The organism is Spirulina subsalsa CS-330, assembly GCF_028330765.1.
Classification (GTDB): domain Bacteria; phylum Cyanobacteriota; class Cyanobacteriia; order Cyanobacteriales; family Spirulinaceae; genus Spirulina; species Spirulina subsalsa_A.
The window spans coordinates 1-50,989 of sequence record NZ_JAQMTY010000061.1; the positions used below are offsets into that span (position 1 = coordinate 1).

A 50,989-nucleotide genomic window follows, 5' to 3' on the forward strand; every position below is an offset into this window, starting at 1 on the left:
AGGATAAATCAATGGCGTTAGTCGTTGAGCCTAGCAACCCTCTGCAACTCTCGTTGTTTGAGTGGATAAATGGTCAGGTAACTGGCTGTTCAGAATCTCCCACTATAGCCCGTAGGGTTTAGTGGGGGAGTATGTCAAAATCAGAATAATCATCCCAGTCAAGAGCAAATTATGGTTCAAGAACTGCAACGCTCGCAAATCCTCTACCCAGATAGTGATGGTTTACCCATGTCGGATAATACCCTACAGTTTCATTGGATTGTCACGATCAAAGAAAATTTAGAATTATTGTTTGCGGATGATCCGAATGTATTTGTCGCGGGGGATTTGTTGTGGTATCCCATTGAGGGGGATAATCGCACTCGTCGCGCTCCGGATGTGATGGTGGCGATCGGTCGCCCGAAAGGGTATCGCGGCTCTTATAAACAATGGGAAGAAGGTGCGATCGCGCCCCAAGTGGTCTTTGAGATTTTATCCCCAGGGAATCGCTTGGGAGAAATGGCGAAAAAGTGGGAGTTTTATCACCAGTTTGGAGTCAGTGAATATTATCTCTACGATCCGGATCGTAATGATTTAACGGGATGGCAACGGCAGGAGGAAGCATTTACCGTCATTCCAGATGTGAATGGCTGGGAAAGTCCCCTCTTGAAGATTCGCTTTGAATTGACTCCCGAAACGCTGCTGATTTATAAGCCCAATGGCGATTTATTTTTAAGTTATGTGGAATTGGGGCAATTAGCCGAAACCGCCAAAGCTGAAGCGGAAACCGCCAAAGCTGAAGCGGAGACCGCTAAGGCTGAAACGAAAACGGCTAAGGCTGAAACGAAAACGGCTAAGGCTGAAGTTGAGCAATTAAAACAGGCTCAACAAGGCGCGATCGCCCATCTGCGCACCCTTGGACTCACCCCCGAACAAATCGCCCAAACCCTATCATTACCCCTCGAAGATGTGACGTGAAGGTAGATATAGCAATCCTATTTGATTCATGAACAGGCAAGGGGCTTAAGCCCCTTGTTGATGAGGAGATCAGATCTCCGATTGATTTAGGATCGCTATAGCTGGCATTTCCAGTTAGCTCATCACCGCTGCGATCGCGCCTGCATTGAGTCACGGTTGGGTCAAGGGTTGCCAATGGTGGGGGGAAATCTGGAGGGAAAACGGGGGCGGGGCGGTTTGGAGTTGCTGCCATTGGTCGAGGCTGAGGGTGCTTTGGAGGTGGATGTCCGTGGGCGATCGCGGCGGGTAATGGAGGGTGAGGAAGGCGGTGATTTGGTAGGGGGTGGTGTGGTGATGGGCAATCCAGCAGGGAATGCCGGGGCCAGCGGGTCGGAGGGCAAGACCCAGATGATAGGCCGTAATCCCGATCGCTTGGGGACGGTCAGCGATCGCACCGGGGAGGGTAAGGTTCCAAGCCGGAATCCACAGGCCAGCCGGGACAACCTCCACCGGCGCGATATTTTCACACCCGATCAACCGCGCCACCCGTACCGATTGGGGATGGTGCAAAATCTGCTCCCGTGGCCCAGCGGCGATCATCTGGCCGTGATCCAAAATAACCCAGTGGGGACAAAGGCGATAGGCTTCGGTGGGGTTATGGGTGACGAGGAGGGTGATGCCGCCATAGTGGGCGAGGAGGTCGTGCAGTTCCTGGGCGAGGCGATCGCGCAAATGGGTATCCAACGCCGAAAACGGTTCATCCAACAGCAACACCGCCGGCTCGCTGGCCAGGGCACGAGCGAGGGCAACCCGCTGCCGTTGTCCCCCCGAAAGCTGATGGGGGTAGCGGGACTCGAACCCCTCTAGATGCACCGTGGCGAGCATCTGAGCAATGCGCTCCGAACGGTTCGGGGCCGATGGCGCAGCAGGAATCCCAAAGGCAATATTTTGCGCCACCGTGAGATGGGGAAAAAGGGCGTAGTTTTGAAACACCACCCCCACCCGCCGCGCTGCACTGGGGAGATTAATGCGACGATCCCCATCAAACCACACCTGATCCCCGACGCGAATCTGTCCCGAAACCGGCGTTTCTAACCCCGCCAGACACCGTAACAGCGCACTTTTGCCCGCCCCCGATGCCCCCAAAATACCCACGGGTTCCCCCCGTTGGGCGGCCACGCTGACCTGAAGGCAAAAGCTGCCGTACTGTTGGTGGAGGGTGAGGGCGAGATCGGTCTGGGATTGGGGGGGGAGTCGGGGGGCGATCGGGCTGGGCCTGTTGGGGGGTGGGGCGATCGCGGGGCGTTGGTGGGGCTGGCTCCAGAGGTTGAGGAGGGTAATCACCGAGAGCGCCAGGGAAAGAATCACGCCCGACCAGAGCCAGGCGGTGGCATTGTCGCCGGTTTCGACGGCGGTGTAGAGGGCGAGGGGGATGGTTTCGGTTTGGCCGGGAATGTTGCCGGCCACCATCAGGGTTGCGCCGAATTCCCCTAGGCCGCGGGCGAAGGAGAGCAAGGCCCCGGCGAGAATACCCCGACCGGCAAGGGGAAGCACGATCGCCCGAAAAATGCGCCATTCTGATGCGCCCAAGACACGGGCTGAGGCGATCCAATGGGGATCGAGTTGCTCGAAGGCGGCGAGGGCGGTGCGATACATCAGGGGGAAGGTGATGATGACGGCGGCGATCGCGCCTGCCTGCCAGGTAAAAATCAGATCCCAATTCAGCCAATGTAACCCTTGCCCCAGCCAACTGCGCCGCCCCAACAGTTGCAACAGTAAAAACCCCACCACCGTCGGCGGCAAGATCAACGGCGCGATTAAAATCCCATCGATCAGCCCTTGATGTTTACCCGGATGGCGATAGAGTCCATAGGCCACCATCGCCCCCAAAATCACCGTCAGCACCGTTGCCACCCCCGCGATTTTGAGGGAGATCCAAAAGGGGGATGCCAGGCTCATGATGGGCGATCGCTCCCCGGTAGCGGCATAAACCCATAGCGCTGAAACGTCCGTTGGGTATCGGGTTGGAGCAGAAAATCAAGATACGTTGCGGCCGCAGTGCGATCGCGGGTCGTGGTCAGGATGGCGGCGGGGTAGAGAATCTCTGGATAAGTTGCCGGATCAAGGGTAAAGGCAATCCGCACCGCATCGGACGCTTGGACATCGCTACGATAGACAATCCCCGCATCCGCATTTCCCGCCGCCACAACGGCCAACACCTGACGGACATTTTGACCAAACACAAGCTTCTCTTGAATTGTCGGTAATAGTTGCGTTGTGGTGAGCATGGCTTGGGTATATTGACCGGCGGGAACTGTGCGAAAGTCTCCCACGGCAATCCGTTGAATCTCCGGCTGGGTGAGGTCTGTTAATTGGGTGAGGATGGGGCGATCGCTCGGCACGATCAACACTAATCGGTTTTGGGTAATTGGGCGGCGGCTGTCGGGGTGAATCTGATCATTGCGCTCTAATTGATCCATGTAGTGGGGGGCGGCTGAAATGAATAGATCCAGCGGTGCGCCCTGTTGAATCTGTTGGGTGAGTTTACCGGAGGCGGCGAAATTATAGTTAACAGCAATGGTGGGATGGGCGGTATGAAAGGCAGGCGTGATCGCTTCTAACACATCCGTCAAACTCGATGCCGCCCCCACCAGCAGCGTCGTCCCTGACTGCGGACATCCCTGCAACCCTAGGATCAAAAGACACAGCCCCATCACTCCCATGAGCCACTGCCGGAGGTGCGATCGTGTTCTCAGTTGTCCTTGCTTCACGGTAAATTTCAAGACTTTCGATCGTTCAGGGTAACGGGATTTAGACCCGATCGGCAAAGCAACATCCCCCGCCCTGAGGCCGCCATCACACCCGTTCAAAAATCATCTCACGAGCCATCGTCCTATTTTCGCTGCATTCCGCCCTCTGCAACTCAGACCCACAAAATTGGGGGAAGATACAACGGATCTTCCATTCCCCTGATATCCTTGGGTGTGTTTGTTATCTGGGGGATTGTGCATTGGTTCTGGTTAATCTCTCGTTTTTGTCGAAGAAACCGACGGGTATTTCCACCTATGCCCGCAACCTATACCCCTACCTCAAAACCCTAGACCCGATTCTCCTCACCCCAGAACCGGAACCGGACTATCGGTGTTACCCCGTATCCGGTCGGATGAGTCCGGATCACGGCATGCTCGGCCACGGATTGCGCCTGCTGTGGACTCAGTTTCGTGTCCCCAGTTTATACCGCAAACTGCGTACCCGGCTGCTGTTTTCCCCGATTCCCGAAGCCCCGATCTACAGCCATTGCCGCTATGTGGTGATGGTGCATGACCTGATCCCGCTGCGGTTTCCCAATCCGCGATCGCGCCTCAGCTATTACCACCGCTTCATCCTGCCCCAAGTCATCCGCCAAGCCCGCCACATTATTTGTAATTCCCAATCCACCGCTAACGATGTGGTGGAGTTTTTCCGCGTCCCCGCCCACCGCGTCACCCCCATCCCCCTCGCCTACGATCACAACCATTTCCATCTGTTGGATTTACCCACCCGCACCGAACGCCCCTATTTCCTCTACCTCGGCCGCCAAGACCCTTATAAAAATGTCCAAAGTTTGATCTATGCGTTTGCGGCCCTGCCCAATCGTGATGAGTATGAATTATGGCTCGCAGGGCCGACGGATCAACGCTATACCCCCCAATGTGAACACCTGACGCGGGAGTTGGGGATTCGGGATGCGGTCAAGTTTATGGAATATGTGCCCTACGAAAAATTACCGGCCCTGTTGAATCAAGCGATCGCCCTTGTCTTCCCCACCCTCTGGGAAGGGTTCGGCCTGCCGGTGCTCGAAGCGATGGCCTGCGGTACGCCGGTGATCACCTCCAATGTGTCGGCGTTGCCGGAGGTGACGGGGGATGCGGCGATTTTGATTGATCCCTACAATGTGCCGGAGTTGACGGCGGCGATGGGTGCGATCGCCACGGATCTCAACCTCCGCGACAACCTGATCCAACTCGGTCTCCTCCGCGCCAGCGAATTCAGTTGGGCCCGCACCGGCCAACAAACCGCCGAAGTCCTGTTTCCCTTCACCTAATCCCCCTTGCCCTCACCCTAAATCCCTCTCCCAGTGCGGGAGAGGGACGTTTAACGGTGGATACGGTATCGTTTGATTTTCGAGCATTGGTATTACATTGAGAGATGAGTCTACCTCCGCAAGCCCATGACCCACACCGTTATTATTCCTGAACGTCTCAAAATCACGCCGGAACAATTCACCCAGATTGCGATCGCTAACCGAGACCTGCGCCTTGAACAAACCGTGACAGGAGAACTGATTATCATGCCCCCCACTGGCGGAAATACCGGCAAACGTAACTCGACGCTGAATGCTCGCTTTGTGCTGTGGAATGAGCAAACTCAACTGGGAGAAGTGTTTGACTCGTCTACGGCGTTTCGGTTACCCAATGGAGCAGCGCGATCGCCAGATATTGCCTGGGTGCGGCGCGATCGCTGGGATGCCTTAACCCCGGCCCAACAGGAGACATTCCCGCCCCTCTGTCCGGATTTTGTCTTGAAATTACGCTCAAAAACGGACTCCTTGAGCGATCTGCAAGCCAAGATGCAGGAATATTTAGCCAACGGGTTACAACTGGGTTGGCTGATCAATATCCAAGGGAAAACCGTTGAAATTTATCGCGCCGCTCAACCGATGGAACAGCGCGATCGCCCCGACACCTTAGACGGTGAAGCGGTGTTGTCTCAATTCACCCTTGAGCTGGGTAGCATTTGGGACAATTGACACCGCAGAACCAAGGGGCTAAAGCCGCCTGGCCTGTGTTTCATGCGTTTGATCCCCCCCAGCCCCCCTTAAAAAGGGGGGAGCCGTTCAAAGTCCCCCTTTTTAAGGGGGATTTAGGGGGATCGATCGCAGTAGTTGCAGGTTGTAAGCAGTAGATCAGAGAGTGAGCCAACCGGACAGGAGGGCCGTTTGGGCAGGGGTGGGGGATTTGGTGAGGGCGATGCGGTAGGCGGTGGGGAGGGGGGGGCTGAGGGTGATGGGATAGTGACAGAGTTGGTCTTGGTGGAAGACGCTGAGGGTGACGCGATCGCCCCCTTGGTAGTCCTGTAAACGAGCGTCGAACTGTTCGGCGGTGATCCGCCAACCATCGAGGGCGAGGAGTTCATCCCCCGCATCTAGATTCGTTTCCCCAGCGGGGCCATCGGCGGCGACGAAGGCAATTTGGGTCGTACCGGCTTCGGCTTTGACTTTGATGCCGAGATTGGGGATTTTGCCGGGGACGGGTTTGAGGATTAAGCCGAAGGGTTCGAGGGCGGTGACGAGGGGATCGTAGAGATCATCGAGGCCGTGGAGGTAGCGATCGCAAAACTCACTCAAATCATAATCCGCCACTGACTCCAGCACCGCCAACAGTTGCGCCGGGGTGTAGCCCCGTTCCGGCTGGCCAAAGTCTGCCCACAGTCGCCGCAGCACATCATTGAGCGATCGCTGATTTTCAAACTTGGCCCGAATCTGCAAGTCCAGCAGCATCGACACCAATTGCCCCTTGAGATAGTAGGACATTTGCGAATTATCACTATTGGCATCGCGGCGATAGAGCTTAATCCAGGCATCAAAACTCGATTCGCTCAGGGGTTGGACGTTGCGGCCAGGGGTGAGGAAATAGCGGGTTACATCCCGGCTGATGCTTTCGAGGTAGGTTTCTCGGCCGTAAATGCCCGCCCAGTGAGGGATTAAGAGATCGTAATAGCTCGTCACCCCTTCGCAGAACCAGAGGGAGGGGGTGTAGTTTTCTTGGCTGTAGTCGAAGGTTTCGAGGGCGTGGGGACGGATGCGTTTGACGTTCCAGAGGTGGAAAAATTCGTGGGCGACGAGTTGGATGAAGCGGTAATATTTTTCGCGATCGCGCAGGCCAAACCGCGAATAAATCAACGAACAACAATGCTTATGCTCTAGGCCACCAAAATTACTCGCCGTTAAATGCAGCAAAAATATGTAGCGATCGTAGGGTAAGCCGCCGAAAATTTTCGCCTCGGTGGCAATAATCGCTTGGGTGTCTTGAATCAGGGCGGCGCGATCGTAGTTCCCATCCCCCCAGATCACCCATTGATGGGGCTTGCCTTCCGCTTCAAAGTCGTAGATCGTCGCGGGGCCGATCTCAAAGGGACTATCAACAAGGGTGTCAAAATCCGCCGCCGCAAAGGTGTTCAGTCCTGTGCTGGGGAGAGCGGTGATCACTGTCCAATCGGGCGCGGGGGGGTCGATCGTAACGGCGATCGCACAGTCTTCATGGCCGGGAATGTAGCAAAAGATCGCCGCCCCGTTGAAATAGCCGTGGGTTGCGTCGAGATGGTTGGTGCGCACCGTCAATTCATTGGCGTAGACCTGGTAGCGCATGGTGATTTCACGGCTCTCTGGGCAGTGGATTTCCCATTGATTCTTGCTCACCTTTCGCCATGGCAAGGGTTGCGATCGCTCATCCGTCACCGTCACCGCTTGGACATGCCGCGCATATTCCCGCACCAAGTATGATCCCGGAGTCCAGACGGGCATCGTCCAGGTTAATGTCGGTTCCGCCCAGTGGGACACCGTTAACGTCACCTCAAATCGGTGCGTCGCGGGTTTGGGCATGGCAACCTGATAGTGCAAGTTGATTTCGGTGGTCGTGGCAGAGTGATCGAAAAGAGCAGTGGCGTTGGTCATGAACTTACAACGAAGGGGGCTAGGGGGGTGTGAATTGAGCAATCCGGCATGATTGAGCAACAGGCAAGGGGCTGAAATCCCCTTGGGGCAAGAACCTGAAATGACCATTCATTGAGGATCGCTATCGTGCGAATTCTCTACATAATGCACTCCTGACCGTTTTTGCAGTATATCGAGCCATCTCCGCTTCTACAATGATTAGGAATTCAATTTTGAGGAGACTTTATGTTTGCCGGTCAACGTCCGAAAAATTTAGGGGTGCGCGCTGGGAAATTAACCCCTTGCCCCGGTACACCTAATTGTGTCTGTAGCCAAAGCGAAAAGCCGGGGGAAAAAATCGATCCGTTGCCGTGGGTGGCGATCGCAGATCTCCGCACCGTGATCGAAGGGATGGAACGCACCACCATCGTCGAAGCCAGCGAGGATTATCTCTACGCAGAGTTTCAGAGTAAGCTGATGGGTTTTGTGGATGATGTGGAATTTTTCTGCGATCGCGCCGCCAACGTGATCCATGTCCGCTCCGCCTCCCGCCTTGGTAAATCTGACCTTGGGGTCAATCGCCAACGGGTCGAAGCGATCCGCGCTCAACTCGCAAGCTAACCCCCAACCCTGCGGCCGGGCTTGGGGGACTGGCCCGGCACAAGAACCCGCGATCCATCCCTAAGATCGCCAACGCATCCATGGGCGATCGCCAAGCCCGAAGCCTACAATGGCCCTGATCCCCCTCCTTCCCCATGGTCAAGGTCATCATGACACTGCACCGGCTGTTTACCCATCGCCTCACCCCTACCCTTGTGGCCAGCCTCTTCACCGCCGCCACCGGGTCGATGCTGTTCACCCCACCCCTCTGGGCCCAACGCAATCCCGCCACCCCCACCAAAGCCCCCAAAGTGGAATCCGACCCCAACGCCGTAGAGATTCCCGTTTTGCCGCCGCCCCTCTTCCCGACGGAGGTTGAACCCTGGCCCGAGACCCTCGACCCCAACCGACAAGACCGGCCCACCCCCATCCCCCTCAATGCCCCCGACCCCGTCCGCACCTTGCCTAATCCGGTGTTGCCGCCGCCTGATCCGACCGTCAACGAGCCTGACCCATTCCCGCCCCCCGCCACATTTCGCCCTGATGCCGCCATCCCCCCCACCGGCTACGATCCCCCGCCCTACCGCGATGTGCCCAGCAACGAATTCAACCGCTACCGGATTGGGATCGGGGATGTGTTTGCGGTCACGGTGACCGGGTTTCCCGAATTTAATACCCAGGTGGAGGTGAACTTGGAGGGTCAGGTCTTAATCCCGATTTTGGGGGTGATTTCCCTGCGGGGCTTGACCATTGAAGAAGCCCAAGCCCTCTTGAGTTATGAACTGGGAAATCGCTACCTCCGGCAGCCGCCAGAGGTGATTCTTGCCCTGAATTTCCCCCGCCCGGCCTTGGTGACGGTGACCGGGGAAGTGGTGGAACCGGGGTTTTATGAACTGTCGCCGGGGTCGAATCCCTTTGATGCCCTGTTTCGGGCGGGGGGCAGTACGACCCAGGCGGATCTGCGATCGGTGATTGTCCGCCGCACGCTGATCGATGGCACTGTGATTGAGCAAACCATGGATCTGCTCACGCCGCTCCAAGGGGGCCAGCCTTTGCCGAATATGTTTTTGCTTGATGGGGATGCGATCGTGGTTGCACGCTTGGATGTGGGCGCGGAGCAAACCTACGATCGCCGCCTCGCCGCCCGGTCTAACCTCGCCCAAGCTGCGATCACGGTGCGCGTCCTCAACCATGCGGGCCAGGGCCTCGGCTCGCTACAACTCCCCAACGGCAGCACCTTCCTCGATGCCCTGACGCAAATTTCCCCCAATGCCACGGATGCCAATCTAAGCGCGATCGCGCTGATCCGGTTTGACCCCGAACAGGGGCGGCCCGTGTCCCAAATGCTCAACGGTCGTCAAGCCCTGATGGGGGATCTCGCTCAGGATGTGCCCCTCCAAGATGACGATGTGATCGTGATTGGGCGATCGCTGATCGCCAAAGTCAGCAACGCCCTCAACATTTTCACCCGCCCCTTCCGGGATATTTTGGGCTTTCTCCTCTTCTTCCGGGAAATTGGCGACAGTGCCGATTCCATCTTCAGCCCCTAATCAACGTCCCATCGCCTTAGCCCCGTAAACCGGGAATTTCCATACTCTTAGCAACTCTACCCTCATTGCGAAGGGGATTAACGGAATACGAGTACCGGAATGGGGCTACTGCGCAAAATTTGCGCGGTGGTGCTGCCGATGACTAAATGGCGAATCCGACGATGGCCGTAGGTTCCCATCACCAGGAGGTCGATCGCGGCTTGGTCGATGTATGCAGCGATCGCAGCTTCTGGATGTCCCACTTCCAAAACACCGACGGCCTCAACGCCCGCGTTTTCCGCTTGTTGTTGAGCGGTATGGAGGCGAGCTTGGGCGGTGGTGTCCGATCTAGACTTGGCTACGGTGATGATATGTAGCGGCAAGCCCTGAAAGGCAGGGGAAGTGAGCACAAATTGCAGTGTTTTTTGCCCGATCGCACTGCCATCGTAGGCCAACAAAATCCGGGTAATGGGCTGAAATTGGCGCGATGTCACCAAGCACGGCCGACGACTGGCCCGAATCATGCGATCCAAATTCGCCCCCAAATGTGTCGAGGCGAAATCCTCAGCCGCGCCGCGTTTGCCGAGAATCACCAAGTCCGTCGTTGTTTCGAGTTCAGGGAGGAAATCCACCAAAACCCCTGTTTTGTGCATGGTTTGGATCGATGTGACCCCCAATTCCTGGAGGGTGGTGGTGGCCGATCGCAGGATAACCTTGGCCTGTTGATGGCTCAATTTCGCTTTTTGATGTTCGAGATCCACCAAGGCTTGCAAGAGGTGATCCGACGCATCAATCCCGATGCTGCCGCTCAGGTTTGCCGCCTCAGCGCGGGCTTGTCCCCGCACATCGGTCACATGCAGCACTGCGATCGCCGCACCAAGGCGCTGGGCAAACCAAGCACCATACTGATACACACCAGAGGCAAAGCCAGAACCGTCCGTACAGAGTAGAATTCGTTTCATGTCACCCCAGTCTCCTTAATGGTTATTCAGATGTAGCCTGTTGTGCCGCCTGGCGTTGTTGAGAGGGCAACCCGATTTTGGCCACGAGGGTTTCACTGGCCGCATTCAGTCCGACTAGCTCCACCTCTGCCCCCAAGCGGCGAAACTTGGTCATGACGCGATCGACCATTTCCACCGCACCTTGATCCCACAGATGGGCTTGGCTGAGATCCAACGTGACGCGATCGACAAAAACCGTAAAGTCAAAAGCATTAAAAAATTCGTCTTTGGACAGGAAAAAGAGTTGCCCCGCTACCCGGTAAATCTGATGGCTGCCCTGATCCTCGACCTGACAATGTACCGTGACCAATTGCGCGATCTTGCTCGTAAAAAAGACCGTGCTTAATACAATGCCCGTCGCCACCCCCAGCGCAAAGTTACGGGTGAACACCGTCACTAGCATCGTGGCAACCATGACAATTGTTTCGCTGACGGGAACCCGCCGGATTTGCCAAAAAGACGACCAACGGAATGTCCCGATCGCCACCATAAACATAATCGCCACCAGGGCCGCCATCGGCATTTGGCGCACCCAATCCTGCAAGCCCAAAATCGCAAACAGTAGCAAAACACCCGCCGCTAAGGTCGAAAGCCTCGTGCGGCCACCGGACTGCACATTAATCACGGATTGGCCGATCATGCCACAGCCCGCCATACCCCCAAAAAACGCCGTGACAATGTTGGCAAGGCCTTGACCTTTGGCTTCTTGATTTTTGTCGCTGGGTGTATCGGTCAATTCATCGACGAGGGCCGCCGTGAGGAAGGAGGCCAGTAAACCAACGAGGGCCAAGGTTAAGGCATAGGGCAAAATGATGCTTAATGTTGTCCAGGTCAAGGGAACTTGCGGCAGGGCAAAGGTCGGTAATGTGGTGGGTAATGCTCCCATGTCGCCTACGGTGGGCACGTCGATTTTGAGGGCGATCGTGCCGATCGTCATGACGGCCAAGGTGACCAAGGGCGAAGGGATGACCTGTGTAAAGCGGGGCAGGATGTAGATGATGCCGAGGGACAGGGCGGTTAACAGATAGACAATGGGATCTTTGCCGATTAATTGGGGTAACTGGGCGAGAAAAATGAGGACGGCCAAGGCATTGATGTAGCCAATCATCACGGCCCTGGGCACATACCGCATCTGACGGCCGAGCTTCAACACCCCAAACAGCACTTGAATCATGCCCGTTAGGAGGGTGGTTGCGAATAAATATTGCAGCCCGTGCAGCTTGACTAAGTCAATCATCAATAGGGCCATGGCTCCGGTTGCGGCGGAGATGGAGCCGGGACGACCGCCAAAAATTGCAGTCATCACCGCGATGATAAATGAAGCATATAGCCCCACTTTGGGATCAACACCGGCAATGATTGAAAATGCGATCGCCTCCGGAATCAATGCCAGTCCGACCACTGCTCCAGCTAGGAGGTCAGCCCGAACGTTCGAGAACCAGTCTCGCTTCAGAGTTTTAAGATTCAAGGTCTTTTTCGTTGTGCAGTACAGAGATTTTGAATCCGATCTGTTGAGATCGTGCCGTCATGGCTAAAAATGCCCGCGCTAGGGTGGACTAGACGGCGACAATTGATCGGTGGATGTACTGACAGCTAAAAACAAGATCAACGTTTAAATCCTTAACGTTCGCTCACAGAGACTCTGCATTGTACCATGCCACTCAGTCGGGACGGTGCAGCGTTCGTTGTTGGAGGGGCGCGATCGCAAAGGGGTCTATGGGACTCGCCTCAACCAGATCAGCCCCTGAGAAGCCACCCGATCGCGCATCTAACCGATCTTTCTTTTTTTCAAAAGAGAATAAAAAAGCTTAAACACAAGATCGATATTGACAGGAATCTTAGCTCTCTTGAATTTATTAAAACTTGTATAGCGATCCTATTTGATTCATGAACAGGCAAGGGGCTTAAGCCCCTTGTTGATGAAGAGATAGGATCTTCGATTGATTTAGGATCGCTACATAGCAGATTGCGAAAAGATGAGAACGCCACCTTCTCCCTTTTTAAGGGGGATTGAGGGGGATCTTTGTACCTCAAGTTTATGAAAACCGCTATATTTAATATTTGTTTAAAGTTTTTATCAAGAAATCAAGAAGTAGAAGGGCCAGTCATTGAAGCAATCGAAAAAGCTTAGTACTGTGGAAAATACAACAAAAAAAACGCGCTAAAACAGTCGGAAGACTTATGGTTTTAACCGGTTAATCCTCGTTAAAACACTGATGCTCTCCGTAATATCACCGAGATTTAGATCCCCATTCACTTTTCCTTACCTTGTTCGGTGAAACCATGGCACATTCTCACAGTTCGCTTCATCCTTGTACCCCGTTGATTCTGGCCTCAGTTCTGATGCCGTTGGGAACCATGAGTCCCCATCCAGCCCATGCCCAACTGCTCCCCGATGCCACCCTGGGCGCGGAATCCTCTCAGGTCATTCACCAACCCCACCGGGCCATTATCCAAGGCGGCGCGAGCCGGGGAAGCAGTCTTTTTCACTCGTTTCAAGATTTTAATGTGAATGCGGGGCAGGCGGTGTACTTTGCGAATCCGGCGCAGATTGGGGCGATTTTTACCCGTGTGACCGGGGGGAATCCGTCCGATATTTTGGGAACTTTGGGCGTGGATGGGGGGGCGGATTTATTTTTGTTGAATCCGAACGGGATTTATTTCGGCCCGAATGCGCGGCTGGATGTGGCGGGGTCATTCTACGCCAGCACAGCGGATCAATTCCTGTTCGATGATGGGCAATTTTTCAGTGCGACGAATCCCAACGCGCCGCCGCTGCTGAGTTTGAACATTACCCCCGGTTTGCAATATCCCACCCACCTAGCGGGGAACCTCACCAGCGATGCTCATTTGGGGGCTGCTCCGGGTCAAACCCTGACGTTAATCGGGAATCAGTTGGTGTTGGCGGGATCGCTGACGGCTCCGGGGGGAACGGTGGAACTGTTGGGGAATGAGCTGCGGTTGACGGATAGGGCGCGGGTGGATGTGTCGGGGGCTGTGGGCGGCGAGATTTTTGTGGGGGGTGATTATCGCGGCTTGGGCGATCGCACCCCGGCCCACACCACCACCATCGACCCCGGTGCATTGCTCCAAGCCGACGGTACGACCCAAGGCGGGCGGGTGATCCTCTGGGCGGATGAGACGATGCGATTTGGGGGGACAGTGACAGCACGCGATCGCGGCTTCGTGGAGGTGTCCGGTAAACAAAACCTGATCTTTCGGGGCGATGTGAACACTAACGGCGGCACACTTCTCCTCGACCCCCAAAACATCACGATCGCCAACGGAGCCGGAACCGACACCGCCACCACGATCTATGAAGAAAACCTCGAAGCCCTCGCCGGAAATAATGCCGTGATATTAGTCGCGGATGATCACATTACCCTCGAAGACTTAGCCGATGATGAGTTGACGTTTCAAGAGGGAGGGGGCCCGATCACATTTCAAGCCGATGCTGATTGGGATGGAGTGGGTACATTCAAAATGGATGACCTCAACGACACGATCGCAACCAATGGCCGCGATTTGAATATTGTCGGAGCCGAGTTAGCGATTGGTGCGATCAATACTACTTACACCGAGACCTACATTGTGCGTGAAATACGGGAAGGTTACTATCAACCGAATTATGTTTATGTTTCGTTTCTAAATGCATGGGTGCGGGGGATAGGGGCAACCTGGATTCCCCCTGAAGAAATTGACGTGGAGAAAACTCGGATTATCAGTGCTGGATCGGTCGAGTTGCGGTCATTTGAGGCGGCTACTTCTGTTGAGATGATTCGGGGTGGTGATGTCACGATTTGGAGTGCAGGTGATGCGATCGTGAATCAACAGATTCAGACGATATTCGGGAATATTGATATCACTGCAACGGGGGATATTGACATTAATGGTGATTTACGGCCGGGCAGCCTAGGTGATACCAATGGCTATCGCGGCATTTCACTCACTGCGTCGCAGGGGATTAGCATTGACAATGCAAACTTATCGGTTCAGAATGACGCGATCACAATTCAAGCCGATCAAAATATCGAATTTTTTGCAACTACGATCAATCATCACAATACCACAGAATCATCAGGAAATAACATTCAAATTCGCGGCGCGTCTATTGATTTGGATACTAGTCAAATCACAACAACGGGCGATCGCGGTGGTTCACTTTCTAGTGGGTTCAGTCAAGGGTTAGGGGCTAATATTCAGCTTATTGCCACAGACACCATTAATCTAGCAAGTACCAATCTAACCACAAATACAGGTTATGAAGGTGGTCAAAGTGGCTCGATTGATATCAACACCCAACAGTTGAATGTTGGGGATTCTACACAGATCAATACACAAACCAAAAACGCAAATCCCAGCGGTGCGATCGCTATTGATGCCACAGGGGATTTAAATTTAGACGGCATCGATTCCCAAATTTTTAGCTCCACCAAAGGCGGTGGTAATGCGGGTGATATCACGATCCGTAATGCTGCTAATCTGACGGTTGAAAATGGATTTACCGTTACCAGCACCACCAGCAAAACAGATCCAACGGTGACGGGACAAACGGGGTCAATCACGCTGGACAATATTGATGCGATTCGGGTGGCAGCGGGGGCGCAAATTTCAACGGCTGCGCGGGGTCAAGGCGATGCCCAGGCGGTGATTATTCGGGATGCAGGTTCGGTGGTGATGGATGGGGAAGGGAGCGCCCTGCTCAGTGAAACCCTAGAAGATGCGACGGGAGATACAGCCGGGATTCAAATTGACGCGCAAACCCTAGAGGTTCGCAATGGGGGAACCATTTCCGCTTCGTCCCGTGGGGCAGGGAATGCCGGGCTAGTGGCGATCGCTGCAACGGATACAGTCACCATTCAGGGTCAAGGTAGTACCGGAGAACCCAGCGCGATTAAGACAACGGTTGATTCGGACTCAACCGGAAGCGCGGCGGGGATCTCGATTGACACCGGAACATTAACCGTGGGGGATGGCGCTAGGCTTCTGGCTTCGACGGTGGGTGAAGGGGATGGGGGGAATGTAACGGTGACGGCGCGGGAGGCGATCGCCCTTGATCAAAATGGCACAATTCGCAGTGAAGTAGAAGCGGGCGCAGTGGGCAACTCCGGAGCCGTCACCCTCACAACCCAACGCCTCGACATCACCAATGGGTCAGGGGTTTCCACCGACAGCGCGGGCCAGGGCAATGCGGGCAAGATTACCATCACTGCGGCGGATGGGGTGTCTTTATCGGGATGGAGCGGCATTACGAACAACGTTCAAGCGTCTGGTGTTGGGGATTCCCTGGGGATTGATATCACCACTCAGCAGTTAGACATGAATCAGAGTGTGATGACTACGGGATCGTTTGGGCAAGGCAATGCAGGCGCGATCGCCATTCAAGCCGCCGATACGACCCGACTGAGTTCAATCACGCTAGACAACCAAGGTATGATCGGCACTGATGTTTTTGCCGGGGCAAGGGGGAACGCGGGAACTGTTAATTTGACCGCAGATCGCGTCCAATTGACGGGGGGGAGTTTGGTGTCAACGACGACCCGTGGGGATGGGAATTCGGGGCGTTTGACCGTGACGGCAGATGATGCGGTGGTGATTGATGGAGCGGGGTCTGGTCGAGTGACGGGGCTTGTTTCGTTGGTCATGCCAGGGGCAACGGGCAATTCAGCGGGAATTGAGGTGCGCACCCAAGACCTGAATGTACGTAATGGTGGGGTAATTTCAGCCAGTACCAACAGCACCGGGACGGCGGGGTTAGTCAATGTGGTGGCGGGCGGTACGGTGCGGATTGACGGCGAAAATGATCTAGGGTCTACGAGTGCGATCGCCAGCAACGTCATCAACGGCGCAACGGGTCATTCTGAAGGCATTCAACTCACGGCGGCAAATCTAACCCTCACCAACGGCGGCATCATTACCGGCACAACTGACGGCGAGGGCAACTCCGGCGCAGTTACCGCAACCATAACCGGAACCACCCAGATCCACGGCACGAGCCGCGACGGTGCGCAAAATAGCCAATTGGTGAGTCGAGTAGAACCCAATGCTCAGGGGAATTCAGCCGGAATTAACCTCCGCACCGGGACGCTCGATCTGGCAGCGGGAGGCTTCATCTCTGCAACAACGGCGGGGCGAGGTGATTCTGGACAGGTGAGCATCACTGCAACGGGAGACGCGGGAATCACAGGGGATGGGAGCGGCGTGTTTAGCCGAGTGCAGCAAGGGGCGGTAGGCAATTCCGCTGGGTTGGAAATTCGGGCGGCGAATTTGACCGTGAGCGATCGCGCTGAAATTATCGCCAGCACCAACGGTCAAGGCAATGCCGGGGCCGTCACTGCCCAAGCAGACCAGATTACGATTGATGCGGCAACCTTGGCCAGTGCTGTGGGAACCAACGGTGTCGGTAGTGCGGGGGCGGTGCGTCTCACGGCGGCCAATATTGATCTGCGCAATGGGGCGGTGGTGAGTTCGGCGACAGCGGGAACCGGTAACGCGGGACAAGTGAGATTACAGGGCGACCAAATCACGATGAACCGTAGCACCCTCTCGACGGCGGTAGAGTTAGGCGCGATCGGCAACGCAGGCAACATCAGTCTGCAAGGGTCGCAACTTGCCTTCAATAACGACAGCCTCGTCACCTCCAGCACCGACGGGCGCGGCAACGCCGGGCAAATTCAAGCCACAGCCAGCGAATCGGTGATCCTCAACAGCAGCACCTTCTCGACGGCGGTGGCAGCGGGTGCGGTGGGAAATGCGGGGGGCGTGACGGTGCAAACGCCGTTTTTTGAGTTGCGCGATCGCGCCAGGATTTCCAGTAATTCCAGCGGTCAAGGTGTGGCGGGTGATATTCGCGCCACCAGCCAATCCCTCGCGCTGCGCAACCAATCCGCGATCCAAGCCGAAACCAACCAAGGCGACGGCGGCAACATCTTTTTAACCGCCCAGGATTTTCTCATCCTGCGCCACGGTTCGAGCATTTCCACCACAGCCGGAACCGCAAGCGCCGGGGGCAACGGCGGCAATATTACCCTCAATGCTGGGTTTATCTTTGGTGTTCGGGGCGAGAATAGCGATATTACCGCCAACGCCTTCACCGGCAATGGTGGACGCATTGACATTACCACCCAACAAATTTACGGCTTACGGTTTCGCGATGCCTTGACCCCCTGGAGCGACATCACCGCCAGTTCCCAGTTTGGGCAGGCGGGGGTGGTGGGGATTACCCTGACGGCCTTTGATGCGAGTCAGGGGGTGAATGAATTGCCGTCGGATTTCAGCGATCGCACCAACCAGATCGGCGATGCCTGTTCAAGTATGGGCAATAGTCGCTTCACTGTTGTCGGGCGCGGCGGCGTGGGGGAACTACTCCAGCCATTACTGGGCAGTGGTGCAGGCGAATGGCACGATAGTCGTAGTCTGACTACCACAGGATCGACCCCCTTCAGCCTTGAATCGTTCACCCCTCAAATTCTCTCTCAATCCCAATCGATGCCATGGCTCACCACATTCCTGTTTCCCACCGTGCGAGGATGTCAATGATCTACCGTTCCTCGCGTGTTCATCAACGGGCGCTGCGTTGGCTGGCCCTGGCGGGGGTGGGCCTCCTGGTGGTCTTGGGTCTTCAGGGGCCGATGGCGGCGCAGTCGCTGGATCGGTTACCCGCTGCCCCCTCTCTGTGGGCCCAAGCTCAGGAACAACCGATCGCACCGATCGCCTCCCTTGATCACCTCGAACGTCAATTAGCCGCTGCGATCGCCCAAGGGGATCGCGTTGCCCAAGCCCAAACCCTCAACCATCTCGCCCAAGCCTATCGAACGGCGGGCGATTTCCGTCAAGCCCAAGACGCGATCGCCCAAAGTTTAGCCCTGTTTCCGGCCTTAAAACAGCCGCGCCTCTATGCTCAAGCCTTGACGATTCAGGCCAGTTTGGAGCGCGATCGCGGGGCCTACAGTGCGGCCCAAGGGTATTGGGAACAGGCGGTGCGTCTCTATGACCAAGCAGGCGATCGCGAAGGGGTGCAGGGTACTCGCCTCAATCAGATCAGCACCTTGGCAGCCATGGGCAATGTTCGGCGGGCCTGCGGCTTGGCGATCGCTCAGTTTGAGGTGGGGGATGGGCTGACCCAATGTGATCAAATCGCCGCCTTGACCGATGCCGAGTTTGCACTGTTGCGCGATCGCCTCGCCACCCAACTGCACCACCCCCTCGCGGCGCAACTCCTCACCCGATTCGCCGCCACCTTGCAATATACGGGCCGCCTGGAGCGATCGCGCCAACTCCTAGACCTCAGCCTCAGCACCCTTGACCCCCAACAACAGCCCACCGCCACCGCCATGGCTCACCTCGTACTCGGTAATATTCACCGCAGTTTAGAGCAACCGGACGAGGCGATCGCCCAATACCAAACCGCCGCCGATCTCGCCGCCCCCATCGCCTCATCATCCCTCTGGCTCGATGCCCAGATCAACCAGACCCGCCTCCTCCTCGACCAGCAGCAACTCCCCGCCGCCCGCACCCTGGCCGCCGCCATTCTCCACCGCTTCCAAGCCGAACCCCTCACCCACCGCACCCTGATCGCCCGTCTCGTCTTCGCCCAACAATGGCTGGCTGTGCCGAATTCGTCCCCTCCGGTCGATCGCGCCACCCTGGCCCAATTCATTGCCGACAGCATCCAAGCCGCTCGTCAACGGGGCGATCGCACCGCCGAAGCCTACGGCCTTGGTATCCTCGGCTCTGCCTATGCCCAAACCCAACAAACCGACACCGCCATCCAACTCACCCGCGAGGCCCTCACCCTGGCCCGCCCCCTCCAAAGTCCAGAACTGATCTACCCCTGGGAATGGCAACTCACCCAATTGCTCGAAACCCAAGGGGATTTAAACGGCGCGATCGCCGCCAATGAACGCGCCGTCGCCAGCCTCGAACGCCTCGAACATGAACTCGTATCGTCCAACCGAGACAGTCAATTTTCCTTCCGGGAATCTGTCGAGCCGATCTACCGTAATTTAGTCTCCTTACTGCTCACCCCCAACAGAGATCGCACCAAAGGCGAGACGAAGGCCGACAACAACAGCAGCACGATCGCTCAAGCCAACCTGCGCCGCGCCCGCCAAGTGATCGAAAACCTGCAAGTGGCGGAACTGAATGACTTTTTCCGCACCCCCTGCATTTCCGCCCGCACCACCGAAATTGATCAGATCATTAACCAAGGCGATCGCAGCACCGCCGTCTTATATCCGATTCTGCTCAATGATCGCCTCACCGTCATCCTCTCCCTACCCGGCGATGACCCCCAAGGCGATGCCCTGCTGCGCTACCACACCACCGGAGTCAACCCCAACACCATCGCCCGCGTCGTTGAGCAACTGCGCCGCACCCTCGCCGGAAACCTCCCCGAAAGCCGGATCTACGCCCCCGCCCAAACCCTCTACGAATGGCTGATCGCCCCCTTTGAAGCTGACCTGCAAGGGCATCAGATCGAAACCCTCACCTTTGTTCTCGATGGCCCCCTGCGTCGTCTGCCCATGGCTGTCTTGTTTGATGGCGAACAATATCTGATCGAAAAATACAACCTGGCGATTACCCCAGGATTGCAACTCGTGCCACCGCGATCGCTCCAATCCGTCGAACTCTCTCCCCTTGTCGCCGGTCTTAGCGAAGCCCGCCACGGTTTTGAAGCCATTCCCGCCGTCGTCGATGAAGTCAAACACATTCGCGACAGTTTCCCCAACAGCAAGCTCCTGTTCAATGAAAGCTTCACCACCGCTAACCTCGTTGAGGCGATTCAAACCAACCCCTTCCCCATCGTTCACCTCGCCACCCACGGCGAATTCAACGCCACCCCCACCGACACCTTCCTGCTCACCTGGGACAACGAAATCAACGCCAACGAATTTTCCCAAGTGCTCCAATCCCGCGACCTCCAACAAAACAGCCCCCCCATCGAACTGTTGATCCTGAGTGCCTGCCAAACCGCCCTTGGTGACGATCGCGCCGCCCTCGGTCTCGCCGGTCTCGCCGTCCGTTCCGGTGCTCGCAGCACGATCGCCAGCCTTTGGTCAGTGAGCGACGAATCCACCGGCCTGATGATGCAAGAACTCTATCAAATCTTGCTTCATTCCCCCGAACAAGACACCCTGAAACGCGCCGAAGTGCTCCGCCGCGCCCAACTCAGCCTCTTGCAGTCCGACGACTTTCACCACCCGTTTTTCTGGGCTCCCTTCATTCTGATTGGCAGTTGGCTATAGCGATCCTCAATCAATCGGAGATCTGATCTCCTCATCAACAAGGGGCTGAAGCCCCTTGCCTGTTTATGAATCAAATCGGATTGCTATATGAGGCGCGATCGCTCCCCGCTCAACCCGATCAAAGAGTCTTTAGATTCTCCCTCCCGATCCATCGCTATCATGAAGGTCGCAACTATTGTTGAGTGTTTTCCATGCCTTGGTTTGTCAAACTTGAAAAAGGGATCGTTGAAAAATCAATCTTTGATCGCCATGTCCCCGCCCATCGTGACTATGTGCAGCAGTTAATCGCCAACGGTCACCAAGCAAAAACAGGCTACTGGGGCGACTATGGCGGCGGGATGCTGTTGTTTTGGGCAGAATCTCGCACGGCAGCGGAGGCGATCGTCGAGAATGATCCCCTGATTCAGAATCAATGTGTGCAGTACGAACTCCATGAATGGTGCATTGTGGTGCAATAGTTGACGATTTTAGATATAGCGATCCTCAATCAATCGGAGATCTGATCTCCTCATCAACAAGGGGCTGAAGCCCCTTGCCTGTTCATGAATCAAATCGGATTGCTATAGGTAAATATGCACAAAATATTCGCCCCTATTTGAAGCTGAATGTAAAATCATCTTAAAACTCGCTAACGAATCGAGAAATATCGTCTACAAGATAAGCAAGGCCCATTGCCCCACACAACCTGAATTGAGGAATCCTATGGATAACGAACCGCAAAAGTATTGCATGAAATGCACCCTCACCTTTGGTGATATTTATGGTCAGATCATTATCTGGTTAATTGTCATTTTTATCTCCCTAGCCACAACGTTAGCCCTCTGGAGTAGCACTCGCCAAGCTTACGCCTTCTTAACAATTGGGATCATCCTCGTGCTCTCTTTGCCGTTCTTGGTTTTTGCCTTTGTGACCACGTTGTTGAATCATATTGAGTTTGTTCCTCTTGAGGAAGAACAAACGACCAATCAGCTATCTTTGGACAATCCGCGATCGCTGAGCCAAAAAGCCGCACCATCCGCCGGATAGGGTGGCAATATTGTTCAGTTCCATTCAACCGTTTAGTCTATAAGATATAACTAACTGAAAAGGAGGCTATTCCTCCTTTTTTTTTTAGAAAATTGGAAGCATTTAGCCTCAAGCCCTTACCTAACCCTCTCCCACGGGGCTATTATCTATAACCCAAGTTACGAATCTGGAGGGGTATGAGTGAGCCAGAGGCTCACACCACCCTGCCTAGAATCCTCGGTCGTGCGAGCTTCTAGCTCGTTGCCTTGACGACAGAGGGGGATTAAACGCGGGCGAGGTCAACCCTCAGGATCATTGGCTCACAGTCTGGTGAGCGATCGCTCAAGAACGGGGGGGATTATTTTCTTGGAATTGGAATTTGAGGTGTGATTGTGAGATATGATTCTGCAATTTTTCAGCCTTCGCAAGCATGGCATGGCTTCTTTTTTCAAAGACGGCATGAATTCCCCGCATAATCACATTTTCCCGTTGCAGTTGACGCTCGGCAGATTCATAATTGACATGGGACAAATGCGGGGGATTTTGCCCTTCATCAAATACAGCATAAACGTTCGGGATTCGACTGAGGACATAGGCTAAAAGCTCAGGAATCAGATCATGCTGCTGGAAGTAGTGTTGAATACATTCGGATTGTGTTGCAAGGATATGTTCAATATCGTCTTGCACGAATAAAAGGGTCATATTGACCAGGTTCTTGCCCATTGCGTTTTCTCCAGACTCATCAAGAAGTCTGAATGACTGTATCGCCAAGTTCCCATTATAGGGGGAATGGGTGCATCTGAGACATGGGAAAATGATACCTGTTATCGGGAATTTCAGGTCTTTGTCTGGGATGAAACTGAGTATTTTTGCTTAATGGGATTGTGATGATTTTGGGGATTGTGGCGTTAGTTTCGGACTAGGGTTTGGGGGGAAGGGTGAGGCGGGGGAGCGATCGCCCCTGGACGCTGGCGTAAACTGTGGCGAGCCAGTTCAATCGTTTGGGGAAAGACACCCACGAGATTGCCGAGCACTTCATCGGGAATTTCAGCGATCGCCCGTCGGCCAAAATATTGCCGCATCATCACCACAATCCGCCGCGCCCGCTTCAGGGGAACCTCACAATCGACAGCCTTTTGGGTCGCCTCAATCCATTGGCGGCGCACATGAAAAGCCCGATACTTGCGCTCAAAGGTTTCCGGATAGGTCAACGCTGCCCGGCCAATGGGAATCAACCGCGCACAGTCTAGATCCACCACACCGCCCACAATTGCCCCTGGCCCCACCACTTCGGCGAAATGAGGATGGCAAATGATCATGCCGTTGCCCCGTCGCGCTTTGACGTAGAACACTTGCCCACTCCGCAATTGATTGAGGACTTGCGTGGGACGAAAGAGGGGGTTTGTGCTCAGTGCGTATTGGGACATCGTTCGTTCAAGACTGAATTGTCATTTCAAGATTCAATCACAATCGGTGGATGGCGTTGGCTCAGTATCCGATTCGACCGGAGGAAGATACTGGACGATGAAACCGCACCGGTTTGCATCGGAATGCGTCTCAACGCCTTCGCCTATAAGACCCTATCTTTATTTTAAAACGTGCTCACAAAATAAAAGACCGCGTATCTGTTGATCTTCTCAGTCATATTTTTGTCACAATGGACACATCATAACTCAGTAATTTCAAGGAGATTGCAAGCCGTCGATGACCCTGACCCGAAGCGATGGGGACTCTGTGCAACGATCATAGCGTAACCGTTGAGGGATGCCGCAACGATTTTGAGGGGCGAATTTGCGATCGCTCCTCTCCAAAGCAAGCCAGAATCCCAAAAGTCTGGCATGATCAAAACTGCATTCCTTTCAGCGGATCAAACCTGTGGACGTGACCTTTCTCGGAACTAGCTCTGGTGTGCCAACGCGATCGCGCAATGTCTCCAGCGTCGCCCTAAGACTCCCCCAGCGGGCTGAAATTTGGCTCTTTGACTGCGGCGAAGGCACTCAGCACCAACTCCTCCGCAGCGACATCAAACCCTCCCAAATTCGCCGCATCTTCATCACCCACATGCACGGCGATCACATCTACGGCCTGATGGGCTTAATCGCCAGTTGTGGCCTCGCCGGTTCGGGCCAACCCATCGACATCTACGGCCCCGCCGGCCTCGGCGACTACATCGCCGCCTGTAGCCGCTACTCCTACATGGACATCAGCAAACGGGTGACAGTCCATCGCATTCAACCCGGCTTAGTCTACGAAGATGCCGAGTTTAGCGTCCACTGCGCCAAACTCAATCACCGCGTCCCCGCCCACGGCTATCGCATCGCCGAAAAAGACCGCCCCGGCCGGTTTCGCATCGAACAGGCCCAAGCCCTCCAGATTCCCGCCGGGCCCCTCTATGGTGCGCTCAAACAAGGCAAAACCGTGACGTTAGACGATGGACGCACCATCCACGGTGCGGATCTCTGCGAACCACCGGAAACGGGACGGACGGTCATCTACTGCACGGATACGGTGTTTTGTGATGCGGCGGTGGATTTGGCTCAGGGGGCGGATCTGTTGATTCACGAGGCGACCTTTGCCCACCACGATGCCCAGATGGCCTTTGATCGGCTCCATTCCACCTCGACGATGGCCGCCCAAGTGGCCCTCTTGGCCCAGGTGAAACAGTTGATCATGACCCACTTTAGCCCCCGCTATGCACCGGGCAACCCGATCCAACTGGGGGACTTGTTGGCCGAAGCCCAGGCCATTTTCCCCCAAACCCTGTTAGCCAAGGACTTTTTGACCTACAGCGTGCCGCGCCATCGTGAGCGCATCGCGGCTAATGCGCTGGGATGAGCAGACTCATCTAGGCTCACATTTCCTGGAACCCGCTGTAGTGCGAGCTTCTAGCTCGCTGCTCCTGGGACAATGCTGTTATGACACGCTTTGATCGGTGGGTTACGGCGGATTGCTGAATTGCAATTATAGCCTAGGTTTTAGCCGCCTAACCCACCCTACGATAAAGCACGATTTTGGCTGTGCCACGGCACTAGTTGGTGGAGATCGCTCCTTCATACTTCGCGGCTATCTCAGCGATTGGAGTTTCTTCGTAGTATTCAAAGGGTTGATGAATCCAAGGATTATCACTGAGGTAGTCCACATAGTAGTCCGGCTTGAACACAGAACAAGCCTTATACCAGAGCACTGCTGTGCGAATTTCGCGGATCGTGTCGCCGTAGTGATCCAGTAACCACTGTTTCGACTCGCGGAGACTCACGCCAGAATCGGCTAAATCATCCACCACGAGGACGCGATCGCCCAAGGTTTCCGTCGTCATCGAGAGATGATCCGAGAACCGAATTTGACCCCGTTGGCGGTTGCCTTCCCCCCGGTAGGACGAGGCGGACATCACCGCTAAGGGATAGTGATACAAGCGGCACAACACATCCCCCACCCGTAAGCCACCCTTGGCAATGCAAACGATCTGGTTAAATTGCCAGTCAGACCGGTAGAGTTGCGCGGCCAATTGCTCAATTTTTTGGTGGTAATCTGACCAAGACACATAAAGATCTGACATAGTCCTGCGTATAGTGAGAAGGAACAACAATTCCAATAGAGTATGACAAACTCTTTAACAAAAATTGTGTTGCCATACTGTTGATAGTGAACCCTGTGCTATGAACTCATCCCCTTCGTCGGATTCTCCCCTCGCTGCTAGTCCGGATCATGTGGTGGAGCGCCTCAACTTCACGACAAAGTTGGCCTACGGTGCTGGCGATTTAGGGCCAGCGATCACGGCCAATGTTTTAGTTTTTTTTCTGCTCTACTTTTTTACGAATGTGGCGGGTCTCTCGGCCGGGCTGGCGAGTTCGGTGTTGGCGATTGGGAAAATTTCCGATGCGATTAATGATCCGATTACGGGGATTTTGAGCGATCGCACCCGTACCCGTTGGGGTCGGCGGTTGCCCTGGATGGTGGGCGGCGCGATTCCCTTCAGTGTCTTGTTTTTCCTGCAATGGCTCGTGCCGGAATTTAGCCCCGATCCCGTCGTCAATCAATGGGGTTTATTTGCCTATTATGTGATCATCGCGATCCTCTTCAACCTGGCCTATACCGCCGTTAACCTACCCTACACCGCCCTCACCCCAGAACTCACCCAGGACTACAACGAACGCACCGGCCTGAATAGTTTTCGGATGGCGTTTTCAATTAGCGGTAGTATTTTGTCTTTGATTTTGGCGCAGATTCTCTTTGGGCTGTATCCCGGTGATCCCTTGATGCAATATTGGGCCCTGGGGCTGTTGTGCTCTTTGATTTCCGTGGTGGCGATTCTTTGGTGTGCGCTGCGCATCCGCGAACGGGGGGCTGATCCAATCATTCCGGCATCAATCCGGCAGGGGTTGGGCTATGGGGTGATCGGGGCCGGAGGGTTAGGGGTGTTTTTGGGGGTGAGTTGGATTGTGGGTGGGGCGAGCCATTGGGGGATGATTGCGGCGGTGTTGCTGGGAGTGCTGGGGGTTGCCTTTGGGATCACCCTGGTGTTTTCCACGCCGGAGGATCATTTGGTGGGTGAGGTGGCTCAGAAGGCGCGATCGCTCGCCGCCGCTGCTCCCAATATCCCGATCCTCACCCAATTAAAAGTGGTGTTAAAAACCAAGCCGTTTCTGTTTGTGATCGGGATTTACCTTTGTTCTTGGTTGGCGGTGCAGTTAACCGCGTCGATTTTGATTTACTTTGTGGTGAGTTGGATGAACCTCCCAGAAGAGGCCTTTCCGGGGGTGGCGATCGCCGTGCAAGGGACAGCCTTAATCATGCTCTTTGTCTGGAAACAGGTGAGCGATCGCGTCGGCAAAAAAATCGTCTACGCCCTCGGCACCAGCATCTGGATCATCGCCCAAGGCGGTCTGTTTTTCCTCCAACCGGGCCAAGTTACCGCCCTCTATCTCCTCGCATCCCTGGCCGGTTGTGGGGTCTCCGTCGCCTATCTAATCCCCTGGTCAATGGTTCCCGACATCATTGAATGGGATGAACTCAACACCGGCCAACGCCGCGAAGGGATCTTCTACGGCTTTATGGTGCTGTTGCAAAAATTCGGCCTCGCCCTCGCCCTTTTTCTCGTCGGTCAGGGTCTCGACTCTGCCGGATTCGTCGAACGCGCCCCCGGTGAACCGTTACCCGTTCAACCCGATAGCGCCCTGACCGCCATTCGCCTCGTGGTTGGCCCGTTTCCCATCTTTATCCTCCTCTTGGGGCTGATTTTGGTGTATTTCTACCCCATCACCCGCAGCGTCCACGACAACATTCGCTGCCAACTGGCCGAACGCCTTGCCCAACAAAAACTGCAAGCCGAGGAGGACGCATCACCATGAAAGCCAAATTGGATCATCCGTGGTCGCCCACCGTTGCCGAGGCAAAACTGATCCAAACCGAGTTGCGATCGCAGGTGATCACCACCGATCGCCTCGGCAACGTGGAACGGGTGGCGGGTCTCGATGCCGGGTTTGATCGCGTCGCAGGCATCACCCGCGCGGCGGTGGTGGTGTTGAGTTTTCCCGCGTTGGAGGTGCTAGAAGAAGCGATCGCAGAGATTCCCACCACCTTCCCCTACGTGCCGGGCTATCTCTCCTTTCGGGAAGTGCCCGCTCTGTTAGCTGCCTTAGCGAAACTCACCCTCACCCCGGATCTGCTGCTCTGTGATGGCCAAGGCTACGCCCATCCGCGCCGCTTCGGCTTGGCCTGTCATTTGGGAGTGCTGTTGGACTGTCCGACGATTGGGGTGGCGAAGTCGCGGTTTATCGGCATCCATGGGGAACCGGGACAGGAAAAGGGGGATTGGGTTCCATTGATGGACGGGGATGAAACGATTGGGGCCGTGGTGCGATCGCGCTCCCACACCAAACCCCTCTACATTTCCATCGGCCATCGCCTCAGCCTGCCCACCGCGATCGACTATGTGCTGCGCTGTACCCCCCAATACCGCCTCCCCGAAACCACCCGCCGCGCCGATCGCCTCTCGAAAACGGCCTAACCGGGCAGCGGTCGTTATGAAGCGATCGCGGTCAATCCGTTAAACACCGGGGATGTTTGCGAAGCCATCAACACCAATTGCGCCGGAATCGTGGCGATGTTAGCCGTGAGACGGATCGCCGGGGGGAGTTGAACCTGGGTAATGGCGTGATCGTGGGGGCGTGCCCAGCCACAGGGAAACCAACGACCCCACCCGTAGCGGCATTCCTGGGGATTGAAATGCACCATCACCACACAACAACGACTCGACTGTTTAGGCGACATCATCGCGGGATAGAGCACACCGTGAATACCATAATCACAATTGTGGCGGAGTTCACGGGGTTTGAAATGGACTTGGAGGGTGAGAGTGGTGCGATCGCACCCACTGGGCCTAATCGAAGGCTGAGCATTAGAGAGATGGAGGAGTTTTAAGTAAGCCATAGTTAAGGATGTACAAGACCAGCGGTACATCTTGACGCTAATGGTGCGATCGCCCCACCGACAAGATCAGCCATTATGCTGAGAATCTGATCTTGACAATCCGGAAATCATGATCAATGCAGCCTCAGCAGACTATGCCCATCTAATCCCAGCCAGAAATCTGCCCTTGTTACTTTTTTTAGATGTTTTTAGCAGTCTATTATGTTGTGCTTGATAAAATCTTTTAATATTGCTTTTACAACAGGAACAGATACACCATTTCCCATTTGTTTATAAACAGCATCATCATTATCTAGTAGCTTATAGCTGTCGGGATAGCCTTGTAACCTGGCGCATTCTCTTGGCGTTATACGTCTAGGAATATTATTTTGCACGATGCCTAATCTGTTCGAGTCGGAGGCAGTAAGAGTGATAGAAATACCATCAGGATCAAGAAACTTAAATATCTCAAATGACATGTTTCCAGAGACCGGGTCATATTTACCTTCATGACAACCTAAATACCCTTTTTTTATCAATGACCTGGTTACTTCTTCAAAGTTTTCATCGTGATAAAAAGTCAATATTTGATCTTTAGTTAATTTTTTGCCATCTTGATTTTTTCCGAATTTTTTTTTCCTGCGATTCTCAATAAGTAAATTCATGAAATTGATTTCTTGCGAAGTACATTCACCTTTTAATCCTAGCTGCCAAGAGTGTAATGATTTTCCTCCTCTGTAGTCTATGAGTCTATAGCCATGAAGCTTATTGAAGTTATTACCTATTACCTTTCGTAGTTTTTCAATAAAGTCCTCAGAACAGGAATACTTTGGATTAGGACTATCTTCCAATATATCTTTCACCGTTAAAAATTGTGCTTCTTTATTGTCAAATAGAGACATTTGATACCATTCTTTATGCCTTTTGAATTTATGTGTATCAGATGCTCCTTTATTACTATTAATTGTTAGTCTAACTGCTTGCTTGAAAGCACCTAAAATGTAAACTCTGACTCTGTTCTGAGGCACACCATGATTGCTGGAATTAAGCAGTCGATATTCAACGGAATAATTTAGTTTTCTTAATCTATCAATGATGGTCTCAAAAGTTCTGCCATAATCATGCGTCATCAATCCTTCGACATTTTCTAACAAAAAGTATAATGGCCTTTTTTGCAGCAATATCCTTTCTATATCAAAAAACAAAGTTCCTCTTGTGTCAGCAAACCCTTGCTTATTACCCCCATAAGAAAAAGGCTGACAAGGAAAACCAGCTAGCAGAAAATCAAAATCTGGAAACTCAGTAACTTTAGTTATGTCAGAATGAGGATTGACACCAAAATTGATCTCATAAGACAAGCAAGAATCTTTATTTATCTCAGAACTATACACACACTCATGATTAATACAAAGTTCATTACAAGCCTGCTCAAAAGCTAAGCGCATTCCACCTGTTCCTGCAAATAAATCTATAAACTTAATCAAGTTCCTCTCCTATCCATCTTGATAAAATTGCAAACTCTTTTTTAGAATAAGCAATAGTACAATCGCTGTTTGAACAGATAGTTGATACGGCAGACTTTCTTTGGAAATTTCCTGCCCCATCTAAAATATAAGCAATCTTATGCCCATTAGCGTGCATCAAATTGAAGCGATCAACAGCTTGTCCCGATTTGCGTTCAATAGTGCTATTCGTTGTAACTTGAAAGCTAATTTCTATTCCAATTTTCTTTCCTTGTTTTTCTACAACAATATCAAACGGCATTCCTCCTTTCTTGTTATATCCTTTTAAATTGATATAACCATTACTTGTTACACGGAAATCATCACCAAGTGAATCTCTAAGATAATCAAAAACTTCTCTTTGGGCAAGCTGACCTAATGAGTTTGCATTGGCTCCACCAGTTATTCTGCTAACATTTATATAGCGCTCTTTGACATACTTCTCCAGGATACTTGTTGTACCAAGTAAGGTTCCAATTTCACAAGAAGATAAGCCTGCTTCATCACTCACTGTAGACGTAGACCCAAACATTAGAATGATGATGATATCTTTATAGATACCGGATATTTTTTTCTTTTTACGTAATCCATCACCATCTATGAATAATTTTTTATTATTCAATCCACGAACAGGAAGCGTTTCAAAAGAATACCGGTATTGCGTAGATTTCCAAATAAAATCAATAGAAAACTCATTTTCGCTTGACTGAAAAATAGATTGAAATGATCTACCAAGCCTTTGAATGGGTTCTCCTCCATAGTCAGCCAAAACACATAAATGCTTTACAAAAAGATTTGCAGGGAATTCAGATGCAGAAATCAAATCAAATACTTGAAAGGGGGATTTTTTTGATAAAGAAATGATCTTCAAAAAATCATCTTGGGTTTTGAGCAACTCAGGAATAATACTAATTGATGCATTTTGTTGATTTAAATGATCAGGCCACCAGAAGATAGCATGATCTTCTAATTCTTGAATGCTCCGATTGTATTTCATCTATCATCCTTATTCTTTGCTTGATTATTCTCAATTCAGTAACTGCTATTCCAATATAGCAATATTCACTTACTTACTTGAGTAACCACAATAAATAAAACTTATTGAAAATAAGGCATTACGCTTGGCTTTAGATGATATTTCTATTTTCCCTAGAGAGAACCCCATTGGCTGTAGTTGTATTCCACCAACGGCACTCCCACCACCTCGCTATAGAGGTGCTCTAGGCGAGTGATATTGTAATGGAGCGTGTAGCGATCGAGCACCCGTTCTCGCGCCTTTTGTCCCAACAATTTCACCAATTCCGGATGATCGCGGCAAATCGGCAGCAGGGTTTTTAACTGGCCCGTCACATCATGGGTATCCATCACCATCCCCGCTCCTTGGTCAATCACTTCCCCATCCGCCCCGGCATCGGTGGCAATGCACGCCACCCCGCAGGCCATCGCCTCTAACAGAGCGAGGGATAACCCCTCCACCAAGGACGGCAAGATAAACACATCCGCCGCCCGCAAAATCTCAATCCGCCGCTGCTCGTCCGCCTCGTAGCCGTACCAGATGATCCCATCTTGGGGGCCGTACAACTGTTTCAAGGATGCCGCGAGGGGGCCATCGCCGACGATCAGGAGTTTTGTCCGGGGGCCCATGGGGGTCTGTTTCCAGGCTTTTAACAGGGCCTCCACATTTTTTTCCGTCGCAATCCGCCCCATGTAGAGGTAGAGGCGGTCGGCGTTGAGTTGGGCTTTGAGGGGGGAGGGGGCGGGAAAGTATTTTTGAATATCCACGCCGTTGGGGATGATCGTGACGCGGCTATCGGGTACACCTAAACGGACGAGGAGGTCTTTTTGAATGTTGGAAAAGACGATGACGCGATCGTAGTTGGCGAGAAATGGGGCGTAGAACTGATAGGTGAGGTATTGGGTGCTGGATTTGAGGTTGCGGATTTTGCTGTCAAAGGGGGGGTGGAAGGTGGCCACGAGGGGAATATTCAACGCGGTGCAAATGTCCGGGAGGCGAAAATCCAGGGTCGAGAGGGTGAGGGAGGCATGGACGAGATCGGGCTTGAGGTGTTGGAGCGATCGCATCAAAACCCGACTCGATTTGGGGGTTGGAATGGTGTAAACCTGGGATTTGTAGAGAAAGGGCAGGGCAATTTCTGCACAGGAGGAACTGGCCGGAGCGTGAGCCGCTTCCGGCTGGGCAAAATGGAGAAAACTAACCGGATGCCCCCGATCTAAAAGTGCATTGGTAACCTCTCGGCCATAGGTGACATTGCCACAAAACGGCGTTTTTTTTCCCAACCAAGCAATGTGCATGCATTCAGAGGAGTGGGCGCAGACTGTTCGTTAAGGAACGCAACATTTGCCCTAACTTTCCGTAACATTTGTTGATGTTGATGGTACCACGCCGCTACGGGAAATAGACCAACTCAGCAAGCCTCCGAGCAAGACAAGGAGAGCTAAAGCGTTTAAAACCGGCTGTAATCCCCAAATTGCCGCCGCTACCCCGGCTAAGGCGAGGGGAAGGGAGAGGGCAATGTTCACTGCATTGTTTTGCAACCCAAAGACTTTGCCGCGCAGGGCCTCAGGGGTTTCCGATTGAATCGTGGTTTGCATCGGCACGCCCACGAACGCGCCAAAGAAGCCCAGGGCAGCGGTGGCCAGGAGTGCGCCCACCAGTTGGGTACTCCACCAAGACAGGCCAAATAATGAGGCGGCCATCCCCAGGCTACCGAGGAAGGTGAGGGAGAGATGGGGGAAGCGTTGACCCCAATGGCCCAAGATAAACGCCCCGATCGCCATGCCCACACCCCCAGAGGCGAGGAGAAAGCCGAATTGCTCCGGTTTGAGGCCGGGAATATCGGCGGTGAGGGGGACGGCGAGGACGGCGAGGGCGGCAAAGACGCTAAACAGGATGATGAGCTGCACCATGGCGTTGCGGACATGGTGATGGTCTTGGAGGTATTGCACGCCGTCCCGAATGTCTTGGAGGACGTGGGGCCGTTCAATATCTAAGCTGTCGGCGGTTTCGCCGGTTTTGAGGCAGAGGAGCAGGAGACCGGCGATCGCATAGGCTCCGCCGACGAGCAATTCGCGCCCAAATGTCCAGTGAGGATTCAGGCTTTGGATGCTGCTTTGCACGAGGGCGAGGAGGGGTTCACCAACGGCAAAGCCGACGATCAGCAGCACCATCATTGTGGTGGTGTAGAGGGAGTTGGCGGGGAGCAGTTGCGATCGCGGCACAATCAACGGAATCGCCGTCTGTTCTGCCGGCGCAAAAAACTGCGTCAGGGTAGAGACCAAAAACGTAATCACCAGCAAACCCACAAACCCGATGGGAACCGTCCACACCTTGCCCCAATCCTGCGTTATCCACAGCAAACCAGGAATCAACAGCACCAAGCCGCCGCGCCACAGATTCGTCCACACCAACACATCCCGCTTTACCCAGCGATCCACATAGACCCCCGCCAACGACCCAAACAACACCGCCGGAATCGTAAAGGCAATCATCACCGCCGACACCCAATTGCTAATAAAGTCCTCGTTGGCGTGGAAATGGCTACTGATCAAGGCGATCATCAAGACTAAATACACCTTGTCGGCTAATTGCGAAAAGATTTGCCCACTCCACAGCACCAGAAAGCGACGATTCCGGAGGATGGGGCCAAAGCCGGGGCCATGGTCGGGGGAGGGGGTTAGGTCTATTTCAGAATCACGATCAGGATCACGGTCAGGGGATGCCATGGGCAATTCCATTGCATCGGTGTCGTCAAGGGTGCGCATAAGACTGATTGAAACAACAGAGTTTTAGATGTTTCTTAAAACTCTTCTATGAATAAGGTATCAAGTAATGCAGCCGAACGAATGACATTGCCGAAGTGATATTGCGTATATTGCCGCAGGATGCGCTCGATGCCGCGCCAGGCAAGGGTGCTGCCAAGCTGGGGGGAGGCGATTAAGTCGGGGTGGGTTTGGCTGAGTTGTTGGAGGAGATAGGTTTCAATGTTGGTGAGGTAGGCATGGCAGCGGATCGCGGCGGGTGGGGGGAGAAGGACGAGGCCGCCTTGGTCGAAGTCAATGCCGACGCGCCAGCGGGGATTATCCAGGGGGGGCGCGATCGCTGCCCCCGTCACGCAACAGATATCCCATTGCGGCGCAATCCCGCCCCAGTGCAGCAGGTGGATCACGCCTTGGGTGAGTTGGGCGACGCGGGTATCGAGGGAGGCGGTGGGGTTGAGGTGGGTGAGGAGGGTGAGGTGTTGGATCAGGAGGTGGTAGAGGTCGGCGGGGCTGTGGTCGCTCTGGGCGAGGGTGAGGACGAGTTCGGCCCAATATTGCGCGATCGCTAATTTTGCCAAGTCTCGACTGAGGGGCGCGAAGGATTCCCGCGTTTCCGCTTGGATCACCCGGTCGAGCGATCGCCCCTGCACCACGAGCAGATCATTGACCACAAACAACTCCAGCCGCCCCCGGAGGGACGACTTCGGTTTTCGCGCTCCTGGCACCACGGCCCGCAGTAAACCGCGATCGGGCGAAAGGATCGTGACGAGGCGATCGCTTTCGCCCATGGCCATCCCCTTCAAGACAATGCCCGTGGCGGTATAGGTGCGACTCATGGCGATCGCGCCCAGCGTTTAACCAAAACAACCCCTAGCGATTGGAGAAAATATAACCCACCCCAATCACAATGCCAAACTCCGCATCATCGCCCAAAAAGCCCACATTTAACCCGGCATTGGCGACCCACTTATCGTTAAATCGCACATCCAGGCCACCGGTAATCATTGGGCCGACGTTATTATCTACCCCTTCATCGGCGGCGGTGTCATTGGTGGTGAACACCACGCCACCCCCCACATAGGGACGGAGTAGAGCGGCTTCAAAGGGGTCTACATTGGGCACGGTAAAGTCGTAGGTGACCGGCACGAGGATCGCCACATTTTCCCCAATAATGGCCCCGGGCCGGAGCGACAGATTATCCCCGATCGCAATTTTAGAAATCACCGCAAAAGAGGTATCACCAATGTCAGTATCGCCCTCTAGTCCTAAATTGATCCCCGCCCCCACATAGCTCCAGGGGCGATTCACAAAGAGATTGCGATTCACCTGGGCGACTTCTGGGGGGGCCGTTGTGGCCGTGGTGGGCATCGTGTCGGTGCTGTAACTGGTCAGCGCGATCGCTGAGGTTTTGTCGGTGGCCAGATCCGCCAAACTGAGAAATTCGACCTTTGCGTCGTTTTTGGCGGGGGCTTGGTGGTGGGTGGGAATCGCGGTGCGGGTGGGAAGCGCGATCGCAGAATTGGGCATTGGTTCAGGCCCAGGGATCACGGTGGGGAGTGGCTCCGTCAGGCCACTTTCCGGAAAGGGGAGCGGGGTCGCGACCGCCTCAGCGGTCATCGGCTCTTCCGGGAACGGGAGCGGTTCGGCCTGGGCCATGGAGGGAAACACGACGGACGCAATCACACCGGAACTAATTGCGATCGCGGTTAATACGGTTGAGTTCATTCTGGTCACTCCTCATGCGAAAAATACGTGCAGGATACACCTTGCTCCTAGTGTACGTGCCAACGCCCAATTCTGAGACCGAGCAATGGCCAGGATCGACCCGATCCCGATCAAATGATGACACCGGATCAGATGCGTCTGTTCTCCCCTCGCCCGGAGTAACAGAGATGGCAACAGGGCCTAGAATGAAGAAAAACGCCGTCCTTGCGCTATGAATTCACCCGACTTCCAACACCAGAAACGCCGCGTTGAGACGAAAACAGAACCAACGCCCAAGGCGATGCCCATGGGAACCTTTCGGATTAACTTCATCCTGAACCAAGCCCAGCGGTGGTTTGACGGTTTGCCGCCCTTGGGCAAGTTGTTCATTGTGTTATTGGGAACCTTTGTGGTGCTCTCGATCCTCAATACCGTGCTGCGCATTTTGAGCGCGTTAGTGGTGGTGGGGGTGATTGCGATCGCCGTTTACGCCGGCTATCAATTTTTCAAAACCGCCGAAGCCGAGCAAACCCCCCCGCCGGATTCCGGTCAGTCCTAACCCGATCGCCCCTTGCCTGGGGCGTTCCCCCTAACGTTGGCGCTGGGCGGTGGGCAGATAAAGCGTCACCGTCGTGCCTTGATTGACACCGGCACTGGTTAACTCGATCGCCCCGCCCATGAGTTCGAGCAAATTCCGGGCGATCGCTAACCCCAACCCCGCCCCATTCACCTGAGGATTCATCAAAACAAAGGGGCGAAACAGTTTTTTCTGCTGTTCGGGCGCAATCCCCACCCCGGTATCTTGAATCGACACCACCGCCCATTGCCCGCTAGAACTGTGGAGATTTTGCAGCAGCGGCGGTAGCGGCGACTCAGACCCCTGTACTCCCGAATGCATTGCGATCGCTGTCTTGATCGAAATGTGGCCGGCGGGGGTGAATTTAATCGCATTGTCTAAAATACTCAGGAAAACTTGGCGCAATTTCACCGGATCAGCATAGATGAGAATATCATCGGGCCAAACTTGGATGTCCAACAGTAGCCCCTTCTCCCCTAGGGACATGGTTTCTAAGGCGATCGCATCTTCGAGCACCGTCATTAAGGGAACGCGCTCAATCTCCACATCTAACTGACCCTTTTCCAACTGAGATAAATCCAAAATATCGTCAATGATGCCCTTGAGGGTGAGCGTGGACTGCCGAGCTTTTTCCAAGAATTCTTGTTCCTCAGCATCGGTGTCACAATAACCATCTTGCAGGATTTGCAACGAGCCAATAATGCCGTTTAACGGGGTGCGGAGGTTGTGGGAAACGGTGGATAAAAATTCACTTTTGAGTTGATTGGCTAACTGCGCTTCTTTCCATGCACCTTCGAGTTCTTCTGCCCAGCTAATTAAGCGGCGAATCATGTTATTAATCGCCCCGGCTAACTGATTGAATTCCTCGATCTGGAAGTTTTTGGGAATGCGTTCGTTGATGTAGAGTTGTTCTTCTTGGAGAACATAGTCGCGTAATTGTTCTACGGGTCGTGCCATGTCGCGGGCGATGATCAGGATGGCTCCCACGGTGAGGCCCATCATGGTTACGGTTAAGAGAATCAGCCCGGTGAGGAGGGTGTGGTGGATCTGGCGGATGGGCTTGAGGGTGTTGGCGAGGGGGGCGATCGCTAACACGACCCAGCGTTCCCTGGTGTTACCGATTAGGGGGTTGGCAATGACCTTGTAACCGGCGATCGATTTCGCCCCATTGTTGCCAAAATCCACCAACTCGATCGCCCCCCGATCCCCGACGCGGGATTGATCTAAAATCTTTTGGATTGTTTTGCGATCATCATCTGACAATTGAGCAATGGATTGGTTCTGGGGAGCCGATGACCGATGCAGCACTATTGTACCGGTGTCGTCGATGATGACCGGATATCCCGCGAAGGCGTTGGCGTGGTCAGCCAACGAATGGGTAAAGGTGGCGCGGGCCACTAAGGCGAGATTGCTCGCTGGGGGATTGGCTGCGATCGCCTCCATCGGCAGCGCCAACGCCACGCTAAAATTAGGTTCGCGATTGGGCAATGGGGGAAGGGGAGCCATGAGGGGATCAGGATGTTCCGGAGACGGCGTGGCAAACACAGGCCAAGACAGGGCGGCGGGGGGCGCAATGCGCTCCTGGTGACAGGTGCTCGCGAGGACGGTGCGGGTTTGGAGATCTTGGAGTTGCAAACAATCCAGCGTCGGATGGAGGGATTGGCTAATCGTGGTGAGGGAGGCTTGTACGTCCGATGAGGTGGAACTCAGGGCTGCGAAACTCTGCCGAACTAGGGTGAGTTCGCGGTTAACCTGGGTGATTTCGTACTCAATATCGTTGCTGTAGCGATCAGCACTGGCGGTTAAATGATTGCCCACGGCTTGCCGCATGGCCGTGCGTGCTTGGCGGTAGGTCATGCCATAGGTAATCATGACACCAATCACAAAGGCGGGAACCGTCAAAAACAGCAGTCGGATCAGGAGCAGACGGCGAAAGGAAGAGGGAGAGGGCTGTAGCATACCGCAACATGCGCAAAAAAAGAGTCACCAAGGAAGACGCGATCGCCGTCAAGGGTCATATAGATCCTTACCCATCATCATAGGGGAGGGATTCTCTCTCCGTGGAGATTCCACCGAATACACAAACAAATTTAATCGGGAGAACAGGGGCCGATGGTTCATCCTTACTGCACCGTAGTTTTAGCAATTACCGCCGATGGCAAACTGAGCGATGCTCCCCTTACCCCGGCTCGCTTTGGATCAGCGACGGATTTGGCCCACTTAGAAGCCCAGGTGGCCCAGGCGGATGCGGTGCTGTTTGGGGCCGGGACATTACGGGCCTATCAAACGACGCTGACGGTGCGCGATCGCACCCTCTGCACCCAACGCCACGAGCGCGGCCAAACGCCCCAACCGATCCATTACGTCTGTTCCCGACAGGCTGACCTTGATCCCCGCTGGCGATTTTTTCAACAACCCACCCCACGGGGCTTAATCACCACCACCAGCGGCGCGACCCCTTGGCAGGGACGGCCAGAATTTAACGCGATCATCACCACGGGGGAGGCGATTAACTGGGGTCAGGTGTGGTCAATCCTGGGCGATCAGGGGATGGAGCGGGTGGCGGTGTTGGGTGGGGGGCAAATCGTCGGATCGCTCCTGCGCGGCGGGTGGGTGGATGAGATTTGCTTAACCCTTTGCCCCCTGATTTTGGGGGAGGGTGTGCCGTGGATGGCGGGGCAGTTACCGGCGGTGGGGTTGGAGTTGCTGGCCTGTGAGGCGATCGCGTCGGAACTGTTTCTGCGCTATCGGGTGGTGCGCGGCTAAATCAGGCCCGGCGGCGGGGTGATTTCGAGGCGATCGCCCTCTAGATCCACCACGGGCACGATCGCTTTCACAAAGGGGATTAACACCGTTTTGGTCGGGTCATCGGCGCGGCGCACTTCGAGCAAATCATTCCCCGCCGAGCGCAGATCGATCACCTCACCGACCACCTCGCCGCTGGCTTGATCAATCACCGTCAGCCCGATCAGTTCCGCCACATGAAATTCATCCTCATCGAGTTCCGGCAATTCCGCATCACTGACCAAGAGCGTCGCGCCGCGCAGGGCTTCGGCCTGGGTGCGATCGCTCACCGCCGCCAACCGCACGATATAGAGATTTTTCCCCGGCACAGGCCGACCCCGCACCAATTCCACCGCCTCCGGCTCTGCCCCCGGTGCGCGTCGTAACCAACGCTGCCCCGGTTGGGTAAATCGCTCCGGGAAATCCGACAGCGACAACACCCGCACTTCGCCCTGTAACCCTTGGGCCGAGACGATAGTACCAATTTCTAACCAGTCTGCATCAACCATGAGCGATCGCGAATTTTGCCTAGCCAGAATAGCACGAAGCCACAGCCAATCCACAGCATCGCCTCCGAGTCTTCTGCCTCGTGAGAGATATTAGCATTACTGATCTGAGTCTTGGGAAAGATTCAGATTCTCAAACCGTTTTGCCATACTGAGGGCTCAAACAATTAACCGAATCTCTTATCAACACGCCTGACGCTGCTTTACAAAACTCGCATTTTCAGAACTCAATCGGTAGCGGAATTGCAAATCCCCTAAGTCTGTCTGCGTCAGTCCCGTAACAGTATTGAGATCCCCCTATAGCAATCCCATTTGATTCATGAACAGACAAGGGGCTTTAAGCCCCTTGTTGATGAGGAGATAAGATCTCCGATTGATTGAGGATCGCTATAGCTTCACCGTTACTCATTTATCCCCTAATATCCGCACCATGAAATCCTCTTTGGTCATTCTTTACCACCGTGAACCCTACGACGAAATTATCGAAAACGGAGTTGTTCGCTATCGCCCAAAGAAAAGTCCCAATGGGATTATGCCAACCCTGAAAAGCTTCTTTGGCCATGTGAATCGAGGCACTTGGGTCGCCTGGAAACAAGTCACCGAAGATCAAAAAGTAACCTTTGAAAGTCGCATCACCGTTGAAGAAGAAAATAATAATTACAGCGTTCTCCGGATTCCCCTTTTAGCAGAGCAGGTCAAACACTTTTACCACATCACCTCAAAAGAAGCCTTTTGGCCGATTCTACATTCTTTTCCCTGGCAGTTCACCGATGAATCCTCGGATTGGGAAAACTTTAAAACCATCAACCGCCTCTTTGCCGAAGCCGCCTGTGCAGAAGCCGCCGAGGATGCCCTGATTTGGGTGCATGACTATAACCTTTGGCTGGCCCCGCACTACATTCGCCAATTAAAGCCCGACGCAAAAATCGCCTTTTTCCACCATACGCCCTTCCCCTCGGTGGATATCTTCAACATCCTGCCCTGGCGGGAGCAAATTGTGGATAGTTTGCTCTGCTGTGATGTGGTGGGCTTCCATATTCCCCGCTACTCGGAAAACTTTGTCAATGTGGCGCGGAGTTTGCGCCCGGTTGAAGTGCTCAAGCGCGAAGAACCCCCAGCCCACATGACTAAAACCGGCACGGCTTTGGCTGAACCGGAAATGATTTCTCAACTGGGCTATAACGGTCGAGTGATTAATATCGATGCGTTCCCGGTGGGGACGAACCCGGAGCATATTCAAGGGGTGTTGGCACGGCCCGAAGCCCAGCAACGGTTAGCGGAAATGCGCGAAGAGTTTGGCGATCGCAAACTCCTGATCGCCGCCGGTCGTGTGGACTACGTCAAAGGCAATAAAGAAATGCTCCTCGCCTTTGAACGTCTCCTCGAACGTCGTCCGGATCTCCACGGCACACTGAATTTCCTTGTTACCTGTGTCACCCCTGCCGCCGGGATGCGCATCTACGAAACCACCCAGCACGAAATCGAGCAACTCGTGGGACGGATTAACGGGCGATTCTCTGAACTGGGCTGGACTCCGGTGCTGCTGTTCACCGAACCCCTCAACGCCATTGACCTGATGTGTTACTACAAACTCGCCGATGTTTGTTGGACAACCCCGCTCCGGGATGGTTTGAATTTGGTGGCGAAGGAATATGTGGTGGCCCATAAGGAGGATACTGGGGTGCTGCTCCTGTCGGAATTTGTCGGCGCAGCGGTGGAACTGCCGGAAGCGTTGCTGACGAATCCCTATTCTCAAGAGAAAATGGATGAGTCCATCGAGTTGGCCCTGGCGATGCCGGCAGCGGAACAGCGGGAACGGTTGGCGAAAATGTATGCCACTGTCACCACCTACGATGTGAAATATTGGGGCGATCGCCTTCTCACGATCTTCAAAACCCTCCAAGCAGAGGCGAAAAAAGTGCCCCAAGGCGTAGCCTAGTTTCTCCATTTTGCCTGGTATTAAAACCCCGGATTCTCGATAGGAATTCGGGGTTTTGTGTGGCAGCGTTCGCTTCGCGTGACCCAATCGTCCTGAACGATTCACCTAACATCTCGGCGATCGCACTAGCCAGGGCAGTTAGGACATTCAGAGACTCTAGAACAAGGGGCTGAAGCCCCTTGCCTGTCCTAATCCCCTTGTCCACTGCGATAACTTGTGCCAGCGGAAAAAATACCGCACACTGAAGATATCTTTCGTTCAATGCAACCGTCATGGCGCTATACGCAGAACTCCATCGTCATTTAGGTGGTTCCGTGGTTCCCCGCATCCTTTGGCGATATTTTCAACGCTATGAGCCGGATTTGTCCCAACGGTTTCCGGATTATGACCCCTTTGAAGACTTCTACACCCGCCCCCGTGAGACCTTAGATGAATATTTAGAACTGCATACCTTAGTGGAAAGTGTGCAAACGGAAACCACCTTACCCTATTTCATCTATCGCCTGTTACGGGGGGCCTATGTGTTTGAAAATCTCGCCTATTTAGAACTACGTTATACCCCCTATTACCGCACCGACTCCGATCGCTCCGAAGCCGAACGTATTGACCAAATGCAGCGGATTGTCGAGGTGGTGGGCAAGGCGATGCAGGGGGTAGAGCATCCGATTATTACACCGCAGATTTTATGTATGCATGTGCGGTTACCCGATGCGGTGAATCGGGCGATCGTGGATTTAGCGATCGCGAATCCTGGCATCGTTTGTGGGGTGGATCTTGCCGGGGGCGATAATCATTATGGCGATCGCATTGATGAGTTGGTGAAGTTGTTTGACTATGCGCGATCGCACGGCGTGAAGACCACCGGCCACCTCTACGAAACCGCCGACGGTTGCCATCCCCAACTCTTGCCCTATCTTCACCGCATCGGCCACGGGATTCAAATCCCCCTCCAACATCCGGAACTGCTACGGGAAGTGGCCGCCAATGGTCAATGTTTAGAAGTGTGCCCCACCACCTATTTTCAAACCGGCGCGTTAGAGGATTTATCGCAACTGAAAACGGTGTTTCAACGCTGTTTTGATGCGGGGGTGGATGTGGCGATTTGTACCGATAATGCGGGGCTGCATAATGTGCGCTTACCCTTTGAATATGAGAATTTATTAACCCACGATATTATCAATTTTCGTCAACTCCAAGCCTGCCAAGATGCGGCGTTTCGTCATGCCTTTGCCTGGCCCTACAAACAACCGCCGACTCTGTTATTAAATACCCTCCTGCAAGACGAACCGCCCGCCGATGCCACCTCGATTTATCCCTAAATTGCCGGGTTATGATTCAGGGTGCATCCCTCTTTTGCAGATTCATACTGCTCGCCAGGGAGCACCCTCATCCCCAACCCTTCTCCCTCAGGAGAAGGGAGCCAAAAGCCCTCTCCTAAGGGAGAGGGTTGGGTGAGGGATTGTATCACAGGGATCAAATTCACGAATTGGATCGCTTTGACTATTCAATTACCCAACATCACCATGCTGCGATCACCCCTCCTTTCCCTATCCTTAGCCGTCACCCTCTGGGGGATGCCGAGTCTGATCCAGTCGCTCCCGGCGGCGATCGCGGCTGAGACTGACCCCCTCCTTGAGTTAACCCAGCGGGCCCACCAGCAGCTAGAGGCTGGCCAGTTTGAAGCGGCGCGGGACACCTATCGACAGTTGTTAGACCGGGCAACACGGGAGGGGAGCGATCGCGCCATGAATGACGCTCGCCTCGGCCAGGCCAAAGCCACCCTCCTCGCCCAACACTACACCGAGGCGATCCCGCAGTGGGAGCAGATTGTCACCCACGAACGCCAGACCCCCAACCACAGCGGCTTACCCCTGGCGTTAACAAATTTGGCCCTGGCACAGTTTGGGGCGGGACAGTATCGAGCGGCGGAAATGGCCCTGCGGGAGGCGGTGATCGCGTGGGATAGCCTGCGGGCAAACTTGGCGGATCTCGACCAAGTGACCCTGTTTGAACAGCAAGCCCATACCTATCGCCTCTTGCAAAAAACCTTGGTGGCCCAGGGCAACACCGATGCGGCGCTGGTGGTGGCCGAGGCGAGTCGGGCGCAATCCTTCGTGGAGCAGTTGGTGCGCAAGTATCGCCCCACCCCTGCGCCACCGCTGGATCTGGCGGCGATTCGTGCCGTGGCCCAACGGGAAAATACAACCTTGGTGGTTTATTCCTTAGTGGGGGATGAGGTGCGGGTTTTGGGTACAGAAACCAATGAGCCGACGACGCTCTACAGTTGGGTGGTGTCGCCCCAGGGTGCGATCGCATTCCAGACCCTCGACCTCCAAGCCGTAGGCATTGAATCCCTGCGCACCTTTGTCCGCCAAACCCGCACCCAACTGATCGATCGCTTCGGTCGGGGACGGATCACCACCACCCTCCCCGGTGACGATGCGGCGGACTATCTCTATCAACTCTTGATCGCGCCGATTGCGGCCCATTTGCCCCGCGATCCCGCTGCTTCGGTGACGATTCTCCCCCAAGATGCCCTGTTCCTCGTGCCCTTTGCCACGCTGCGCAATCCCGCCGGGAATTATCTGATTGAATCCCACACACTGCAAGTTGCGCCCAATGTGCAGACCTTAGCGATCGCCGCCGCCACCCCAGCACGATCCTCCCAGGGAACCGCCGTGATCGTCGGCAACCCCACCATGCCCACCCTGCCCCAACAGGATCACCCCCTCAGTGCCTTACCCGGCGCGGAACAAGAAGCGATCGCCGTGGCGAACCTCCTCAACACCACCCCCTTTCTAGGATCACAGGCCAGCTTCGCCCAGATTCAGCCCCACCTCGCCACCGCCTCCGTGCTCCACTTTGCCACCCACGGCCTGCTCTCCTGTGTGGACACCCAAATCGACCCCAACGAATCCCTGCGCTATGAGTTGCGCTGTCCGAACTTCCCCGTTGATATCTACGGTAATGCGATCGATCCCAGCCTGAGCACCGCCCGCGACAATAACGTGTTTGTCAATCCCGGCGCGGTGATTGTGGGGGGAAATGTCTTTGTGGGTGGGGTCGCGGCGGAAACATCCCTCGCCCGCGAAAAAGTAGTGCGCGTTGATTTGCCGGGTGCTCTCGTCCTCACCGCTGATGATGAGTTTGCCACGAGTGATCTTAAGGATGGCTTTTTAACCAGTCGGGAAATTGTGGCCTTGGATTTAACGGCGGATTTGGTGGTGTTGAGTGCCTGTGATACTGGGCAGGGGCGGATTACGGGGGATGGGGTTGTGGGGTTGTCGCGATCGTTTTTGGCCGCAGGGGCGGCAAGTGTGGTGGTGTCGCTTTGGGCGATTCCGGATATTCCGACGGCGATGCTGATGACGGAGTTTTATCGCAATCTGCGCCACAATCCGGATAAGGCCGCCGCCCTCCGCCAAGCGATGCTAACCACAATGGAACAATACCCCGACCCGATCAATTGGGGCGCGTTTGTGTTCATGGGCGATCGCACCTAAAAAATGTTAACTCTCGCTCCCCTTTACCCGGTGTGGGCCCAGGGAATGAGGGCGATTTTGGCCTACGGACTGTCTGGGGGAGGGGCGATCGGCAGTTCAATCGTGAATGTTGTGCCTTGGCCCGGTTGGGAGGTGCAGGTGAGCCGCCCGTGATGCTGCTCCACGACAATGGAATAACTAATGGATAACCCTAAACCCGTGCCTTTACCCACGGGCTTCGTGGTGAAAAACGGGTCGAACAATTGCTCGCGACATTGTTCAGGAATGCCGGGGCCGTTGTCGGTAATTTGAATCTGTACCCAATCTTGATTGATCACTTGGGCCTTGAGGGCGATCGCTGGTTGGGAAATCTCGGCTTGGGCATCGCGCAACGCATCGATCGCATTGGCAAGCACATTCATCCACACCTGATTGAGCCGACTAAAATAACAGTGGACTAACGGCAAATCCCCATAGTCTTTGGTGATGTGAATATCTGGCCGGGGGCCACTCCCTTTAAGGCGATTATGGAGCAGCATCAAGGTACTATCGATACCATCGAGCACATTCACCGCCCGACATTGGGAATCATCTTTGCGGGCAAAATTACGCAGCCCTAACACAATCTCACGAATGCGCTCCGTTCCCACTGCCATCGACTGCACAATTTTCGGTAAATCTTCCCCGATAAACGCCACATCTAGATCGTCTAATTCGGATGCGATCGCCTCATCCATCGCCGGATTTAAGCCTTGATAGAGTTCAAACGCCCGTAATAAATTATCCACATACTCATGAACATGGCCCAGATTGCCATGAATAAAATTCACCGGATTATTAATTTCATGGGCAATACCTGCCACTAATAAACCCAAACTCGCCATCTTTTCACTCTGGACAAGATGCACCTGAGCCGATTTTAAATCCTGTAGCGTCTGTTGCAGTTCTGCGGTGCGTTGGGCAACTTGTTGCTCTAGGATAGTATTTTGGGCTTGCACCTGTTGCGTTAAACGAGCTAATTTGAGTTGGGTTTTAATCCGCATCAACACTTCTTCTTGCTGAAACGGTTTGGTAATATAATCCACCGCCCCGAGGGTAAAGCCTTGGGTTTTGTGCGTCACCTCATTTAACGCCGTCATGAAAATGATCGGAATATGGGCGGTTTGGGGTTGTGTCTTCAGCCGTTGACAGGCTTCAAAACCATCCATTTCTGGCATCATGACATCCAGCAAAATGAGATCCGGCTGGGCATAGTGGGCACGTTCTACGGCGGCGCGGCCATTGCGGGCGGTCAAGACTTGAAACCCAAAACTATCAAGAAACTCTGACAACAGCCCTAAATTCGCAGGATTATCATCGACGGCTAAAATCGTGCCTGGACTGTCGGGGGTAACGGTGGGAGTAGTAACCATGGTTGGCGTGAAGGGCGATGCGTCCGCCCATTGTTGAATCACGAAATATCAAGAGCAGCCGTTATCATGGCAAAGTTCACCCCAGTCTGAACGGTAGACCCAAGGAGACTCAATGGCATTATCCTGTTGAAAGTCTTTGTTTGTATCCCGTTTTGCCCCCAATCTTACCAGCGATTTACACAATGATCCGTCAGATTTTAAACTCTTTTTGGATTTAGTGACATTGTGGGCGCGATCGCTGTGCTAACCCCTGGTAAAACGAGGTGAGAACTCACTCAAGATCATGCTTAAGTTAACGAACAGTTAAGATTCACACTATTTCCTGATCCCATGGGGCCGTGGGGGGAGAGGTTGCTACACTGAAGCTGTTGAAAAGGGTGGCGCGACTGCTGACCTGAATAGGATGAAGAGGGCACAACATCAGCCCTCATCATGATCATGAGCGAGTGAGTCTAGGCACGTTCAAAAGGATTCATCCTGTTGTGTAGGAATTGTGTTGTCAATCAACGGACGAACATTTAATTTTTACTGTTTCGTGAAGAGGATCAGGGTTCATCTTGCTCTTCATTCTGCCGCTTGACGATGAATAAATCCTTCAAATTTACACAGCGATCGCTCCGCTTTGTCTTAATTGCCCCCTTCCTTGCTCAGATCGCCCTCGCGGTGGGGGTGGTGGGGTATCTCTCCCATCGCAACGGGCAAAAAGCCGTGACCGATCTCGCCTATCAATTACGCACCGAAATCACCGAACGCACAGCACAACACCTCAACAGTTACCTGGCCGTTCCCCAACAACTCAACCGCCTCAATTTGGCCGCCCTAGACTTAAACCTGATTAATCTCCAAGACCTTGAAACCTTGGGGCAATTTTTTTGGCAACAGATGCAGATCTACGATGTGGGGTACATTAATTTCGGCAGTCCGGAGGGTGAATTTATTGGGGTCGAACGCTTAGGGGATGGGGAATTTGCGATCATTGAAAGTCGGTTGCGGGGCGCAACAAATGGAGTCTATACAACCGATGCCCAGGGTCAGCGGTTGAAGCTGATTGCAACCTACGAAAATTATGACCACCGCCTTGAGGCGTGGTACACCGATGCGGTGGCGGCCGGGGAACCGGTATGGAGTGAAATTTATCCCTGGGATGATAAGCCGGGGGTGTTGTCGATTTCGGCCAGCTATCCCATCTATGCAAGGGGTGAATTGGTGGGGGTCTTGGGGGTCGATCATATTGTGTCGCAGGTGAAAGAGTTCCTCAAGGATCTAGAACACAATCGGGCGGGGGGGATTTTTTTGATGGAGCGATCGGGGCTATTGGTGGCGAGTTCCACGGAGAGCAAAGCCTATCGATTGCAGGGGGAAACGGCGGAACGAATTTTAGCAACGGAGAGCGAAGATCCATTGATTCGGGCCACGGCCCAAGCAATCATGGCGCAATATCCAGAATTCGCCGCTTTAACGCAGCCTGAAGCGTTAGATGTGCGGTTTAACCAAGAAAACCATTTTATTCAAGTGACACCCTATCAAGATGCGCTGGGGTTGGATTGGTTAATTGTGGTGGTGGTTCCGGAGTCGGAGTTTATGGCGCAGATCCACACCAATACGCGACAAACGGTGCTGCTCTGTGCGATCGCGCTGCTGATTGCGGCGGGGTTGGGGGTGTTCACGTCCCGGTGGATTGCGAAACCGATCGTGCGGCTCAATCAAGCCAGTCAAGGCATGGCGGCGGGGGATCTCGATCAAGCCGTGCCACCGACGAGCATTTTAGAATTGCAATCCTTGGGCCAGGCGTTTAATCAGATGGCGAGCCAACTGCGGGATGCGATCGGTAGGCTCGAACAACGGGTAGCCGAGCGCACGGCCGAATTGGCCGATGCGAAAGAAGCCGCCGACAATGCCAACCAAGCAAAAAGTGAATTTTTGGCCAACATGAGCCATGAACTCCGCACCCCCCTCAACGGCATTTTAGGGTATGCGCAAATTCTCCAACGGACGGACAGTCTTAACCCCAAACAGCGCCAAGGGGTGACGGTGATTCAACAGGCGGGAACCCATTTATTAACCCTGATTAATGATGTGTTGGACTTGGCGAAGATTGAAGCTCGGAAGTTGGAATTGTTGCCGGAGCCGGTGGACTTTTTCGCGGTACTGTCGGGGGTGGTTGAGGTGATTCGGATTAAGGCGGAGGAGAAGGGCATCGCGTTTCAGGCTCAGATTCCGGCGGAGTTACCGCCGGGGGTTGAAATAGACTCGAAACGACTGCGCCAAGTGTTGTTAAATCTGTTGGGGAATTCGATTAAATTTACCCATACGGGGACGGTGACCTTCACGGTGGAGGCCTTGCCCGATCGCTCCCCGCAAGCTGATCAAAAGATGGCGATCGCCACGCTGCGCTTCACCATTACAGATACCGGGGTGGGCATGACTGCCGCCCAAGTGGAGAAAATTTTCCTCCCCTTTGAACAGGTGGGCGATCACGCCCAAAAAGCCCAAGGTACGGGCCTCGGTTTGGCCATTAGTCGGCAGATTGTGGAGATGATGGGCGGTACGATTCAGGTTAAGAGTGCAGAGGGTCAGGGGAGTTGTTTTTGGTTTGAGGTGCGGTGTCCGGTGGTTCACGATTGGCAGGCTCAAGGCGGGCCGGTGGTGGAGGGTCAGGTGATCGGCTACAGCGGGCCCCGCCGTCGCGTTTTAATTGTGGATGATACGGGGGTGAATCGGATGCTGATCCGGGATGTGCTGGAACCGCTGGGGTTTGCGATCGCCACTGCCGAAAATGGGGCCCATGGGTGGGCGGTGTATCAACAGTTTCAGCCCGATTTAATCATCACAGATTTGGTGATGCCGGAGTTGGATGGCTTTGCCTTGACGCGCCGCATTCGTCAACAGGATGCCCAGGTGGTAATCCTGGCCTCGTCTGCCAGTGTCCTCGCCCAGGATCAACAGCGTAGCTTTGTGGTGGGCTGCAATGATTTTGTGCCGAAGCCGGTGGATATGGCGTATTTGCTCAGTCGGATCGAGCACCATCTCCAGTTGAGTTGGGTCTATGCCGATGTGCCGACGGGCGCGATCGCCCCGGAACCGGACGATGCGATCGTCTATCCCCCGGCGGCTCCCCTGGCAGCGTTCATCGACTTGGCCAAACTGGGCAGCATCCCCAAACTCAAGCAAATGGCGGCAACCCTCAAAGAGCGAGAGCCTCACTATCGCGGCTTCTGCGATCGCATCTTGGCATTGGCCCAAGAGTTTGACGATGTTGGCATTTTGGAGTTTCTCCAAGCCGCTCCAACGGTATGATCAGCCCCTTACAAATAAGGCTGGGCGAGGAAATAACTCATCACCGATTTGGCATCAAAGGCGGTGGGATCTTGGCGGACTTGGGTTTCAAATTCATCCGGGGTGAGTAAGACCACTTCGATTTCTTCGTCGTCGTCTTGGCTGGGGGGGGTGGCGAGTTTTTCTAGTCCTTGGGCCAGGAACGCATAGATATATTCATCGGAATAGCCCGGTGCGAGGGGAAATTTACCCAGATCGCGCCATTGACTGGCCTTGTAGCCGGTTTCTTCTTGGATTTCGCGCTCGATGGTGAGGGCGGGGTCTTCGCCGGGTTCGATCGTGCCGGCGGGAAATTCTAAGAGTCGCCCGGAGACGGCGAAACGGTATTGATAGACCAGCACCAATTGACCTGCTGGGGTGACGGGAACGGCCAACGCGCCGCCAGGATGACGAATACATTCCCAATCGCCTTCGACCCCGTTGGGCAGCCGGAGCCGATTGACATCAAAGGCAAATTTGCGACCGTGGTAGTAGAGGCGTTGTTGGAGAATTTCGGGGGCTTGGTGTTGGGGTTGCATGGCTGGGCGGATCGCTCTTGAGTATCGGGTTAATTATCGGGGGCGGGGGTGGCGTTTGGGAATGAGGTTAGACGGGGGCGAGGCGGGTAATCCCGCTACAGTCCACCTGGGCGAGGAGTTCGGCGACGGTGGTTTGGGTGACAGGATCGCACCAGTGGGGGGCAATGTCGGCGAGGGGGGCGAGGACAAAGGCACGATCGCGCATTCGGGGATGGGGAACGGTAAGGTTCGGCAATTGCAAAATGCGATCGCCGTAGAAGAGCAAATCTAAATCCAGCGATCGCGGCCCCCACCGCACCCGCCGAATCCGCCCAAAATGTTGCTCGGTGGTTAACAACACCTGAAGCAGATCCGCAGGGGATTGATCCACATCAAAAATCGCACAACCATTCACATAGTCCGGTTGGGGCGGGCCGACGGGAGCCGTCTTATACCAGGGTGATACTGCCGTTAGATAAAGTCCTGGCGTGACGGACAGTAGATCAATGGCTTGGTTGAGAATCATGGTTGAATTCCCTAGATTGCTCCCCAAGGCGATCGCGACGGAATTCACACTCATGACATCATAATTCCCCTATTCAAACGTTTGCGACTGTTGAGAGCTTCAGGATCTATTATGATCGTGGATTGTGAAAATCCAGAGGGCCGAGTTGTCGCCCCATCCCTAAAATCCTCGGATCAATCCATGCGGATTGCTCGATGGACTGCAATGGTTATAGCGGTTTTCATAAACACAAGGTACAAAGATCCCCCTCAATCCCCCTTAAAAAGCTAATCCTGTAGGGGTTTGGAAAGAGCCTGAGCCCTCTGCTTAGCAAAGAAGAAACGCTCAAGGGCAGTCGCCAGGACTTTGACCCCAGGCAGAGGTTGCCTCTGGGAAGGAGCAAAACCCACTAACTTCGCTAACGCCAAAGTAGCCTGTCGTAGAGAGTCAACAGCTTGACCCGAGAGGAGACATAAAAGCCTCAGTTCATCGGCATCAAACATCGTCTGAGCCGACTGCTCAGGGTCTTGACGGAGGGCATAAGTCAG

Annotated in this window: 38 protein-coding genes; 18 read left to right on the forward strand and 20 right to left on the reverse strand. The window is 54.2% G+C overall.

The annotated features are described in order from the left end of the window. Nucleotides 1-171: 171 nt before the first annotated feature. Nucleotides 172-957, forward strand: a complete 786-nt coding sequence (locus PN477_RS04090) for a Uma2 family endonuclease (RefSeq protein ID WP_272121626.1) — start codon at nt 172-174, stop codon at nt 955-957. 150 nt (nt 958-1,107) lie between these two features. On the opposite strand, the gene modB is transcribed toward PN477_RS04090, so the two are convergent. Together modB and modA are read right to left on the reverse strand one after the other, a co-directional pair. Continuing rightward, the gene (gene modB / locus PN477_RS04095) at nt 1,108-2,895 is read right to left on the reverse strand and encodes a molybdate ABC transporter permease subunit (RefSeq protein ID WP_272121627.1); all 1,788 of its coding nucleotides are present in this window, start codon (nt 2,893-2,895) and stop codon (nt 1,108-1,110) included. Next, nucleotides 2,892-3,707 carry a molybdate ABC transporter substrate-binding protein gene (gene modA / locus PN477_RS04100; protein ID WP_272147011.1) on the reverse strand — a complete coding sequence of 272 codons (816 nt, stop codon included), beginning with the start codon at nt 3,705-3,707 and terminating at the stop codon, nt 2,892-2,894. The genes modB and modA overlap by 4 nt, the downstream gene beginning before the upstream one ends. Nucleotides 3,708-3,946: 239 nt before the next feature. Here modA and PN477_RS04105 point away from each other — a divergent pair, with 239 nt between their 5' ends. Together PN477_RS04105 and PN477_RS04110 are read left to right on the forward strand one after the other, a co-directional pair. Continuing rightward, complete coding sequence (locus PN477_RS04105) at nt 3,947-5,020, forward strand: glycosyltransferase family 4 protein (RefSeq protein ID WP_272147013.1); 1,074 nt, start codon at nt 3,947-3,949, stop codon at nt 5,018-5,020. A gap of 126 nt (nt 5,021-5,146) precedes the next feature. Next, a complete protein-coding gene (locus PN477_RS04110) occupies nt 5,147-5,725 on the forward strand; it encodes a Uma2 family endonuclease (RefSeq protein WP_272121632.1) in 579 nt (192 codons plus the stop codon). Nucleotides 5,726-5,881: 156 nt separating this feature from the next. On the opposite strand, the gene PN477_RS04115 is transcribed toward PN477_RS04110, so the two are convergent. Further along, the gene (locus PN477_RS04115; protein ID WP_272121634.1) at nt 5,882-7,648 is read right to left on the reverse strand and encodes a M61 family metallopeptidase; all 1,767 of its coding nucleotides are present in this window, start codon (nt 7,646-7,648) and stop codon (nt 5,882-5,884) included. Nucleotides 7,649-7,873: 225 nt separating this feature from the next. Between PN477_RS04115 and PN477_RS04120 the strand changes: the two genes are divergently transcribed. Then, on the forward strand, nt 7,874-8,248 hold the full coding sequence (locus tag PN477_RS04120; RefSeq protein ID WP_272121636.1) for a DUF1499 domain-containing protein: 375 nt from the start codon (nt 7,874-7,876) through the stop codon (nt 8,246-8,248). 134 nt (nt 8,249-8,382) lie between these two features. Next, the gene (locus PN477_RS04125) at nt 8,383-9,777 is read left to right on the forward strand and encodes a polysaccharide biosynthesis/export family protein (protein WP_272147015.1); all 1,395 of its coding nucleotides are present in this window, start codon (nt 8,383-8,385) and stop codon (nt 9,775-9,777) included. Between the two features lie 77 nt (nt 9,778-9,854). On the opposite strand, the gene PN477_RS04130 is transcribed toward PN477_RS04125, so the two are convergent. Both PN477_RS04130 and PN477_RS04135 read right to left on the reverse strand, forming a co-directional pair. Then, entirely contained in the window at nt 9,855-10,718 is an 864-nt protein-coding gene (locus PN477_RS04130; protein ID WP_272121715.1) for a universal stress protein, read from the reverse strand. A gap of 22 nt (nt 10,719-10,740) precedes the next feature. Continuing rightward, complete coding sequence (locus PN477_RS04135; RefSeq protein ID WP_272121717.1) at nt 10,741-12,225, reverse strand: SulP family inorganic anion transporter; 1,485 nt, start codon at nt 12,223-12,225, stop codon at nt 10,741-10,743. 890 nt (nt 12,226-13,115) lie between these two features. Here PN477_RS04135 and PN477_RS04140 point away from each other — a divergent pair. The 4 genes from PN477_RS04140 (at nt 13,116) to PN477_RS04155 (ending at nt 22,030) form a co-directional block, all read left to right on the forward strand. Continuing rightward, nucleotides 13,116-18,296: a two-partner secretion domain-containing protein gene (locus PN477_RS04140; protein WP_272122250.1), complete on the forward strand. Its 5,181-nt coding sequence runs from the start codon at nt 13,116-13,118 to the stop codon at nt 18,294-18,296. Next, complete coding sequence (locus PN477_RS04145) at nt 18,293-21,004, forward strand: CHAT domain-containing protein (RefSeq protein WP_272122253.1); 2,712 nt, start codon at nt 18,293-18,295, stop codon at nt 21,002-21,004. The genes PN477_RS04140 and PN477_RS04145 overlap by 4 nt, the downstream gene beginning before the upstream one ends. 191 nt (nt 21,005-21,195) lie before the next feature. After that, nucleotides 21,196-21,462 (forward strand): YciI family protein, encoded by a 267-nt coding sequence (locus PN477_RS04150; RefSeq protein ID WP_272122256.1) that lies wholly within the window; start codon nt 21,196-21,198, stop codon nt 21,460-21,462. Between the two features lie 244 nt (nt 21,463-21,706). Then, the gene (locus PN477_RS04155; RefSeq protein WP_072621500.1) at nt 21,707-22,030 is read left to right on the forward strand and encodes a hypothetical protein; all 324 of its coding nucleotides are present in this window, start codon (nt 21,707-21,709) and stop codon (nt 22,028-22,030) included. Nucleotides 22,031-22,351: 321 nt separating this feature from the next. Here the strand turns inward: PN477_RS04155 and PN477_RS04160 are convergent, their stop codons facing one another. Next, nucleotides 22,352-22,732, reverse strand: coding sequence for a hypothetical protein (locus PN477_RS04160; protein WP_272122261.1), 381 nt, complete (start codon nt 22,730-22,732; stop codon nt 22,352-22,354). 185 nt (nt 22,733-22,917) lie between these two features. Beyond that, nucleotides 22,918-23,436 carry a hypothetical protein gene (locus tag PN477_RS04165; RefSeq protein ID WP_272122263.1) on the reverse strand — a complete coding sequence of 173 codons (519 nt, stop codon included), beginning with the start codon at nt 23,434-23,436 and terminating at the stop codon, nt 22,918-22,920. Nucleotides 23,437-23,884: 448 nt separating this feature from the next. On the opposite strand from PN477_RS04165, the gene PN477_RS04170 reads away from it, so the two are divergent. After that, the gene (locus PN477_RS04170) at nt 23,885-24,844 is read left to right on the forward strand and encodes a ribonuclease Z (RefSeq protein WP_272122265.1); all 960 of its coding nucleotides are present in this window, start codon (nt 23,885-23,887) and stop codon (nt 24,842-24,844) included. 193 nt (nt 24,845-25,037) lie between these two features. On the opposite strand, the gene PN477_RS04175 is transcribed toward PN477_RS04170, so the two are convergent. Then, on the reverse strand, nt 25,038-25,565 hold the full coding sequence (locus PN477_RS04175; RefSeq protein ID WP_272122267.1) for a phosphoribosyltransferase: 528 nt from the start codon (nt 25,563-25,565) through the stop codon (nt 25,038-25,040). A 100-nt stretch (nt 25,566-25,665) separates the two neighbouring features. Here PN477_RS04175 and PN477_RS04180 point away from each other — a divergent pair, with 100 nt between their 5' ends. Together PN477_RS04180 and nfi are read left to right on the forward strand one after the other, a co-directional pair. Then, entirely contained in the window at nt 25,666-27,357 is a 1,692-nt protein-coding gene (locus tag PN477_RS04180; protein ID WP_272122269.1) for an MFS transporter, read from the forward strand. Beyond that, the gene (nfi, locus tag PN477_RS04185) at nt 27,354-28,016 is read left to right on the forward strand and encodes a deoxyribonuclease V (protein ID WP_272122271.1); all 663 of its coding nucleotides are present in this window, start codon (nt 27,354-27,356) and stop codon (nt 28,014-28,016) included. The genes PN477_RS04180 and nfi overlap by 4 nt, the downstream gene beginning before the upstream one ends. 14 nt (nt 28,017-28,030) lie before the next feature. Here the strand turns inward: nfi and PN477_RS04190 are convergent, their stop codons facing one another. The 7 genes from PN477_RS04190 to PN477_RS04220 all read right to left on the reverse strand — a co-directional run bounded on the left by PN477_RS04190 (nt 28,031) and on the right by PN477_RS04220 (nt 35,424). Then, nucleotides 28,031-28,438 carry a hypothetical protein gene (locus PN477_RS04190; protein WP_272122274.1) on the reverse strand — a complete coding sequence of 136 codons (408 nt, stop codon included), beginning with the start codon at nt 28,436-28,438 and terminating at the stop codon, nt 28,031-28,033. 188 nt (nt 28,439-28,626) lie between these two features. Continuing rightward, nucleotides 28,627-29,901: a DNA (cytosine-5-)-methyltransferase gene (dcm, locus tag PN477_RS04195; RefSeq protein WP_272122276.1), complete on the reverse strand. Its 1,275-nt coding sequence runs from the start codon at nt 29,899-29,901 to the stop codon at nt 28,627-28,629. Next, on the reverse strand, nt 29,894-30,916 hold the full coding sequence (locus PN477_RS04200) for a hypothetical protein (protein ID WP_272122278.1): 1,023 nt from the start codon (nt 30,914-30,916) through the stop codon (nt 29,894-29,896). Before PN477_RS04200 ends, dcm begins: the two co-directional genes overlap by 8 nt. 152 nt (nt 30,917-31,068) lie before the next feature. Then, nucleotides 31,069-32,232: a glycosyltransferase family 4 protein gene (locus PN477_RS04205; RefSeq protein WP_272122280.1), complete on the reverse strand. Its 1,164-nt coding sequence runs from the start codon at nt 32,230-32,232 to the stop codon at nt 31,069-31,071. Between the two features lie 51 nt (nt 32,233-32,283). Continuing rightward, nucleotides 32,284-33,702, reverse strand: coding sequence for an MFS transporter (locus PN477_RS04210; RefSeq protein WP_272122282.1), 1,419 nt, complete (start codon nt 33,700-33,702; stop codon nt 32,284-32,286). Between the two features lie 35 nt (nt 33,703-33,737). Further along, nucleotides 33,738-34,535 (reverse strand): DNA repair protein RecO, encoded by a 798-nt coding sequence (recO, locus tag PN477_RS04215; RefSeq protein WP_272122284.1) that lies wholly within the window; start codon nt 34,533-34,535, stop codon nt 33,738-33,740. A 34-nt stretch (nt 34,536-34,569) separates the two neighbouring features. Continuing rightward, nucleotides 34,570-35,424 carry a hypothetical protein gene (locus PN477_RS04220; protein WP_272122286.1) on the reverse strand — a complete coding sequence of 285 codons (855 nt, stop codon included), beginning with the start codon at nt 35,422-35,424 and terminating at the stop codon, nt 34,570-34,572. A gap of 211 nt (nt 35,425-35,635) precedes the next feature. Between PN477_RS04220 and PN477_RS04225 the strand changes: the two genes are divergently transcribed. Further along, nucleotides 35,636-35,962, forward strand: coding sequence for a hypothetical protein (locus PN477_RS04225; RefSeq protein ID WP_272122288.1), 327 nt, complete (start codon nt 35,636-35,638; stop codon nt 35,960-35,962). Nucleotides 35,963-35,992: 30 nt separating this feature from the next. On the opposite strand, the gene PN477_RS04230 is transcribed toward PN477_RS04225, so the two are convergent. Further along, the gene (locus PN477_RS04230; protein WP_272122290.1) at nt 35,993-37,939 is read right to left on the reverse strand and encodes a cache domain-containing sensor histidine kinase; all 1,947 of its coding nucleotides are present in this window, start codon (nt 37,937-37,939) and stop codon (nt 35,993-35,995) included. A 153-nt stretch (nt 37,940-38,092) separates the two neighbouring features. On the opposite strand from PN477_RS04230, the gene PN477_RS04235 reads away from it, so the two are divergent. After that, the gene (locus tag PN477_RS04235) at nt 38,093-38,746 is read left to right on the forward strand and encodes a RibD family protein (protein WP_272122292.1); all 654 of its coding nucleotides are present in this window, start codon (nt 38,093-38,095) and stop codon (nt 38,744-38,746) included. On the opposite strand, the gene rimM is transcribed toward PN477_RS04235, so the two are convergent. Then, entirely contained in the window at nt 38,743-39,273 is a 531-nt protein-coding gene (gene rimM, locus PN477_RS04240) for a ribosome maturation factor RimM (RefSeq protein ID WP_272122294.1), read from the reverse strand. The two genes, PN477_RS04235 and rimM, sit on opposite strands and share 4 nt — an antisense overlap. 427 nt (nt 39,274-39,700) lie before the next feature. On the opposite strand from rimM, the gene ggpS reads away from it, so the two are divergent. From ggpS to PN477_RS04255, 3 genes are all read left to right on the forward strand, one after another. Next, the gene (gene ggpS / locus PN477_RS04245; protein ID WP_272122296.1) at nt 39,701-41,209 is read left to right on the forward strand and encodes a glucosylglycerol-phosphate synthase; all 1,509 of its coding nucleotides are present in this window, start codon (nt 39,701-39,703) and stop codon (nt 41,207-41,209) included. A gap of 272 nt (nt 41,210-41,481) precedes the next feature. Beyond that, the gene (locus PN477_RS04250; protein ID WP_272122298.1) at nt 41,482-42,528 is read left to right on the forward strand and encodes an amidohydrolase family protein; all 1,047 of its coding nucleotides are present in this window, start codon (nt 41,482-41,484) and stop codon (nt 42,526-42,528) included. Nucleotides 42,529-42,732: 204 nt separating this feature from the next. After that, a complete protein-coding gene (locus PN477_RS04255) occupies nt 42,733-44,712 on the forward strand; it encodes a CHAT domain-containing protein (RefSeq protein WP_272147017.1) in 1,980 nt (659 codons plus the stop codon). A 62-nt stretch (nt 44,713-44,774) separates the two neighbouring features. Here the strand turns inward: PN477_RS04255 and PN477_RS04260 are convergent, their stop codons facing one another. After that, entirely contained in the window at nt 44,775-46,103 is a 1,329-nt protein-coding gene (locus PN477_RS04260; RefSeq protein ID WP_272122301.1) for a hybrid sensor histidine kinase/response regulator, read from the reverse strand. A 582-nt stretch (nt 46,104-46,685) separates the two neighbouring features. Here PN477_RS04260 and PN477_RS04265 point away from each other — a divergent pair. Continuing rightward, complete coding sequence (locus tag PN477_RS04265) at nt 46,686-49,400, forward strand: ATP-binding protein (RefSeq protein WP_272122303.1); 2,715 nt, start codon at nt 46,686-46,688, stop codon at nt 49,398-49,400. Between the two features lie 8 nt (nt 49,401-49,408). Here the strand turns inward: PN477_RS04265 and PN477_RS04270 are convergent, their stop codons facing one another. Together PN477_RS04270 and folK are read right to left on the reverse strand one after the other, a co-directional pair. Then, nucleotides 49,409-49,957: an NUDIX hydrolase gene (locus PN477_RS04270; protein ID WP_272122305.1), complete on the reverse strand. Its 549-nt coding sequence runs from the start codon at nt 49,955-49,957 to the stop codon at nt 49,409-49,411. Between the two features lie 67 nt (nt 49,958-50,024). Then, nucleotides 50,025-50,516, reverse strand: coding sequence for a 2-amino-4-hydroxy-6-hydroxymethyldihydropteridine diphosphokinase (gene folK / locus PN477_RS04275; RefSeq protein ID WP_272122307.1), 492 nt, complete (start codon nt 50,514-50,516; stop codon nt 50,025-50,027). Nucleotides 50,517-50,989 lie beyond the last annotated feature (473 nt).

Excerpts from the sequence above, each read along its gene's own strand:
- ggpS (WP_272122296.1), top strand. The coding sequence starts at position 39,701 with ATGAAATCCTCTTTGGTCATTCTTTACCACCGTGAACCCTACGACGAA.
- PN477_RS04130 (WP_272121715.1), bottom strand. The coding sequence starts at position 10,718 with ATGAAACGAATTCTACTCTGTACGGACGGTTCTGGCTTTGCCTCTGGT.
- nfi (WP_272122271.1), top strand. The coding sequence starts at position 27,354 with ATGAAAGCCAAATTGGATCATCCGTGGTCGCCCACCGTTGCCGAGGCA.
- PN477_RS04110 (WP_272121632.1), top strand. The coding sequence starts at position 5,147 with ATGACCCACACCGTTATTATTCCTGAACGTCTCAAAATCACGCCGGAA.
- PN477_RS04115 (WP_272121634.1), bottom strand. The coding sequence starts at position 7,648 with ATGACCAACGCCACTGCTCTTTTCGATCACTCTGCCACGACCACCGAA.
- PN477_RS04155 (WP_072621500.1), top strand. The coding sequence starts at position 21,707 with ATGGATAACGAACCGCAAAAGTATTGCATGAAATGCACCCTCACCTTT.
- PN477_RS04150 (WP_272122256.1), top strand. The coding sequence starts at position 21,196 with ATGCCTTGGTTTGTCAAACTTGAAAAAGGGATCGTTGAAAAATCAATC.
- modB (WP_272121627.1), bottom strand. The coding sequence starts at position 2,895 with ATGAGCCTGGCATCCCCCTTTTGGATCTCCCTCAAAATCGCGGGGGTG.
- rimM (WP_272122294.1), bottom strand. The coding sequence starts at position 39,273 with ATGGTTGATGCAGACTGGTTAGAAATTGGTACTATCGTCTCGGCCCAA.
- PN477_RS04235 (WP_272122292.1), top strand. The coding sequence starts at position 38,093 with ATGGTTCATCCTTACTGCACCGTAGTTTTAGCAATTACCGCCGATGGC.
- PN477_RS04140 (WP_272122250.1), top strand. The coding sequence starts at position 13,116 with ATGAGTCCCCATCCAGCCCATGCCCAACTGCTCCCCGATGCCACCCTG.
- PN477_RS04165 (WP_272122263.1), bottom strand. The coding sequence starts at position 23,436 with ATGTCCCAATACGCACTGAGCACAAACCCCCTCTTTCGTCCCACGCAA.
- folK (WP_272122307.1), bottom strand. The coding sequence starts at position 50,516 with ATGAGTGTGAATTCCGTCGCGATCGCCTTGGGGAGCAATCTAGGGAAT.
- PN477_RS04090 (WP_272121626.1), top strand. The coding sequence starts at position 172 with ATGGTTCAAGAACTGCAACGCTCGCAAATCCTCTACCCAGATAGTGAT.
- PN477_RS04225 (WP_272122288.1), top strand. The coding sequence starts at position 35,636 with ATGAATTCACCCGACTTCCAACACCAGAAACGCCGCGTTGAGACGAAA.
- PN477_RS04205 (WP_272122280.1), bottom strand. The coding sequence starts at position 32,232 with ATGCACATTGCTTGGTTGGGAAAAAAAACGCCGTTTTGTGGCAATGTC.
- PN477_RS04120 (WP_272121636.1), top strand. The coding sequence starts at position 7,874 with ATGTTTGCCGGTCAACGTCCGAAAAATTTAGGGGTGCGCGCTGGGAAA.
- PN477_RS04145 (WP_272122253.1), top strand. The coding sequence starts at position 18,293 with ATGATCTACCGTTCCTCGCGTGTTCATCAACGGGCGCTGCGTTGGCTG.
- PN477_RS04230 (WP_272122290.1), bottom strand. The coding sequence starts at position 37,939 with ATGCTACAGCCCTCTCCCTCTTCCTTTCGCCGTCTGCTCCTGATCCGA.
- PN477_RS04180 (WP_272122269.1), top strand. The coding sequence starts at position 25,666 with ATGAACTCATCCCCTTCGTCGGATTCTCCCCTCGCTGCTAGTCCGGAT.
- PN477_RS04265 (WP_272122303.1), top strand. The coding sequence starts at position 46,686 with ATGAATAAATCCTTCAAATTTACACAGCGATCGCTCCGCTTTGTCTTA.
- PN477_RS04270 (WP_272122305.1), bottom strand. The coding sequence starts at position 49,957 with ATGCAACCCCAACACCAAGCCCCCGAAATTCTCCAACAACGCCTCTAC.
- PN477_RS04260 (WP_272122301.1), bottom strand. The coding sequence starts at position 46,103 with ATGGTTACTACTCCCACCGTTACCCCCGACAGTCCAGGCACGATTTTA.
- PN477_RS04250 (WP_272122298.1), top strand. The coding sequence starts at position 41,482 with ATGGCGCTATACGCAGAACTCCATCGTCATTTAGGTGGTTCCGTGGTT.
- PN477_RS04160 (WP_272122261.1), bottom strand. The coding sequence starts at position 22,732 with ATGGGCAAGAACCTGGTCAATATGACCCTTTTATTCGTGCAAGACGAT.
- PN477_RS04175 (WP_272122267.1), bottom strand. The coding sequence starts at position 25,565 with ATGTCAGATCTTTATGTGTCTTGGTCAGATTACCACCAAAAAATTGAG.
- recO (WP_272122284.1), bottom strand. The coding sequence starts at position 34,535 with ATGAGTCGCACCTATACCGCCACGGGCATTGTCTTGAAGGGGATGGCC.
- PN477_RS04190 (WP_272122274.1), bottom strand. The coding sequence starts at position 28,438 with ATGGCTTACTTAAAACTCCTCCATCTCTCTAATGCTCAGCCTTCGATT.
- PN477_RS04125 (WP_272147015.1), top strand. The coding sequence starts at position 8,383 with ATGGTCAAGGTCATCATGACACTGCACCGGCTGTTTACCCATCGCCTC.
- PN477_RS04210 (WP_272122282.1), bottom strand. The coding sequence starts at position 33,702 with ATGCGCACCCTTGACGACACCGATGCAATGGAATTGCCCATGGCATCC.
- PN477_RS04200 (WP_272122278.1), bottom strand. The coding sequence starts at position 30,916 with ATGAAATACAATCGGAGCATTCAAGAATTAGAAGATCATGCTATCTTC.
- PN477_RS04255 (WP_272147017.1), top strand. The coding sequence starts at position 42,733 with ATGCTGCGATCACCCCTCCTTTCCCTATCCTTAGCCGTCACCCTCTGG.
- PN477_RS04220 (WP_272122286.1), bottom strand. The coding sequence starts at position 35,424 with ATGAACTCAACCGTATTAACCGCGATCGCAATTAGTTCCGGTGTGATT.